Below are 57,374 nucleotides of genomic sequence, written 5' to 3' on the forward strand. Positions count from 1 at the left end.
CTCTACCGACTGAGCTAACGACCCAATTTCATGCTGCTTTAGCGTTTTGCTATTTGCCTTGGCAACGGCGGCATATATTACTGATTTAAATTTTCAGCGCAACCTATTTTCTTAAAAAACTGTTTAATTGCCTACTCTTAAGACGTTTAGGCACAAAAACCGCTCATGATGCGCAATTTTTGTGCCAATTAATACGGTATTACGATCCGGCTAAACGCTTTTGCGCCTGCTTTGCACTTTCCGTATTGGGGTACATTTTTACAACCTGCTGGTAAACGGCCTTGGCTTTATCTGCCTGACCTTTTTCCTGCATGATCACCCCAACCTTCAGCAAGGCTTCGGAACTTTTTGGTGACTTGGGATAATTTTTAACAACGTTGGCGAAATAGTACGCCGCATCGTCCTTTTTCCCCTTGTTGTAATTCAACTGACCAAGCCAATAGTTAGCATTAGGTTGATACGTTGAATCTGGGTACTTCTTGACGAATGCCTGAAATGCGCTGATAGCCTGATCGTACTGTTTTTTCTCCAGTACGAGCGCGACTGCGGCATTGTAATCAGTATTTGCATCACCCGTACTGGCCGGTGCCGCCGTATTGGCAGCACCGGTATCAGTCCCCGCCGCAGCGGCAGGCGTGCCATCTGTCGTCGGTGTAGAAGATGATTGCGAACTTAATCCATCAATCTGCTGATAGATCTGTTTCTGCCGTTCAACAACCTGATTCAACTGATACTGACTTTCCTGAATCTGCCCACGGAGGCTGTCAATATCACGCTGATTATCAGAGAGCTGCTGTTGAAGTTGGGTTAAAAGCTGACTGTGAGCGTTAGAAATACGCTCCAATTGAGTGACGCGGTCTTCGACCGAGCCTGAGCCGACATTACTGATTGGCGCTTGGGCAGTAGCGGCCCAAGGGACCGCTACGCCAACCAGTAACGACAGACCCAACAGGTGACGTCTGAAGTTACTGCTCATGCGATTCTCTTAATATACCAGAACGGCACGACGGTTTTTGGCATAAGCCGCTTCGTCATGGCCGAGAACAGCTGGTTTCTCTTTACCGTAAGAAACGATAGAGATCTGATCGGAAGAAACGCCTTTACCTTGCAGGTACATTTGTACCGCATTGGCACGACGCTCACCCAAAGCGATGTTGTATTCTGGCGTACCACGTTCGTCCGCGTGACCTTCGATAGTCACTTTGTAAGACGGGTTGCTACGCAGGAATGCAGCGTGTGCGTCCAGCATCTGAGCGAATTCAGAGCTCACATCGTACTTGTCCAGACCGAAGTAAACGATGTTGTTGCGCTGTAATTCTTGCATCTGCAAACGAGCTTGTTCAGAAGAAGACATGTTACCGCCGTCCATCATGCCGTTGTTGCCAGCACCCATGGAAGATTGGTCATTGTCCGCGTTCTTGTTGGAGCTACAAGCGGCCACTGCCAGTACCGGCAGAGCCAACATCAGGCCTTTCAGCACTTTATTGAATTGCATTTCTTATGTCCTTTGACGAGTTTATTGTACATATCTGTACTTATAGATACGGCGACCAGGCAGGGAATTTAACCTGTCCATCAGTAGCCGGAAGACGCGCTTTGAAACGCCCATCTGTCGAAACCAGCTGTAGCACTGAACCCAGCCCTTGTTTGGAACTGTAGATCACCATCGTGCCATTCGGTGCGATACTTGGCGTTTCGTCCAGGAACGTGTCCGTCAATACTTGTACGGCACCCGTTACCAGATCCAGTTTGGAAATATGCTGAGCCCCACCATTCGAGCTCACCGTTACCAAAAACTTCCCGTCGGCACTCACATCGGAGTCCTGATTCTGAGAACCTTCCCAGGTCAGACGCTGTGGCGCGCCGCCGTTAGCATTCACTTTATAAACTTGCGGACGACCAGCCTGGTCTGAAGTATAGGCCAAGGTCTGGCTGTCTGGGAACCAGGTTGGTTCCGTGTTATTGCTGCGACCATCAGTCACCTGGCTGATTTGCCCCGATCCCAGATTCATCACATACAGATTCAGGCTACCGCTCTTAGACAGTGCGAAGGCCAACTTGCTGCCATCAGGAGAGAAAGAAGGTGCACCGTTGTGACGTGGGAAAGACGCGACTTGGCGGATCGCACCATTTGCCAGCGTCTGGATAACCAGCGCTGAACGGCCACTTTCAAATGTTACATAGGCGAGTTTGCTGCCGTCTGCGGACCAAGCCGGGGACATCAGCGGCTGCGGTGAACGGTGAACCACAAACTGGTTGTAGCCATCGTAGTCTGCAACGCGCAGTTCATAAGGGAACTGACCACCGTTGGTCTGAACAACGTAAGCAATACGGGTACGGAACGCACCTTTGATACCACTCAGTTTTTCAAACACTTCATCACTGGCCGTATGCGCAGCATAGCGCAACCACTGTTTGGTCACTTTAAACTGGTTCTGCGCCAATACGTTACCAGGGTTACCGGAGGTATCAACGAGCTGGTAAGAAACCAGATAGCTGCCATCAGCACTCGGCTGAACCTGACCAACAACAACCGCATCGATGCCTAACGCCGTCCATGCAGCAGGCGTCACTTCGGATGCTGTTGCAGGTTGCTGAGGCATACGGTTTGCATCGATCGGGTTGAATTTGCCACTGTTACGTAAGTCAGCACCCACGATGCCACCGACGTCTTCAGGCGCAGCGCCCGGGCCCGCCCATTTGAACGGAACCACACCGATAGGGCGTGCAGAGTCTACCCCTTGGGTAATCTCTATACGTACTTCCGCGTGAACAACCGCAGTCCACAGCATTAAAAAGCTTAATGCAACTTTCAGTACTTGCTTCATCTCATCTCCCTTATCCAGACGCGAAGTCTACGATAAATTAGCAGAATTTTAACAAAAACAAACCAATGTCAACAAAACAACATAACCTGGTTTATTTACCATCGTAATAATCTTAAATCTATTGGGTAAACAGCCCGGTTACTGCGGTTTAAAGTCTATTGGCGCATTTTTGAAAGCCTCATAAACATCCGTACTTGGCGGCTTCGGTATTTTGGCCTGTTTGGCAGCCGCAATAGCTGCTTGGCATAACGCCGGATCGCCACCTTCAGCCGTGACGTCAATCAGCAGACCATCTGGCGCCAGCTTAATCCGTAACGTACAGGTGCGGCCTTTGTAGAGCTGCCAGTCATAAAACTTGCTCTGAATGGCTGAACGCACCTGACTACCATAGCTATCAAGCGCTGCACCTGATGCACCGCTCTTCTTATTGTTACCAGTGCCGGCAGGTGCACCACCGCCAGACTTGGGCGCATTTTTCGATGAAGCAAGTCCGCCCAGCAAATCATCAACAGCGCTTTCCTGCTTAGCGGCCTCTGCTGCCGCTTTCTTTTTATCATCAGCGGCTTTCTTAGCTGCTGCAGCTGCTTCAGCTTTCTTAGTGGCTTCAGCATCGGCTTTTTGTTTAGCTGCCTCAGCCGCTGCTTTTTGCTTAGCCTGCTCGGCCTCTTTTGCTGCCTCTGCGGCAGCCTTTGCTGCTTCTGCTTTAGCGGTTTCTGCTGCCTTCTGCTTGGCGGCTTCAGCTGCTTTTTCTTTAACCTCTTCTTCCGCCTGCTTTTTGGCCGCAGCGGCGGCCGCAGCTTGTTTCTTCGCTTCGTCTTCCGCTTTCTTCTTAGCGTCTGCCGCCGCTTTCGCCTGTAGTTCAGCTTCGGCCTTCGCTTTTGCCGCTGCAGCTTCAGCTTGCTTCTGCTGTTCTTTTGCCTGCTGAGCGGCCGCTTCAGACTGCTTACGCTGTTCAGCCTGCTCCTGAGCCTGCTTTTTCGCTTCTTCCTGCGCTTGTAGACGCTCTTTTTCCAGTTCTTTCAGCCGCTGCTGTTCAGCCGCTTGCTTCTGTTGAAGCTCTTCGGCCTGCCGTTCAGCTTGCTTTTGACGCTGCTGTTCAGAACGTTTTGCATCCGTCTGCTGCTGCTGTTGCCGGTTATACTGCTCCACCACTGCGCTCGGATCGACCATGACGGCATCAATTGACGAGCCTCCGCCGCCCCCGCTGGCATCCATCGTTTGCGTCGACGAACTCCAGAGCAGCAAAGCAATCAGTATGATGTGCAAAACAGCCGAGATAATAACGGCGCGTTTCAGCTTATCGTTTTGTTCGTTTGCCTTTAACACAAGCGATTCCCAAAAACAGTGTTGCCAGAAATAGGCTTAACGATCATTACCGTGATGTGCTCATTTAAATCGGTTGTGTCATCAAACCAACGGATTTTACGCCAGCCTGATGCAATAAATTCAACGCTTTAATGATCTCATCATAAGGAACATCCTTCGCACCACCAATCAAAAAGACCGTCTTGGGGTTGGTTGCCAGCCGTGATTGTGCTTCAGCAACCACTTGCTCTGCCGGAAGTTGCTCCATACGCTTTTGTTCAACAACCAAGCTATATTGCCCTATGCCTGAAACCTCTACGATCACGGGCGGATTGTCATTGCTGGAGACCGTTTTTGAGTCGGTCGCATCCGGCAGATCCACCTCAACGCTCTGCGTAATAATCGGTGCTGTCGCCATAAAAATCAGCAACAGTACCAACAGCACGTCCAGCAGCGGAACAATGTTGATCTCGGACTTCAGCTCACGACGGCCTCTGCGTACTCGTGCCATGCTCCCCCCTGATTACTTGCTGTTGTCGCTGGAGAATGCTTGACGGTGCAGTATAGCGATGAACTCTTCAGTAAAGTTGTCGTAGTTCTGCTCCAGTTTGCCTACCCGCTGGCTAAGACGGTTATATGCCATGACCGCAGGGATCGCCGCAAACAGACCGATTGCTGTAGCAATCAAAGCCTCGGCAATACCAGGCGCAACCATTTGTAAGGTTGCCTGCTTCACGGCGCCAAGCGCGATGAAGGCGTGCATAATCCCCCAAACGGTACCGAACAGACCGATATACGGGCTGATAGAACCCACGGTGCCCAAGAAGGGAATGTGTGTTTCCAGCGTTTCCAATTCACGATTCATTGAAATACGCATCGCACGGGATGCCCCCTCTACGACCGCTTCCGGCGCATGGCTGTTGGCACGATGCAACCGTGCAAATTCTTTGAAACCTGAATGGAAGATTTGTTCAGTGCCCGTCAGGCTATCGCGACGAGTCTGGCTTTCCTGATAGAGGCGGGACAGTTCGATGCCCGACCAAAATTTGTCCTCGAACGCCTCAGCCTCACGCGTCGCCGAGTTCAGAATGCGGGTACGTTGAATAATGATCGCCCAAGAAGCGATAGAAAAACAGATTAAAATCAGCATGATTAGTTTGACCAGAAGGCTTGCCTTCAGGAACAAATCAAAAACGTTCATGTCAGTCACTGCTTGAACTCCGCGACAATAGACTTAGGAAGCGCAACCGGCTTCATTTGATGTGGATCGATGCATGCGATCAAAACTTCAGCATGGCTTAGCAGGGTGCCATGAGCATTGAGAATACGCTGTGCGAAAGTCAGAGAAGCGCCACGCAGCGAGATAACCTCACTTTGCACTTCCAGCATGTCATCAAGGCGCGCAGGAGCAAGATACTCCACCGTCATCCGACGAACAGCAAACGCCACATGCTCACTGAGCAAGGCTTGCTGGTGAAAGTTGCGTTCACGCAACGCCTCGGTTCTTGCCCTTTCATAAAAGGCAACATAGCGCGCATGGTAGACAACGCCACCTGCATCAGTGTCTTCAAAGTAGACTCGAACTGGCCAGCGAAACAACGAATTACTCACTCTACATCCCAGTAATGCATTAAACCTCGCTACTATACGCAAGAGAAATGAGGTTTGGAATGGATTGTGACGGCGGAAAGAAAATAATTATGGGCTGTAAGCAACCCATAACTAAATGGAATAGGAGGCTATTTTAGCCGAAGAAATAGTACAATCCTGCGCACAGGATCACAAAGGCGGGAAGTGGTGCGAAAAACACGCGCCAGAGCAGGCGATGTGGACGAAAACCAACGCCGTGAACAACGCCAGCGCAAACGGCCCAAATCAACAGCAGCCCCTGCCAAACTGCGAGCTCACTGGTCCGCGCCGCAAAACGCGTCGGATCCCAGAATACACAGCCAGCTAGCAGCAACGCCATGATAAGGGAAAGAGCCCTTAACGGGCTCTTATCCATCAGGCGATAGAGTTTATCGACCAGTTCACTCATTGCTTATCTTCTTCAGCCGCTTTGCTTGCCTCACTCTGCTCAATAGCCAGGGCCGTGACGATCCCCAGTGAGCAAGCAAGAAGCGTTCCGAGTATCCAGGCAAAATACCACATAAATTAAGCTCCTTACTTAGTACATAGAGTGAGTGTTTTGCTCAATCTGCTCTTTGGTAATGCGACCGAACATCTTGTAGTAACACCATGCGGTATAAGACAGCACGATAGGAACAAAAATTATCGCAACCACAGTCATGACTTTCAGCGTCAGCAGGCTTGATGTTGCATCCCATACCGTCAAGCTGACGTTAGGCACAGTCACTGACGGCATGATGAATGGGAACATAGCAATCCCTGCCGTCAGAATCACACAAGCAATAGTCAGAGAGGAGAACAGGAATGCCCAAGCCCCTTTCTCTGCACGCGCCATAAGGGTAGTCAGCACTGGCAGCACTACACCCAGAACAGGGATAGCCCACAATGCCGGATGGTTATTGAAATTGATCAGCCAGGCACCTGCCTGCTGAACGACTTCTTTACGCAGCGGGTTAGATTCAGCTGCGGTGTTAATCGCAGACGTCACCACATAACCATCAATACCGTAAACGACCCATACGCCAGCCAGAGCAAACGTCACCATCATCACCAGCGCGGAAATCTGCGCGGCAGATTTAGAACGCACGTGCAGGTCACCCGTGGTCCGCATCATCAGGTAGGTTGCACCCTGAGTTAGGATCATCGTCAGACTAACCACACCAGCCAACAGGCCAAACGGATTCAGCAGTTGGAAGAAGTTTCCGGTGTAGTACAGACGCAGATATTCATCAACGTGGAACGGCACGCCCTGCAACAGGTTACCAAATGCCACACCAATCACTACCGGTGGGACAAAGCTACCGATGAAAATGCCCCAGTCCCACATACCACGCCAGCGTGGATCTTCGATTTTTGAACGGTAATCGAAGCCGACGGGGCGGAAGAACAACGAGGCCAGCACCAGAATCATGGCAATGTAGAAACCGGAGAACGCGGCAGCGTAAACCATCGGCCAGGCAGCAAACAGCGCACCACCGGCGGTGATCAGCCAAACCTGGTTACCGTCCCAGTGCGGCGCAATGCTGTTAATCATGACACGACGCTCGGTATCACCACGTCCCATCAGACGCACCAGAATGCCCACGCCCATGTCAAAACCATCAGTGATAGCGAAGCCAATCAGCAAAATACCGATCAACAGCCACCAAATAAAACGTAAGACTTCATATTCAAACATAGTGGACTCCTGTTTACCGTGCTTCCTGCGCAGCCGCTATAGGTTGTTCAAAATGGTAGCGCCCTGTTTTCAGGCTGCTTGGCCCCAGACGTGCGAATTTGAACATCAGATACATTTCTGCAATCAGGAAGAGCGTATACAGACCACAGATCAGCCCCATGGAGAACAGAATATCCCCTGCGGTCAGTGATGACGTCGCAACGGCTGTCGGCAGAATCTCACCGATAGCCCAAGGCTGACGGCCGTATTCAGCCACAAACCAGCCGGCTTCGATAGCAATCCACGGGAGCGGAATGCCGTACAACGCCGTACGGAGCAGCCAGCGTTTCTGACCAATTTTGTTGCGCAGAACACTCCAGAAGGACAGACCGATGATTAACAGCATCAGAACGCCACAGCCCACCATGATACGGAAAGAGAAATACAGCGGTGCAACGCGCGGGATAGAATCTTTAACAGCCTGTTGAATCTGCGTTTCTGTCGCATCAGAGACTTTCGGCGTATAGCGTTTCAGCAGCAAACCATAGCCCAGATCCTGCTTAGCTTGATCAAACGCTGCTTTTACTGCCGGGTCAGTGTTACCCGCGCGTAATTCTTCCAGCAACTGGTAAGCCTTCATACCATTGCGAATACGCACTTCATGCATCACCAGCAGTTCTTTCAGACCCGTCACTTCTTTGTCAGTAGAACGCGTGGCAATGAGTCCCAGAGCATAAGGGATCTTGATGGCATAGTTATTTTCCATCGTATCCTGATTGGGGATGCCGATCAGCGTAAAGGATGCCGGTGCGGGTTGCGTTTCCCATTCTGCTTCAATTGCCGCCAGTTTGGTTTTCTGTACGTCCCCCATTTCATAACCAGATTCATCACCCAGTACAATAACGGACAGAACAGAAGCCATACCGAAGCTTGCTGCGATAGCGAATGAACGCTTGGCAAAAGCAATGTCACGGCCTTTCAGCAGATAGTAAGAACTGACACCCAGAATGAACATCGCGCCCGTACAGTAACCTGCCGCTACCGTGTGAACGAATTTCACCTGAGCAACCGGGTTCAGTACCAGATCGGCGAAGCTCACCATTTCCATACGCATGGTTTCGAAATTGAAATCCGATGCGATGGGGTTCTGCATCCAGCCATTGGCAACCAGAATCCACAGTGCGGAGAAGTTAGAGCCCAGCGCGACCAACCAGGTCACGGCCATATGCTGCACTTTTCCTAAACGGTCCCAGCCGAAGAAGAACAAGCCAACAAAGGTCGATTCCAGGAAGAATGCCATCAGGCCTTCAATCGCTAGCGGCGCGCCGAAAATATCCCCGACGTAGTGAGAGAAATATGACCAGTTGGTCCCGAATTGAAACTCCATGGTCAATCCGGTAGCAACCCCCAGAGCAAAGTTAATTGCAAATAACTTGCCCCAGAACTTGGTCATATCTTTATAGATTTGTTTGCCAGACAGCACATATACCGTTTCCATAATCGCCAGCAAAAACGCCATCCCCAGCGTTAATGGTACGAATAGAAAATGGTACATTGCAGTTAAGGCAAACTGTAAACGTGACAGTTCGACTACATCAAACATTTTGACTCCTTGCTCCTCGCAGGAAGGGATTAGCTTGCAAACGCTGACAAGCCGCCAAACATCCGGCCATTACACCCAAAAAGAACACAACAAGAATTGCTTTAACACAGGCTGTAATGAACGCTAGAAATACCGTTCACCAGGGCAGTCGCACCGCGATACCCCGACAGCAAGCTCAAGATAAATCACAAGTATTACAAATCGCGTACCCCATAGGGAGGTAATCGTATATTACGCCTGTAATCCCCTACAATAAATAGGTTTTTACGTGACCCAGACTAGGTTTTTGGCTTCAAATCAACTTTTCCACTAAACGACATGAAAGACGATAATTGACCTCGCGCAATTTAAGCCTATTTCAGAAATTATATCCAGAGGCGTTTTTTGATCTAAAACAATTTAACGCTTTTCTCGTGATTGTCGCGTTGCATTAATTTCTTTATTACACTCATTGTTAATGCAATGTGACTTTTAGGTTTAATTAAAATTAATTCGGCAATATAATTTTTACTTTACGTTATCGATTATTCACATGCATTTCTTATCTTCTATTTTATGTCAAATTTCTGTTTTTTCTTGCTGACAACGACGCTGTATTTTAGCCATAAACTCCCCTGCCCTTCCCCTGTGCCGTGAGCTTGTGACGATCCATGACAAAGCGGAGACCAAAAAGGCCTCCGCTGTGGTTACACACGTAGCAAGATGCGGCGATTTACTGCTTCGCTTTCATCCGCTCAATGGCTTTATCGTAAACCGTGTTACTTTTCTGGCTTCTTGCAAGCTCATAATGCTGAAGTGCATCGCTGAACTGACCCGCATTTTCGTAGATTTTTGCAATATTGTAGTACGAGCTGGCACGCGTGGTTGCCGCGTTGCTACCATTTGCCAGCGCAATCGCTTTACGGTTGGCCCAAATGGCTTCAGCAATATTGCCGCGCTTTTGATAGGTCAGGCCCAGGTTGCTATATGCCTGACCAAACGCGCTGTCCTGATCGATCGCGGCCAGGAACAGTGTTGTGGCCTGCTCTAGCTCACCGCGTCCATAGGCAGCTTCACCGTCGCGATTGAGGCTTTTTGCCAGCGCGGTATTCCCAGCAACTGAAGTGGCGGTCTGCGCGGGGTTAAGCACCATTGGCAGCGCATTACCATCCTTCGCTTTTGAGAAATCGGCCTCGCCAACGGCATTGATGTCTTCAAAGTCACCGTTAGGGTTAAGACGGAAAACCGTCCAAACATTTCCTACCTTGTTCAGTGGGACAGAATATGCCCGTACCTGTGAACTTCCAACATAGACAAATACTTTTGCACTGCTTGCGGAAAGCGCTGATGAATTAGCCTTATCACCGTTCGAATAATCATGAACAGCATAAATATAACTTTCGCCTAAGCGCTTTTTATCAATAGTAATCGTTTCCGGACCAAAACTATCGGTATCATCAACATCAAGATTGGCATCGCGTCCTTTCTTGTGTTGGAAATAAACATGATTACCCGGATAAATAAGGTGGGAATCTAAATCAAAAGGTTGTTCACCCCAGGTTAATACAATTCGCATGCCATCCAGGTTTTTCATTACTGGACTAATAGCATAGGTCATTCCATCACACGGACATTTAACCACCAGATCGGAATACCCTTCTTTTTTAATGATCAGCAGACTGTCTTGATCCACCTCGAACGGCGCGTTAAGCCCTACGCGGCCTGTCGCATCAGAGCGAGCCGTTACTGACTGTGCTCCGTTCTTCTGTAGAATAACCGTTGCATCATCAATCTTTTTATCTTTAATCGTCGCACTTAGCACTTCAATATTAATAGACTGCGCGTTGGCCGCGCAGGTAAATGCAGATAATACCAAAATCAGCGCTTTTATATTTCCTTTCACACAACATCCCCTAAGGCAAATTAATTAATCATTCCCTGCTTACACAAACCCAATGAGATAATCATCATTTCTGTTTATCACTCATCACTTTTTCAAGCGCGCGAATTATCCAATAAACCCCTGAAAAAGTCATGCGCAATTCAATCGCACCTATTAACGTCGAGGATTAAATTTGAATAAAAAAAAGCCACCCTAAGGTGGCTGGTATATTTAATCGAATAATCGATTAATGCGCTAATATCGCTTTTACTGCATCACCGATATCCGCCAGGCTGCGAACGGTTTTAACACCCGCCGCTTCTAACGCCGCGAATTTATCGTCAGCCGTACCTTTACCACCGGCGATGATGGCGCCAGCGTGGCCCATGCGCTTACCTTTCGGTGCCGTCACACCCGCGATGTAGCCGACAACCGGCTTCGTCACGTGCTCTTTAATGTAGGCAGCCGCTTCTTCTTCCGCCGTACCGCCGATTTCACCGATCATCACGATGGCTTCCGTCTGCGGATCCTGCTCAAACAGCTTCAGAATATCGATGAAGTTAGAACCTGGGATCGGATCGCCACCGATACCCACACAGCTTGACTGACCCAGACCCGCATCGGTCGTTTGCTTCACCGCTTCATACGTCAGCGTACCGGAACGAGAAACGATACCCACTTTACCCGGCAGGTGAATATGACCCGGCATGATACCGATCTTACATTCGCCCGGCGTGATCACACCTGGACAGTTCGGACCGATCATACGCACGCCGCTCTGATCAAGTTTCACTTTCACCGTCAGCATATCCAGCGTCGGGATACCTTCAGTGATACAGATGATCAGCTCAATACCTGCGTCAATCGCTTCCAGAATCGAGTCTTTGCAGAACGGAGCGGGAACGTAGATAACGGATGCCGTTGCGCCCGTCGCTTCTACCGCTTCACGTACCGTATTAAATACGGGCAGACCCAGATGTTCCGTGCCGCCTTTACCCGGCGTCACACCGCCAACCATTTGCGTACCGTAAGCAAGTGCTTGCTCAGAGTGGAATGTCCCCTGACTACCGGTAAAACCCTGACAGATAACTTTGGTATTTTTATTAATCAGAATGGACATTATTTACCCTCCACAGCTGCAACAACCTGCTGAGCAGCACCCGTCAGGCTGGTCGCGGCAATAATATTCAGGCCGCTATCCGCCAGTTTCTTGGCACCCAGCTCCGCATTGTTTCCTTCAAGACGTACCACAACCGGTACGTTAACACCCACTTCGGCTACGGCGCCGATGATGCCGTCAGCGATCAAATCGCAACGTACGATGCCACCAAAGATGTTAACAAAGACAGCTTTTACCTTGTCGTCAGACAGGATAATTTTGAACGCTTCAGTAACACGTTCTTTCGTCGCACCGCCGCCAACATCGAGGAAGTTCGCAGGAGCACCACCGTGCAGTTTCACGATGTCCATCGTGCCCATCGCCAGACCGGCACCGTTGACCATACAGCCAATGTTGCCATCCAGCGCAACATAGTTCAGTTCCCACTGTGCCGCATGCGCTTCACGGGAATCTTCCTGACTTGGGTCGCGCATTTCACGTAGTTCAGGCTGACGGAACAGGGCATTGCCATCCGCGCCCAGTTTGCCATCCAGACAGATCAGGTCGCCCTGCTTGGTGATAACCAGCGGGTTGATTTCTACCAGCGCCAGATCGCGCTCCAGGAACAGCGTCGCCAGACCCATGAAGATTTTGGTGAACTGAGCAACTTGCTTACCGCTTAAGCCCAGTTTGAAAGCCAACTCACGGCCTTGATAAGGCTGTGGGCCGACCAGTGGATCGATCGCCGCTTTATGAATCAGCTCCGGCGTTTCTTCTGCCACTTTTTCAATTTCTACGCCACCTTCGGTGGACGCCATGAACACCACGCGACGCGTGCCACGGTCAACAACTGCGCCCAGATAAAGCTCTTTGTCGATATCCGTTGCAGCTTCAACAAGGATCTGATGAACCGGCTGACCCTGTGCGTCAGTTTGATAAGTAACGAGTTTTTTACCCAGCCAGTTTTCAGCAAAGGCGCGGATATCTTCTTTATTGCTGACGACTTTAACGCCGCCCGCTTTACCGCGACCGCCTGCGTGAACCTGACATTTTACGACCCACGGACCCGCACCAATTTTAGACGCGGCTTCTTCCGCTTCACGCGGAGTGGTACAGGCATAGCCGGTCGGTGCCGGTAAACCATATCGAGCAAAGAGTTGTTTTGCCTGATACTCGTGTAAATTCATGATGTTCTATCCATTTAGGTTTGGAGATAAGTCGGCAGACGGTTTGTCATCACCGAATCTTTCGGTAGAGAAAATCGCCATTAACTCTCTGATATATTTGGATAACGCCGTTGAAAAGAAACGGCCTGCATAGCACATAATCTGGTATATCGTTTCGGGCGGAAACCGTCAGGGTTATCCGCCCGAGAGCCTATCTGTAGGACTAAACGTCTAACAGCAGACGCGCTGGATCTTCCAGCATCTCTTTCACTGTCACCAGGAAGCCAACGGACTCACGGCCGTCGACCAAACGGTGATCGTAAGACAGCGCCAGATACATCATCGGCAGAATAACGACCTGACCATCAACCGCCATCGGACGATCTTTAATGGCGTGCATACCCAGAATCGCACTCTGCGGTGGGTTGATGATTGGGGTAGACATCAGAGAGCCAAAGACGCCGCCGTTGGTAATGGTGAAATTACCGCCTAGCAGTTCTTCAACCGTCAGTTTGCCGTCACGGCCTTTCACGGCCAGCTCTTTGATGCGCTTCTCGATGTCGGCCATGCCCAGCGCATCCACATCACGCAGGACTGGCGTAACCAGACCACGCGGGGTAGACACCGCGATGCTGACATCGAAGTAGTTGTGGTAAACCACATCTTCGCCATCAATAGACGCATTTACTTCTGGATAACGCTTCAGCGCTTCGACCACGGCTTTGATGTAGAAGGACATGAAGCCCAGACGCACACCGTGACGCTTCTCGAATGCGTCGCCGTACTGCTTGCGCAGATCCATGATTGGCTGCATGTTGATTTCGTTGAACGTCGTCAACATTGCCGTGCTGTTTTTTGCTTCCAGCAGACGCTCTGCAACACGCTTACGCAGGCGCGTCATCGGTACGCGTTTTTCGCTGCGCGCGCCCAGAGCGGGTGCCGGAGAAGCCGCTGGCGCTTCAGACTTAGGCGCTTTACCAGACTCTTTCTTCTCGGCAGCCAAATGCTTATCCACGTCTTCACGGGTAATTCGACCGCCTACGCCGCTGCCTTTGATAGCAGAGGCATCAAGATCGTGCTCTGCAATCAGGCGGCGGATCGCCGGGCTGAGCGCGTCGCTGTTCTCTTCTTCCAGCCCAGCCGTATGACGCTGTGCTGGTGTTGATTCTTTGCTTTGTGATTTCTCGCTGGTTTCTTTACCAGAGCTGTCGCCACGACGAATGCGGCCCAGCAGTTGGCGAGACGTTACTGTCGCGCCTTCCTCTTCCAGCACGGCATCCAGAATGCCCGCTTCAGAGGCAGGAACTTCCAGTACAACTTTGTCAGTTTCAATTTCAACCAGTACTTCATCGCGCTCGACGCTATCGCCTGGCTTTTTATGCCAGTTCGCAACAGTGGCGTCAGCGACGGATTCAGGCAGGTCGGGTACATGAATATCTACGCTACTCATTATCTATCCTTTTATTTAATCAACGTTCAGCGCGTCATCGACCAGATCTTGCTGTTGTTTCTGGTGTACGGACATATAGCCAACGGCGGGTGATGCAGACGCCGGGCGTCCTGCGTAACGTAAAGAAGCCCCAAACGGAATCACTTCACGGAAATGGTGCTGACTGCAATACCAGGCTCCCTGATTCAGCGGCTCTTCCTGACACCACACGAAATCATGAACATGGGCAAACGATTCCAGCGCAGCTTGAACGGCCTGATGCGGGAACGGATAAAGCTGTTCGATACGGACGATCGCGACATTCTTTTGCTCGTTCTTGCGGCGCTGTTCTACCAAATCATAGTAGACCTTACCGGAACAAAGCACGACACGCTTCACGGCTGCCGGATCTAATTCTTCTACTTCACCAATCGCCGGCTGGAAGGAACCATTTGCCAGTTCATCCAGTGAAGAGATCGCCAGCGGATGGCGCAGCAGAGATTTCGGTGACATGACCACCAGCGGACGGCGCATACCACGCAGCGCCTGACGGCGAAGCATGTGATAAACCTGCGCTGGCGTTGACGGAATACAGACCTGCATATTTTGCTCAGCGCACAACTGCAGATAGCGTTCCAATCTGGCAGACGAGTGCTCAGGGCCTTGACCTTCGTAACCGTGCGGCAGCAGCATAACCAGACCACACATACGGCCCCACTTCTGCTCACCGGAGCTGATGAACTGGTCGATAACGACCTGCGCACCGTTGGCGAAGTCACCAAACTGCGCTTCCCAGATAGTCAGGGTGCGCGGTTCTGCGGTCGCATAGCCGTATTCAAACGCCAGAATCGCCTCTTCAGACAATACGGAGTCCCAGACGTTAAACTCGCCCTGTCCGTTATGCACGTGGTTCAACGGCGTGTAGCTGGAACCATTTTTCTGGTTATGCACGACCGCATGACGATGGAAGAACGTACCGCGACCGCTGTCCTCACCAGACAGACGAATCGGAATGCCCTCGTCAACCAGCGTCGCGTAGGCCAGCGTTTCCGCTCCGCCCCAATCAAACGGCTTGTTGCCAGCGGCCATTTCGGCACGATCAGCATAAACTTTGGCAACACGGGGATGAACGTCAATCCCTTCCGGCACTTCGCTGATACGCTTCGCCAATTCCTGCAAGCGTTTCATTTCCGTTGCGTGCGGATAAGGCTCATCCCACTCATGGTTCAGATACGGCGTCCAGGTAAAGGACTGCATATCCATTTCACGCCATTCTTCTACCACGCACTCACCCGCATCGAGCGCATCGCGGTACAGGTTGACCATTTCGGTGGCATCTTCCGGCGTGATGGATTTTTCCTGCTCCAAACGGTCGGCGTATACCTTACGCGGCGTCGGGTGTTTTTTGATCTTCTGGTACATCATCGGCTGCGTTGCACTTGGCTCGTCAGCTTCGTTATGACCATGACGGCGATAACAAATCAGATCGATGAACACATCACGCTTAAACTCATTACGGAAATCCAACGCCAGACGCGTAACAAACGCCACCGCTTCGGGATCGTCTGCGTTAACGTGGAAAATAGGCGCCTGCACCATTTTTCCGATATCGGTACAGTACTCGGTAGAACGGATATCCAGCGGGTTAGACGTGGTGAAACCGATACGGTTGTTAATCACAATACGCAGCGTGCCGCCGACTTCGTAGCCACGCACCGTCGACATATTCAACAGTTCCTGCACCACCCCCTGACCACTGACTGCCGCATCACCGTGAATAGTGATAGGTAAAACACGCGGACCACTCTGGCTATTCAGACGATCGAGACGCGCACGTACCGAACCCGTCACTACTGGACTGACGATTTCGAGGTGCGATGGGTTGAACGCCAGCGCCAAATGCACCAGACCGCCAGCCGTCTCGAATTCAGACGAGAAACCCTGGTGATATTTCACGTCACCGGTACCGAGGTGTTCTTTATGCTTACCAGCAAACTCGTCAAACAGATCCTGAGATTTTTTGCCCAATACGTTGATCAGCACGTTGAGACGGCCACGGTGTGCCATACCCAATACCACTTCGCGAGTACCGTTTGCACCCGCATGGCGAATCAGCTCTTTCAGCATCGGAACCAGTGCATCACCGCCTTCCAGCGAGAAACGCTTGGCACCAGGATATTTGGCACCCAGATAACGCTCCAGCCCTTCGGCTGCGGTTAACTCTTTCAGGAAACGGCGTTTTTCTTCCAGAGAAAATGACGGCTGCCCCATTACCGATTCGATACGCTGCTGGATCCAACGTTTCTCTTCCGTACTGGTCATGTGCATATATTCTGCACCGATAGAACCGCAATAGGTGCGTTTCAGCGCGTCATACAGATCTTCCAGCTTCATGGTGTCTTTGCCGATGGCAAAAGAGCCCACGTTGAAAGATTCCTGCAGATCATCCTGCGTCAGGTTGTGGTAATCCAGATCCAATTCTGCAACGGGTTCCTGCGGGCGCAGGAAGATCGGGTCAAGGTTAGCTTGCTGATGTCCACGGAAGCGGAACGCATTGATCAGTTGCAAGACCTTGACCTGCTTAGCATCAATATCGGGATCGGTGACTGACGAGGTAAAGCGCGAAGAGTCTTTCGCCAGACGGCGGAAATATTCACGCGTTTTGGAATGGAGTTGATCCGGTTTGACCCCACTCGTAGGCAATTGCTGGAAGATAGAGCGCCAGCTATGTTCGATCGAGTCAGGATCGGTTAAAAAATCTTCATAGAGTTGCTCTATGTAGGACTGATTCGCACCCGCCAAATAGGAGGAATCCAGCCAGGCCTTCATCGCGCCGTTCTGCATCATGATCCCTTAAGCTAATAAGCTTCAGTTTTCGCCGTGGTTAACATGTAATTAGTTTCCGTATATCGTTCGCCGTACAAACGGTTCACTTGTCGTACTTCGGTACGTGCTTAGGGTATCCATCCCCCCTAAGGAACCTTTAAAAACCGGTTCGGGTGCGTAAGCCGGTTTTTAAAGGTTTCCTGCGCTCCCTCTGAAGAATAGCAACTTCAGAGGGAGATACATGTTTTACTACTTAATCTTTATGCAATAACACGTTACGTACTGACTAGCCGTTACGCGCTACGGTGCAACAGCATCGATTTAATATGACCAATAGCCTTGGTCGGGTTCAGCCCTTTCGGACACACGTTGACGCAGTTCATGATGCCGTGGCAGCGGAAGACGCTGAACGCATCGTCCAGATCGTCCAGTCGTGGCTGGGTTTCCGTATCGCGGCTGTCAATCAGGAAGCGATACGCTGCCAGCAACCCCGCCGGTCCGACAAACTTGTCCGGGTTCCACCAGAACGACGGGCAAGACGTTGAACAGCAGGCGCACATGATGCATTCATATAACCCATCCAGCTTGGCACGTTGTTCAGGCGATTGCAGATGCTCACGCGCTGGCGGATTTTTCCCATTATTCAACAGGTAAGGCCTTATTTTCTCATATTGAGCATAGAACTGCCCCATGTCCACTACCAAATCACGAACAACCGGTAATCCAGGTAAAGGACGGATAACAATTTTGCTGTTTCCACGACGTAATGCAGAAACCGGCGTGATACAGGCCAGCCCATTTTTGCCGTTCATGTTGACGCCATCGGAACCACAGACGCCCTCACGGCAAGAACGACGGAATGACAGCGTTGGATCCTGCTCTTTCAGCAGCATCAGCGCATCAAGCAGCATCATGTCGCGGCCTTCTTCCGCCTCCAACTGGTAATCCTGCATCCGCGGAGCATCGTCAACATCCGGGTTATAACGATAAATAGAAAATTCGAGTTTCATCGTTTGATCTCCGCAATTAATAAGTACGTACTTTCGGCGGGAACGCCGGACGCAGTTTAGGCTGCATGTTCACCTCACGGCGCGTCATGCTGTCGGTTTGCGGCAGATACAACGAATGGCACAGCCAATTTTCATCATCGCGCTCTGGGTAGTCGAAGCGACTGTGCGCGCCACGGCTTTCGGTACGGAAGTTAGCCGATACCGCCGTCGCATACGCGGTTTCCATCAGGTTATCCAGCTCCAGACACTCGATACGCTGGGTGTTGAACTCGCTTGACGTGTCATCCAAACGCGCATTTTTCAGGCGTTCACGAATCACTTTCAGCTCTTCCAAGCCTTTCGCCATCGCATCGCCTTCGCGGAAGACCGAGAAGTTGTTCTGCATACAGGATTGCAGCGCCTTGCGGATTTCAACCGGATCTTCCCCTGAACGGGTATTGTTCCAGCGGTTAAGACGGTCGAGGGAGGCTTCAATATCGGATTCGCTGGCATCACGACTTTCGCCCTGCTCGTTCAGTGACTCTTGCAGGTGGATGCCCGCTGAGCGACCAAATACCACCAGATCGAGCAGCGAGTTACCGCCGAGACGGTTAGCACCATGAACCGAGACACAGGCGATTTCACCCACGGCAAACAGCCCTGGAATCACTACATCTTCGCCTTTCTCATTCACCGTCAATGCTTGACCACTCACTTTGGTCGGGATACCGCCCATCATGTAGTGGCAGGTTGGGATAACCGGAATCGGTTCTTTCACCGGATCGACGTGAGCAAATGTGCGGGACAGCTCCAGAATGCCCGGCAGACGGGATTCCAGAACATCTTTACCCAGATGATCCAGTTTCAGCTTGGCATGTGGTCCCCACGGACCTTCACAGCCGCGGCCTTCACGAATTTCGATCATGATGGAACGGGCAACAACGTCACGACCAGCCAGATCTTTCGCGTTTGGCGCATAACGTTCCATGAAACGTTCACCGTGCTTGTTCAGCAGGTAACCGCCTTCACCACGGCAGCCTTCTGTCACCAGCACACCCGCACCAGCAATACCGGTCGGGTGGAACTGCCACATTTCCATGTCTTGCAACGGAACGCCCGCACGCAGTGCCATGCCCACGCCATCACCGGTATTAATGTGTGCGTTGGTGGTGGACTGGTAAATACGGCCTGCGCCGCCGGTCGCCAGCACGGTCGCTTTCGCTTTGAAATAGACCACTTCACCGGTTTCGATACAGATCGCCGTACAGCCGACCACCGCGCCATCCTGATTCTTCACCAGATCGAGGGCGTACCATTCGGAGAAAATAGTGGTGTGATTTTTCAGGTTCTGCTGATACAGCGTATGCAACAAGGCATGACCGGTACGGTCAGCGGCAGCCGCAGTACGCGCGGCCTGCTCGCCGCCAAAATTCTTGGATTGACCACCGAACGGACGCTGATAAATACTGCCATCATCCAGACGGGAGAAAGGTAATCCCATGTGTTCCAGTTCCAGAATTGCTTCCGGACCGGTTTTACACATATATTCAATAGCGTCCTGATCGCCAATGTAATCCGACCCTTTTACGGTATCGTACATGTGCCATTCCCAGTTGTCCTCATGGGTGTTGCCCAGCGCAACGGTAATACCGCCCTGCGCGGACACAGTATGGGAACGGGTTGGGAACACCTTCGATAACAGGGCACAGGACAGGCCCATTTGGGAAATTTGCAGCGCGGCGCGCATACCTGCGCCACCCGCCCCCACAACAACTGCATCAAACTCTCTGACTGGCAAATTCATCACGCACCCCACACCACAATAGTTCCATAAATGACGTACACCAACAACGCTACGACAATCGCCAACTGTAAAGTCAGACGTAAGGCCAGCGGTTTAATGTAGTCGGTCAGCACTTGCCACATCCCTATCCAGGCATGAACCAGAATGGAAAATAACGTTAGCAGTGTGAATACTTTGGTGAGAGCCATTGCGAAGAAACCACGCCAGATTTCATACGTGATGTCGCCAGCCGTAGCAATAAAACCAATAATATAAATTACATACAGAACAATGACGATGGCGGAAGCGCGAATCAGTAACCAATCGTGTACGCCATTGCGTCCTAACGCAGAAGCATTGCTTACCATACGAGGACTCCAGCCAGAATTGAAAGCACGACAGTAATAATAAAGGAGATATTTGCAGAACGCTTACCTGCGGCAAGGTCTTCTTCTATATAGCCAAAATCCATCAACAGGTGACGTATACCACCAACAATGTGATAAGCCAACGCGACAAGGATGCCCCAAACGATAAACTTGACGATGAAACTATCCATAATTTCCGCAGCACGCAGGAACCCTTCCTCTGAAGAAAGAGAAGTGCCTAACAGCCACAGTAAAATACCGACAGCGACAAAGGTGATAACGCCGGAGACGCGGTGAAGAATAGATGCTATCGCAGTAACGGGAAACTGGATCGTCTGCAATTCCAGATTGACAGGTCTTTGTTTTTTCACAGATTTGCCCACACAGCTTTTATTATTGTTTCTTCCTCCGGGCCTGATGTGAGGTCAGACAGTATGAAAGTTACAGCCCTGAAAAGTGGGTTTACGATACGCGCTCAAACATCGACATTCCGGTGTCTAAACAGCGCATGATCCTTTCATACTGGGTGCTCCTACTGCAGGGTGATTCCGGAGACCTGGCGGCAGTATAGGTCCTTCACATTCCCATTACAATTCCCATACAAACTGTTTGGTGACATTTGCCGCGAACAGTGATTTAGATCACGAATTTCACAATTTATATAAAATTAATTATCTGATTTGACAAAAGTTCAACATTTCAATTACAAATAGGGGATTGAATTCCTTATGATGTGTTAAAGCACAACGGCGACACTTCCACACTGGCGTAACTTATGTAACAGTGGGGAGAGTCCACGTAAAAATCATAGGTAATGACTACAATCTATTCAGAGCATAGTTAATTGCCTGAAGATCGCTAATTACCTGAAGATTGTTAATTACCTGGAGAACGAATTTTTCATCCTGAATGCGGCTATCCGCCTTACTCTGTATCCTATTTGACGACTGTGTCACGACAGAGTTTCACCGGTCATTCTTCACTCGCCGGTGCACAGGCATGACGGTATTTCTTCAGTGAGAATTTTTAAAATTAAAGCGCTAAGGAGACTGTAAATGGCTGATAAGAAAGCAACACTTACTCTAGAGGGTAAAGATCCAATTGAGCTAAATGTCCTATCAGGTACATTGGGGTATGATGAGATTGATATTCGTCCCCTCGGTTCTAAAGGTTACTTCACATTTGACCCCGGCTTTACCTCTACCGCATCTTGCGAATCCAAGATTACCTATATTGACGGTGACGAAGGCATCTTGCTACACCGTGGCTTCCCGATTGCCCAACTGGCTGAAAAATCGAATTATCTTGAAGTTTGTTACATCCTGCTGTTCGGTGAAGTCCCGACGGTAGAACAGTATGAAACCTTCAAAACCACCGTAACGCGTCACACCATGATCCATGAGCAGATTACTCGTCTGTTCCACGGTTTCCGTCGTGATTCACATCCAATGGCTGTGTTGTGCGGCGTCACGGGTGCACTGGCGGCGTTCTACCACGACTCGCTGGATATCAGCAACGAACGCCACCGTGAGATCGCGGCTTACCGCCTGCTGTCCAAAATGCCGACCGTTGCAGCAATGTGCTACAAATACTCACTGGGCCAGCCGTTTGTTTATCCGAAAAACAACCTGTCCTACGCGGGTAACTTCCTGCACATGATGTTCTCTACGCCTTGCGAAGAATATGTTGTGAATCCGGTGTTAGAACGTGCGATGGACCGTATCCTGATCCTGCATGCCGATCACGAGCAAAATGCCTCGACGTCTACCGTGCGTACTGCTGGCTCGTCTGGTGCGAACCCGTTTGCCTGTATCGCCGCGGGGATCGCCTCGCTGTGGGGACCGGCACACGGCGGCGCGAACGAAGCCTGCCTGCGTATGCTGGAAGAAATCAGCAGCGTGGAGCACATCCCTGCGTTTATCGAGCGTGCAAAAGACAAGAACGATTCCTTCCGCCTGATGGGCTTTGGTCACCGTGTGTACAAAAACCACGATCCGCGCGCTACCGTCATGCGTGAAACCTGCCATGAAGTGCTGAAAGAGCTGGGCAGAAAAGACGACCTACTGGAAGTGGCGATGGAGCTGGAAAATATCGCGCTGAACGACCCGTACTTCATCGAGAAGAAACTGTACCCGAACGTGGACTTCTACTCCGGTATCATCCTGAAAGCGATGGGTATTCCGTCTTCCATGTTCACCGTTATCTTCGCGATGGCACGTACCGTGGGCTGGATTGCACACTGGAACGAAATGCACGACGACGGCATCAAAATTGCCCGTCCACGTCAGCTGTACACCGGCTACGACAAACGTGATTTCAAATCCAATCTGAAACACGATTAATCCATTCCGTACGCATAAAAAAGGCCGGATTTTCCGGCCTTTTTTACAATTGCACTAAAGGGATGACTTACAACCTAAACTTTGCGTGAATCGCAATAAATAACCATCCGGATCCTGTACCAGAAAATTACTTTCCCCGTGATACACCTCATGATCGCGATACCAGCACGTATCCACCGGCCTGCGTAGCGTATAGCCAGCACGTTCAATCGCCGCCGCCAGCGCCTGAACATCCGGGCACTCAATCGATAAATTCATACCGCGGCCAAACGGCGGTTCTAACGGTTCAACACGCCAGGGTGATTCGGTTAAGTAATCCTGTTCCAGCATCAGTTGGCTCCCATGAAATGAAAGGAATGCGAACTTATCTTCAGGCCTGTCGTACTCAATCTGAAATCCCAAAACATGGCAATAAAACGCCAGACTCTTTTGTAGGTCAGAGACAATCATTTCTGGAATTAACGTATTCATTTTGCGCATAAATAACTCACATTATTACTTCTGGCAGTGCGGGCACCAATAGAACGGGCGTGATGACAGCATCGTTCTTTCGATGATCCCGCCGCAGCGCTCGCAGCGTTCCCCTTCTCGATGGAAAACCTTGAACGAAAAAATCGCCCCGTGATGTCGATTATCATCAACGGTGCCGCGCGTGTTGTAGGACAAACGGGGAATCTCCAGCAGCGCTCGACTTAACCTCTGCAACTGTTCCTCACTCAACTGCGCTGCCGTGTGTTGCGGTGCTAGCTGTGCCTGCCAGAGAATCTCGACGCGCAGATAATTCCCCAGCCCGGCGAGAAAAGCCTGATCCAGCAGCAGCCCACTGAACTGGCGACGGCGAAAGCGCGGTAATAACAGACGCTCACACACCTGTTCCGGCGTCAGTGAGAGATCCAAGACATCGGGGCCAATACGTTGCAGGAAAGGATGCGTCGAGAGCGTCTCCGGCGTCAGCATTTCAATATCGGACGCGCTGTAAAGCAGAATGGCGCGATCTTGCGTTTCCAGCCGGGCGCGCAAATCCCGTTTCGTTTCCGGCGACTCACCGGCATTCACGACTCGCCACACGCCATACAGTTGATTGTGGCTATACAACACCCGATCGTTGCTAAAATAGGTCAGCAGCGCCTTTCCGCGCGTGTCGATCTGCCTGACCTGCTGCCCAACCAATTCTGCCTCGTATGGCTTCAGTTCTGGAAACGCAAACCAGACACGCGTCAGCATTTTTCCCACTACAGCCTCAACCAGTTTATCGGCCGCCCGGCGAATTTCCGGTCCTTCCGGCATACCTTACTCCCTGAAAATCAGACGTATTGCGTGATTAATCACACTAGTGCAGAGCACCGCCAGTCACCGCCACATCAACCTGCTGCACCAGCGACTGCTTGATCATCACCTCCAGCGCCGCCGTGACTAGCGGCGTGGGCATGCTCGGTTCACCGGGGTGTCGCGCGGCCTGCTCCGGCGAATAGGGAATGTGAACGAATCCACCACGCACCACATCGCCCTGTTGATGTAGTTGATGTAAAAGCCCGTACATCACATGGTTGCAGACAAACGTCCCTGCGGTTTGCGATACCGAGGCGGGAATACCCGCTGCACGCAATGCCTGTACCAGCGCTTTCACCGGCAACGTCGAGAAATACGCCGCCGGCCCCTTTTCCACCACCGGCGTATCAATCGGCTGGTTACCTCGGTTATCAGCAATGCGGGCATCATTAATATTAATCGCCACGCGTTCGACAGAAATATCAGCACGGCCGCCTGCCTGCCCCACCGCGATCACCACTTCCGGCTGCCATTCTGCTATCGCGCGGTAAAGCTGTTCCAGCGACAGGTCGAAGACGCAAGATAAACGGCAGGCCACTACGCGCGCACCGCCAACTTCCCGCTGATGAAGGTCTTTTATCGCTTCCCAAGAGGGGTTAATCGCTTCGCCCTCGAAAGGCTCAAACGCCGTAATCAAAACGGTTTTCATCGGTTATCCCCGTCATATAAAAATAATAATTATGCCGCAGCAACAGCGATCTGATGCTGGCTAAAACAGTGTCGCAGCTTGCGGGCAAACAACAGCGCGTGTGGTCCATCGCCGTGAATACACACGGTATCCGCCTGCACGTTCACCCAGGAACCGTCAATCGATCTGACCCGCTGACGTTGAATCATCTCCAGCGTTTGCGCCAGCGCCAGTTCATCGCTGTTAATCAATGCCCCCGCCTGAGTGCGCGGCACCAGCGATCCGTCAGGCAGATAGCAGCGGTCGGCGAACACTTCCTGACGCGTCTCCAGCCCCAGCCGTTGTCCGGCACGAATTAACTCACTTCCCGCCAGACCGACTAAGCGTAACGCCGGATTCACCACTTTCACCGCCTTGGCTATCGCATCGGCCAGCGCTGGTTCGCATGCCGCCTGATTGTAAAGCATGCCGTGAGGCTTAACGTGCGACAGCGTGCCGCCTTCAGCAGCGACGATCGCACTGAGCGCGCCAAGCTGATACACCACCTGTGCAAAGACAATTTCCGCAGGCACATTCATCGCCTTGCGGCCAAAATTTTCACGATCGGGAAAACTCGGGTGTGCACCAAGAGCAACGCCATAGCCGATTCCCCAACGCACTGACTGGCGCATGGTTTGTGCATCACCGGCATGAAACCCACAGGCAATATTGGCAGAGGTCACCAGCTTGAGCAGCGCTTCGTCGTTCTCACTGCCTTCGCCCAGATCGGCATTCAGATCAATAATCATGCAGCCTCCACGCCAGCTGTTCGAGGTAACGTCGCTGTTCTTCGGCCGCTTTTTGCGCCTGTGCCTGCGTACAGTGAATAAAATGTATCGGTTCACCGAGCCGGATTTGCGCCAAATGGAATAAATCGGCTTCGATCACCGTCGCGATACGCGGGTAACCGCCGGTTGTCTGGGCATCCGCCAGCAGTACGATAGGGTGACCATTGTGCGGAACTTGCACCACGCCCGGCAGCAGCCCATGCGATGGCAGCTCGCGCGGTTTGCTACCCAGCAATGCGGCGCGCTGTAGTTCAGCGCCCAGTAAACGGTAACCCATGCGGTTACTTTGCGGGCTCAGTTGCCAAGACGTTCGCCAGAACAGCTCCTGCATCTCTTCGCTGAATTCCTGATATTCCGGCCCCGGCAAGGCCCGCACGCGATTGCCGAACAGCAGTTGCTTGATACCGACTTCTCGCGTCAGTTCACGAGTCGGCGTTCCCAGCGGAAGTTCATCGCCATCCCTCAGCAAGCGTCCGTCAAAACCCCCAAAACCGGCTTTCAAATCGGTACTGCGCGACCCAAGCGCTTCCGGCACATCCACACCGCCGGACAACGCCAAGTAGCTGCGCATTCCGTTACGCGGCATGCGCATTTTCAACGTTTGTCCTGGCTTCACCGCGAAACGCCAACCGGTCCAGAGCGGCTTGCCATCCAAGTCGGCATGGCAGTCCGCACCGGTCAGCGCCACCCAGCAGGCGGTGGTGAATGTTGCGGTAAACTTGCCCAGCGTAATTTCCAGCGCGGCGGCATTCTCCGCGTTGCCCACCAGCAGGTTGGCCATTGTCAGTGCAGGCAGATCGAGCGCGCCTGACTGGCTGATACCCAAACGGCGAAAGCCGACGCGACCGCCGTCCTGCACCGAAGTATGCAAGCCGGCATGGATAACCTTTAGCATACGCCCTCCTTCTGTGGCAGAAACCGAACGTTATCGCCAGGACGCAGCAGCGTTGGCGGCATCGTTTGTGGATTAAACAGCTTCAACGACGTGCGGCCAATCAGCTGCCAGCCACCCGGCGTCGCCAGAGGATAAATCCCCGTCTGCGCGCCACCAATCCCGACCGACCCCGCCGGCACGCGCAGGCGCGGTTCGGCACGACGCGGCATATGCAGCTTCTCGTTTAATCCACCGAGGTAGGCAAAGCCCGGCTGGAAGCCCAAAAAGTAGACCACGTACTGTGCGGCTGCGTGTGCTTCCACAACCTGACTCACTGTCAGGCCACTGTGAGCGGCAACGTCTGCCAGATCTGGCCCCGCTTCTCCGCCATACACAACAGGAATATCGATATCGCGTGGGTCAAACACCAGCGATTCACTTTCTTCCCACCAGCGCTGCAAACGTTCAATCGCATCCAACGCCACCTGCTGTGGATGCGCCAACAGCACCGTCAGATTGTTCATGCCCGGAATCGCTTCCAGCACCTCTTCATGATGATTCAGGCGCTCGGCAAGCCCCCATATCCGCTGCTGGCTCTCCAGCGACATTGGCGGTTCCAGTTCCAGAACGACAGCCCTCTCGCCCAGAAGATAACACCGTGCTCGTTGCAATCTTTCCTCCTGAATCGCGTTTTATCCGTCATGGTGAACATGGCTAAATGATTAGCGTTGCTTACTGATAAGTTTTCTTCTCAACAGCGAAGCAACAACGATGCCAATATCGAAAATGTGACATCATTCCTGTGCGATCCCAAGACTTTCAACCCATCACGCCGGGTTAGGAATATCAATAAATGTCACATCAAAACCATGCTGTGCCGCCAGCCATTCGCCCAACGCTTTGATGCCGCCGCGTTCGGTGGCATGGTGTCCGGCAGCAAAGAAGTGCAGCCCCATTTCGCGCGCGATATGAATCGTTTGCTCAGACACTTCACCGGTAATAAACGCATCGACCCCGAAGCGGGCCGCTTGTTCAATAAAACCCTGACCACCGCCAGTACACCAGGCCACGCGCTGTATCTGTTGCGGTGCATTATCCCCACAATGCAGCACGCTCCGCCCCAATCGTTTTTCTACACGGCGGCAAAAGGCATCTGCCGTCATGGGCTGCGCCAGTTCACCATACGGCACCAGCGGCTCAATTGCGCCCTGCACCTGAATCTCCAGCAGCGCCGCCAGCTGTGCGTTATTCCCCAGTTCCAGGTGTGCATCCAGCGGCAGATGGTAGCCGTACAGGTTGATATCATTGAGCAACAGCGTTTTCAGCCGGTTACGCTTCATGCCACAAACAATCTGCGGTTCGTTTTTCCAGAAATAGCCGTGATGAACCAGAATCGCATCGGCCTGCTTTTCTACCGCCGCATCCAGCAGCGCCTGTGAGGCCGTTACGCCCGTCACAATACGTTTTACGTCCGCACGCCCCTCAACCTGTAAACCGTTCGGTGCGTAGTCCTGAAACGTCGCCGTGCTCAGTTTCTCGTTAATGATTCTTTCCAATTCCACATTACGCATACTTACTTTTCTCTTCTCGATCGTTATCCGCCATACCGATATTTTTGGCCGCCTCAAACGCCGCCAGCGTATTCTGACGCGCGGTTTTATGGTCGACGATGGGCAGCGGATAGTTCAGCTGATGGTGGTGTTTGTCAGCCCAGCGATGGGGCTGATGAATATCTTTATCCGGCACGGCGGCCAGCTCGGGCAGCCAGTGACGAATAAACCGACCTTCAGGGTCGAAGCGCTCGCCCTGCGTTGTCGGGTTAAAAATACGAAAATAAGGTGCCGCATCGGTACCTGTCGACGCCGCCCACTGCCAGCCGCCGTTATTCGCCGCCAGATCGCCATCCAGCAGTTGCGACATAAAGTAGCGTTCGCCTTCGCGCCAATCGATCAGTAAATCTTTGACGAGAAAACTGGCGCAAATCATACGCAGGCGATTGTGCATCCATCCCGTTTCATTCAGTTGACGCATCGCTGCATCCACAATCGGGTAGCCCGTTTTTCCCTGCTGCCAGGCGGCTAAATTCTCCGGCGATTCTCGCCATTTCACCCACTGCGTCCATGCGGTGAACGGTCGGTGTTTACATAGCTGCGGCCAAGACACAATCAGGTGGCGGTAAAATTCACGCCAGACCAGCTCGTTAAACCAGGTAAACGCCCCGCCCTCACGCCGTTCCAACATCTCCGGGCATTCGGCACGCAGACGGTTAACGCACTGGCGCGGCGATACGATCCCAAGCGCCAGATACGGAGAAAGTTTGCTGGTGCCGGGCAACGCAGGAAAATCCCGCCGCTGGTCATAATCCTGCACCTGCTCGCGGCAAAAACGGCGCAGTTGCTGCAACGCCGCGCGTTCCCCACAGGGGAAATCATCGCTATCCACCTCACGCTGCGGGTAGCTGAACGGTACCAGTTCCACTGTGTTATTGATCGGCTCACCGCGCGCGTCTGGTGCCGGTACGCACGTCGTATCCGACTCCAGCAGACGTTTGATAAAAGCCTGACGAAAGGGCGTAAACACTTTGTACATCTCGCCATTACCCGTCAGCACGCTACCCGGCGGTAACAACAGGCTGTCATGATAACCGTGACAAACCACGCTATCGGCCAACCGATCTTTCACCTGCTTATCACGCAGCCGCTCGTTGATTTCATATTGGTAATTGTAGAAAAGATCGGTCACCTGCTGCTGTGCACAAAACTGTACCAGCCAGTCAACCGATGCCGCAAAATCAGCACATTCGTGGTAATGCAGCGGGATGCCTTTCTCGGCCAGCACATGCTGCACCAACCTCAGGTTCTCCAGCAGAAAGGCCGCCTGACGCGGTGCCATATCGTGCTTTTCCCACTGCGCCGGCGTGGCGATAAAAACCGCCAGCACGGTGGCATTTGGATCCTGACAGGCCGCGTGCAGCGCCAGATTATCGGTAACGCGCAGATCGTTGCGTAGCCAGACTACATGTGTAACGGCATGCGTGGTCATGAAATTCCTCGGGCGGTGAAACTAGTGTCCGTAACGCAGGCGCAATGCCTCGGGGTACGGCTCAAAGTAACGCTGCTGAGCCAGATACGCATCGGGGTATTCCGCCATGTAATGTTTTAACAACGTGATAGGTGCCAGCAGCGGCTGCAAACCCTGTCGATAGCGATCGATGAGCTGCGCCAGTTCCTGTCGCTGTTGAGAATTAAGCTGGCGTCGGAAGTAGCCCTGCACGTGCATCAACACATTGGTGTGATTGCGCCGCGTCGCAGGCGTCGACAATAGCTTCATCAACCGCTTCCGGTATTCAACGATGTAGTCTTCCAGCGATTCCCACTTATCGATCCCCGCAACAAACGGCCCTAACTCGCGGTATTCCGGCTGGGAATGTGCCAACAGCAGGAGTTTATAGCGGCTATGAAAGGCAATCAGCGCACCACGGCTCAGCCCGTTTTGCCATAGCTGATTCAGTTCGTGTAACGCATAAACGCGCTCAATGAAATTTTCCCGCAAACCGGGATCCTGCAGGCGTCCGTCTTCCTCAACCGGTAGCCAAGGCATTTGCCGCATCAGCTCCTGTGTAAATAAGCCGATACCACTTTTACGCGCATCCTTTTGCGTTTCATTGTAAACCTTCACACGCTCCATACCGCAGCTCGGCGATTTAGCACAGACGATATAACCGCATAAGTGCTGAAGCTGGCTGACTTTTTCAGCGGAAAACTCCGCCATCTGTTGGGTAACATCCAGCGGCGAACCATTGCTGGCACGCATCGTGATATGGTTTTCCCCTTCTCGCACCAGCCTGAGAGCCGGACGCGGCACCGGTAAACCAATCGCCATTTCTGGGCAGACCGGCTCAAAACGAAAATAGGGTGTCAGTTGTTCAGCAGCAAACGTCAAACGCTTGTGTCCGCCATCAAATCGCACGGGACTACCGAGCAAACAGGCGCTGATACCAACAGGGATGAGTTCGAGCGTCATGATTTATCCTTATACCCGTCATATTTCATTCAAGTTGTACGTGTGTTGGCATTCTACAAACGCTCTTATCAGCATAGCGGATTTCACCACGATTCTGTGCAGTCGCAGCGAAGAATAAAGGAATAAATCATGAGATTGGGAAGAAATAATGGCAGAGCAGGCAGGAAGGGAAATGGGTAAATCTCGTCAAGCATCTTTAAACCGATCCTTCACCGGTTCATTTTTCGTGTTTATCTGCCATCCCCGTTTTAGGGATACCGCAGATAGACACGAGAGACCTTATATGCAGGCCTTAATAAAAATCGCAGGCGGCGGCTTCGGACTGCGCCATCCACACGGGTTTATCGCTGGTTTTCAGCCAGACGCGGTGTAAATAGCTGTAAAAACGCGCCCGATCGCGACGGAACAGCATCACCGGTAACGCCAGCACGCCGACGGCAACCACGGCAGCGCGACGCAGGAGAATACGGTGCAAGGGATAAGTAGTATAAAGCGACATAACGATCCTCCTCTGGGATAAGCCCCCTTGTTCAGCGGCGCTTTTCATAACGATAAAATAAGAACTGTGACATTGGTTAAAATTTTACCGCCTTTTCTGAAAGTTTACTACTCATCTGACCAGTAAAAGATGAAATAATCGCCAATTTTTTCGTCATCATGTTATTAAGTTACAGTAACGTTAAAAATAAACTTACCAGTAGTTAATTTATGGTTTTAGATTGGATCACTTTATTCCTTTCTCTTGATCCCACCTTCCCACCGCAAACGATGTTGTTGGCACCGTAGTGCCATTACCGCTTCCACCGTCTACTTTTCAGCCCATTTTTATACTTTTTTTACGCCCACAGACGGGAAATTTGCACCTTCTTTTCCTGCGTTTTTCTACCCTGACGCTGTCTATTTTGTTCTGGAGGTGTGTTGTGACGCTTAGCATCGTCTTAGGCGGCCTGCTCGTGCTGCTGTTACTGGTCTATCTGGTTTATGCCTTGTTGAAGGCGGAGGAATTCTGATGGCCGCTGACGCTTTTCTACTGATCTTTGGGCTGCTGCTCACGGTACTGATCGTAGCCCAGTCGCTGGGCAGCGGACTGGCCCGCCTGATTGAGGGAGAAACGGGTGCACTCCTGCAAAAGTTTGAAGCAGGAACGGTGCGCCTTTTCGCTTTCGATACGACGGAGATGCGCTGGCAGCAGTATGCGGCGGCTCTTCTGACGCTTAACCTGATCGGCATTGCCGTCCTGTTTGTCCTGTTAATGGCGCAGGGGCTTCTGCCGCTTAACCCAGAAAATATGCCAGGGTTGTCGTGGCATTTGGCGTTAAACACGGCAATCAGCTTTGTCACCAACACCAACTGGCAAGCTTACAGCGGTGAAAACACGCTCAGCTATCTGAGCCAGATGGCTGGTCTAACGGTACAAAACTTCCTGTCTGCCGCCAGCGGCATCGCCGTCGCTTTCGCGTTAATCCGCGCGTTTTCCCGCCGCTGTGTCGACACGTTGGGCAACGCGTGGCTCGATCTGTTTCGTATCACGCTGTATGTGCTGCTGCCGCTGTCCCTGCTGTTGGCGCTGTTTTTTGTCAGTCAGGGCGTGTTGCAGAACCTGCTGCCTTACCAGCATCTGACCACGCTGGACGGCGCAGCCCAAACGCTGCCGATGGGGCCTGTTGCCTCACAGGAAGCCATTAAACTGTTGGGCACCAACGGCGGCGGTTTCTTTGGTGCTAACTCGTCACACCCGTTTGAAAACCCGACCGCGCTGAGCAACAGCGTGCAAATGCTGGCGATCCTGCTGATCCCTACCGCGCTGTGTTTCGCCTTTGGCAACGCCGTGAGCGACAAGCGTCAGGGCCACGCGCTGCTGTGGGCGATGGCGCTGATCTTTATCGTCGCCGCTGCCGTGGTGATGAAAATGGAGGTCAACGGTAACCCGCATCTGCTGGCATTAGGCGCGGACAGCGCTGCAAATCTGGAAGGGAAAGAGACGCGTTTTGGCGTTCTGACGTCCAGCCTGTATGCGGTTGTCACCACGGCTACCTCGACAGGTGCGGTGAACGCCATGCACGACTCTTTCACCGCCCTCGGCGGCATGGTTCCCATGTGGCTGATGCAAATTGGCGAAGTGGTGTTCGGCGGTGTCGGTTCTGGCCTGTACGGCATGCTGCTGTTCGTGCTTCTGACCGTTTTTATTGCCGGCCTGATGATTGGCCGCTCGCCGGAATATCTGGGCAAAAAGATCGAAGTCTACGAGATGAAGATGACGGCACTGGCGATTCTTATTCCTCCTGCGTTAGTGCTGCTCGGCACGGCGCTGGCGCTGAGTACGGAAGCTGGGCGCAGCGGCATTCTGAACCCCGGCGCGCACGGCTTTAGCGAAGTGCTCTATGCCTTTTCCTCTGCCGCGAACAACAACGGCAGCGCGTTTGCCGGCCTGAGCGTCAACACGCCGTTCTATAACGTGCTGCTCGCTGTCGCCATGCTGCTGGGCCGCTTTGCCGTCATGATCCCCGTGCTGGCTATCGCCGGTTCGCTGGTCGTGAAAAAGCGCCAGCCGGAAAGCAAAGGTTCATTGTCCACCCGCAGTCCGCTATTTATCGGCATGCTCATCGCTATCGTCCTGCTGATTGGCGCACTGACGTTTATCCCTGCACTGGCGTTAGGGCCAGTCGCTGAACATTTACAGTTCGGCCTGACTCACTAAGGCTGGAGACTTTTTATGACTCGTCACACGATGAATCATCAGGCAACACAGGAACCGACTTCTGCCCAGCAGGGCGAGGCTTCCCGCCACGTTGGCAAACGTAAACAGCAAGCGCTGTTTGACAGAGCGTTAATCCGCTCGGCGCTGAAAGATGCGCTGAAGAAACTCGATCCGCGTGTACAGTGGCGCAATCCGGTCATGTTCGTGGTGTATCTCGGCAGTATGCTGACCACCCTCGTCTGGCTGGCGATTCTGGCCGGTAAAACGGAAGGGAACGCCGTGTTTACCGGACTGGTATCACTCTGGCTGTGGTTTACCGTGCTGTTCGCCAACATGGCCGAAGCGCTGGCCGAAGGTCGCAGTAAGGCGCAGGCAAATGCGCTGAAAGGCGTCAAGAAAACCAGTTGGGCTAACAAGCTCGCCGCACCGCATCACGATGCCAGTTCAGAGTCGGTGCCAGCCGACAGCCTGCGCAAGGGCGATATTGTACTGGTGAGCGCGGGTGAAACCATTCCATGCGACGGTGAGGTGCTGGAAGGCGGCGCATCCGTCGATGAAAGCGCCATCACCGGAGAATCCGCGCCAGTGATCCGCGAGTCCGGCGGCGATTTCGCCTCCGTCACCGGCGGCACGCGCGTGCTGTCCGACTGGCTGGTGATTCAGTGCAGCGTCAATCCCGGCGAAACCTTCCTCGACCGGATGATTGCCATGGTCGAAGGGGCGCAGCGCCGGAAAACGCCAAACGAGATCGCGCTGACCATTTTGCTGATCGAGCTGACACTTATTTTCCTGCTGGTAACGGCCACGCTCTACCCGTTTTCCTGGTTCGGCGTACAGGCGAATCACAGCGGCGATGTTGTCGGCGTGACTGTACTTGTCGCCCTGCTCGTCTGTCTGATCCCCACCACCATCGGCGGCCTGCTGTCGGCCATCGGCGTGGCTGGGATGAGCCGGATGCTGGGCGCTAACGTGATTGCCACCAGCGGGCGTGCCGTCGAAGCGGCGGGCGATATTGACGTTCTGCTGCTGGATAAAACCGGCACCATTACGCTGGGCAACCGTCAGGCTTCGGCTTTCCTGCCCGCACTGGGGGTGACCGAACAGGCGCTGGCTGACGCTGCGCGTCTTGCCTCCTTAGCCGATGAAACGCCCGAAGGCCGCAGCATCGTGGTGCTGGCGAAGCAACGCTTTACTCTGGCGGAACAAGACTTAACGTCGCTGGACGCGACTTTTGTCCCCTTTACCGCTCAGACACGTATGAGTGGCGTCAATGTTGGTCAGCGCACCATTCGTAAAGGTGCCGTCGATGCCCTGCGCCGCTACATTGAAGCGAACAACGGCGACTTCCCGCATCAGGTCGAAGAAGCGGTCTCCAACGTCGCACGCAGCGGGGGGACGCCGCTGGTCGTTGCAGAAGGCAAGCGCGTGCTTGGCGTGGTGGAACTGAAAGATATCGTGAAAAGCGGTATCAAAGAGCGCTTTGCCGAGCTGCGCAATATGGGGATCAAAACCGTGATGATCACCGGCGACAACCCGCTCACGGCAGCGGCGATTGCCGCAGAAGCCGGCGTCGATGATTTTCTGGCGGAAGCGACGCCGGAAACCAAGCTGGCGCTGATTCGCCAGTATCAGGCCGAAGGGCGGCTGGTGGCGATGACGGGTGACGGCACGAACGATGCCCCCGCGCTGGCACAGGCCGATGTGGCGGTGGCCATGAACTCCGGCACGCAGGCAGCAAAGGAAGCGGGCAACATGGTTGATTTGGACTCCAATCCAACCAAGCTGATCGAAGTCGTGCACATCGGTAAGCAGATGCTGATGACGCGGGGCTCGCTGACCACGTTCAGTATCGCCAACGACGTGGCGAAGTATTTCGCCATTATCCCAGCGGCTTTTGCTGCCACCTATCCGCAGCTCAATGCGCTCAACGTGATGCAGTTGCATTCCCCCACCTCGGCCATGCTGTCGGCGGTGATCTTCAATGCGCTGATTATCGTGTTTCTGATCCCGCTGGCGCTCAAAGGGATTCGCTATCGACCTATGAGTGCCGCGGCGCAGTTAAGCCGCAATCTGTGGCTTTATGGTCTTGGCGGGCTGCTGGTACCGTTCCTCGGTATCAAGCTGATTGATATGTTGCTGATTGGGCTGAATCTGGCTTAAGGACTGACGGTATACGTTATGCGCTATTTACGTTCTTCTTTGTTTTTATTCTTATTATTGCTGCTGGTTACCGGTCTGGCCTACCCGCTACTGACAACGGTGCTGGCACAGTGGCTGTTCCCAACACAGGCAAACGGATCGCTGATTTACCGTGAGAATACCGCCGTGGGGTCATCCCTGATCGGGCAGGCGTTCAGTCGGGCGGGCTATTTTCAGGGGCGTCCGTCCGCCACGTCAGATACGCCTTATAACGCGCTGGCATCCGGCGGTAGCAATCTGACCGCCAGCAATCCGGCGCTGGACAAACAGATCGCTGAACGCGCCGCTCACTGGCATCAGGCGGTTGGCAATCAGCAGCCGGTGCCTGCTGAACTGTTGACGGCATCCGGCAGCGGCCTGGATCCACAGATTTCCCCAGAAGCCGCGCGCTATCAGGCGCTCTACATCGCGCAGGCCAGAGGAATGTCGCTCCAGCAGGTGCAGCAACTGATCGATCGCTTTACCGAAACGAGTAAGCCCGCGTTCATTGGGCAGCCGGCGGTCAATGTCCTGTTGCTGAATCTGGCACTGGATAAGGAAAAACCCCTGCCTTAATCGGCAGTGCGTTACTATTAATCATCATACCCGTCATACTTCAAGCTGCTTGTGCGTTGGCTGCCCTTACTCACCCCAGTCACTTACTTGTGTAAGCTCCTGGGGATTCGCGCGGTTGCCGCCTTCATGCAACTCGAATTATTTAGGGTATATACGGGGAGCCAGGCTCCCCGCCGTCTTTGCTGCGGCCTGACCACGCTTCAGGCCGCGCTAATAAGGGATAGAACATGATTGACGGTGAAGATCGTCGCCCGGATCCCGATAGCCTGCTGGCTCAGGTCGGTGTGCCACCGCGCGGCAAGCTGAAGATCTTTTTTGGTGCCTGCGCGGGCGTCGGGAAAACCTATGCCATGTTGCAGGAAGCCCAGCGGCTACGCGCTCAAGGATTGGATATCCTTGTCGGCGTGGTCGAAACCCACGGCCGTAGCGAAACCGCTGCGCTGCTGGATGGCTTACCGCTGCTGCCGCTCAAGCATTTTCGCCACCATGGTCGCCATACTGTCGAATTCAATCTGGATGCAGCACTGGCGCGCTGTCCGGCGCTGATTCTGATCGACGAACTGGCGCACAGTAACGTAAACGGCTCTCGCCACCCAAAACGCTGGCAGGACGTGCAGGAACTGCTCGATGCCGGTATCGACGTCTTTACCACAGTGAACGTTCAGCATCTGGAAAGCCTGAACGATGTGGTCGGCGGCGTCACGGGGATTAGGGTACGGGAAACCGTACCAGACCCGATTTTCGATCAGGCCAGCGAAGTGATTTTGGTAGACCTGCCGCCGGACGATCTACGCCAGCGCCTGAATGAGGGCAAAGTATATCTGCCGCTACAGGCCGAGCGCGCCATCGAGAATTTTTTCCGTAAAGGTAATTTGATCGCCCTGCGTGAGCTGGCGCTGCGGCGCATGGCGGATCGGGTTGACGATCAAATGCGCGCCATGCGTGCCGGAAAAGGACGCGAACAGGTCTGGCATACACGCGATGCCATTCTGTTATGCATCGGCCACGGCACGGGTAATGAAAAACTGGTGCGTACGGCTGCGCGGCTGGCGGCACGGTTGGGTAGCGCCTGGCACGCCGTTTACGTCGAAACCCCACGTCTGCACCGCTTGCCTGAACCGCAGCGGCGCGCCATCTTGCGGGCGCTCAAGCTGGCACAGGATTTAGGGGCAGAGACCGTTACGCTGTCAGAACCCGACGAAGAGCTTGCCGTACTGCGCTATGCGCGTGAGCACAACCTCGGCAAGATCGTTATTGGCCGCCATGTAGAGCAGCGCTTCGGCTGGTGGTGGCGGACCCGCTTTGCCGAACGACTCGGCCGACTGGGACCGGATCTCGATCTGGTTGTGGTGGCCGTGCAGGATGGCGCACCAGCCACACCGATTAAAACGCCTGATGCTCGCGGGATAGTAGAAAAATGGCGTATGCAACTGTTTGGCTGCGGGCTCGCCACGCTGCTGTGCGCCTTTATCACCCTGCTCGCGTCATGGTCGCCGTTCGCCATGCTAGAGCCGGTCAATCTGGTGATGATTTATCTGCTGGCCGTTGTGATCGTCGCGCTCTTCTTTGGCCGCTGGCCGTCGGTGTTCGCCGCCGTCATCAACGTCGCCAGTTTCGATCTTTTCTTTATTCTACCGCGCGGCACGTTTGCCGTGTCGGATGCGCAATATCTGGTCACCTTTGCCGTGATGCTTGGCGTCGGTCTGCTGGTCGGTAATCTGACCGCTGGCGTGCGCTATCAGGCCAGAGTCGCCCGCTATCGCGAGCAGCGCGTCCGCCATCTGTATGAGATGTCCAAGGCGCTGAACCGCAGCCTGTCCAGCGCCGATATTGTTGAAGCCAGCCAGCATTTTCTCAGCACGACGTTTCAGGCCAGAATCGTGGTTCTGCTCGCCGATAGCCTGCATCATACGTCCTCTGAACTCGCACAGCCCGCGCGGGACGGTCAGCAGTTGATTGTCGATCGTGCTATCGCCCGCTGGAGCTTCGATCATCGCGCGCCGGCCGGCGCAGGGACATCCACCCTGCCCGGCGTGTCGTATCAGATCCTGCCGCTCGCCACCACACAACAAATCTTCGGCGTGCTAGCGATCGAGCCCAATAACGCCCGCCAACTGATGATCCCCGAACAGCAGCGCCTGCTGGAAACCTTTACCGTGCTGATCGCCAATGCGTTGGAGCGTCTACATCTGATGCAAAGTACGGAAAATGCCCGTCTGGATGCCGAGCGTGAGCAGTTGCGTAACTCGCTACTTGCCGCACTCTCGCACGACCTCCGCACGCCGCTGACCGTCCTTTTTGGTCAGGCCGAGATTCTGACGTTGAATCTGGCAAGCGAAGGGTCGCCTTATGCCCACCAGGCCAACCAGATTCGCCAGCACATTTTAAACACCACGCGGCTGGTGAATAATCTGCTCGATATGGCACGCATTCAGTCGGACGGCTTTAACCTGCGCAAAGAGTGGCAAACGCCGGAGGAACTCATCGGCAGTGCACTGCAACAGTTGGAAAGCGCACTGGCGAAAAACACCATTCAGGTTAATCTACCTGATGAGATGGTTCTGGTTTATTGTGATGCGGGGCTGATGGAACGCGTGTTCATTAACCTGCTGGAGAATGCGCTGAAGTACGCTGGAGAGCAGGCCACGATCGCGATTTCAGCGAGCGTTATTCCCACCAGCCTTATTGCAGAGAACACAGCCTCGCAGCCCGATACGCAGGAAAATGCTTTGGAAATCATCGTGCAGGACAATGGCCCGGGGATTGAACCTGGTCAAGAAAACATGATTTTTGATAAATTTTCCCGTGGTCACAAAGAGTCATCGATTCCCGGCGTGGGGCTGGGGCTGGCGATCTGTCGGGCAATTGTGGAAATTCACGGTGGCCGTATCTGGGCGACGAATGCGGAAAGCGGCGGTGCCGCTTTCCACTTCACGCTACCGCTGTCGGCACCGCCGGATCTCGAACCGGAAGATATTGAGGAGCACTGAATCCATTGCAGGCCACTATTCTGATCGTTGAGGATGAAAAAGAGATCCGTCGTTTTGTTCGTCAGGCCCTGGAAGGCGAAGGCTGTCGCGTGTTTGACGCAGAAACGATGCAGCGCGGTTTGCTGGAAGCGGCCACGCGTAAGCCCGATCTGATTATTCTCGATTTGGGCCTGCCGGACGGCAACGGTATCGACTACATCCGCGATTTACGCCAGTGGAGCAGCCTGCCCGTGATTGTGCTGTCTGCCCGCACCGACGAGCAGGATAAAATAGACGCACTGGATGCAGGTGCCGATGATTATCTGACGAAACCGTTCGGCATCGGCGAACTGCTGGCACGGTTGCGCGTCGCGCTGCGACGTCATAGCAATACACCGCAGGAAACGCCGCTGGTGAGCTTCAGTAATATTACTGTCGATTTACTTAATCGGCAGGTGAGTCGCGACGGTCAGGAACTGCACCTGACGCCCATCGAATTTCGCCTGCTGGCAACGCTGCTCGCCAACCCCGGCAAAGTGCTGACGCAACGCCAGCTCCTGACGCAGGTTTGGGGGCCGAACGCCGTCGAGCATAGCCACTATCTGCGCATTTATATGGGGCACCTGCGCCAGAAGCTGGAAAGCGATCCGGCGAGACCACGCCATCTCTTGACTGAAACCGCTATCGGCTATCGTTTTATGCCGTAAAATCCTCCTCCTGTATCGGGTAACGTCCGTGGAGAACCGCTTCCGCAGTACACACCTGTCTTTTCTTCAGGAATACGCCGACATGAGTAGTTGGTTAATTTACGCCTTGCTGTCTGCTGTATGTGCCGCCATGGTCGCGATATTTGGCAAGATCGGCCTGCAAAATTTGGACGCCAATACGGCGACCGCAATTCGTGCCGTCATCATGGCACTTTTCCTGGTGGGCGTGGTGGTGGCACAAGGTAAGCTGGCGCTGGTCGGTGAGATTGTCGCCAATAAGAAAGCGCTGTTGTTCATTGTGCTCAGCGGTGTTGCCGGTGCGCTGTCGTGGCTATTTTACTTTGTGGCGTTGAAGAACGGTAACGTCGCACAGGTCGCGCCGATCGATAAGCTCAGCGTGGTCTTCGCGGTCGTGCTGGCAGTCATTCTGCTGGGAGAAAAAATTTCGCTGATGGCGGGAGCCGGCGTGGCGCTGATTTCCGTCGGAGCGCTACTGGTCGCGTTGGGATAAAGGCGTTCTGAGTTTTCTGCCCGTACAAGGTAAAAAAAGGCGCTGCAAGCAGCGCCTTTTCAGTTATTTAGCCGTTGCGAGTACCGCACTGACAATTTCTACCGCTTCTTTCTCGATTCGCTCGCGGTGTTCAGCCCCGAGGAAACTTTCACAGTAGATCTTGTAGGCTTCTTCCGTACCGGAAGGGCGCGCGGCAAACCAGCCGTTTTCCGTCATCACTTTCAGGCCACCAATCGATGCACCGTTACCCGGCGCAGCGGTCAGGCGTGCAGTAATCGGATCGCCCGCCAGCGTGCTGGCTGATACTTGCTCAGGCGATAGCTTGGACAGCACCGCTTTTTGCGCATGCGTCGCGGAAGCCTGAATACGGTTGTAGCTCGGCGCACCAAAACGCTGTGCCAGCTCATCATAGTGCTGCTGCGGGTTTTTACCCGTCACGGCCGTAATTTCCGCCGCTAGCAGACACAGGATGATGCCGTCTTTGTCCGTCGACCACGGCGTGCCATCAAAGCGCAGGAAAGACGCCCCCGCACTCTCTTCACCACCGAAGCCAAAGCTGCCGTCATACAGGCCATCAACGAACCATTTGAAGCCAACCGGTACTTCCACCAGCTTACGACCCAAATCTGCCACCACGCAGTCGATCATCGCACTGGATACCAGCGTTTTACCGACAGCAACCGACTGTCCCCATTGAGGACGGTGCTGGAACAGATAGTTGATCGCCACCGCCAGATAATGGTTCGGGTTCATCAGCCCAGAAGGCGTGACAATACCGTGGCGGTCATAGTCAGGATCGTTGGCAAACGCCAGATCGAATTTGTCACGCAGCGCCAGCAGCCCAGCCATCGCGAATTCTGACGAGCAATCCATACGGATTACCCCGTCGTGATCCAGCGACATAAAGCGGAATGTCTGATCGACGGCATCGTTCACCAGCGTCAGATCCAGCTTGTAGTGATCTGCGATACGCTGCCAGTAGGCAATGCCGGAACCGCCCAGCGGGTCGACGCCCAGCTTCAGACCGGCGCGTTGGATCGCCGCCATGTCCACCACGCTGGCCAGTCCTTCGACATAAGCCTGAACCAGATCCTGTTCATGGACGTGTCCGCTGTTCAATGCCTGATCCAGCGTAATTCGCTTCACGTCGCGCAGTTCATCCGCCAGCAACGCGTTCGCACGCGTCTCAATCACACTGGTCAGGTTGGTATCCGCAGGGCCACCGTTCGGCGGATTATATTTGATCCCGCCATCTTCCGGCGGATTGTGGGACGGCGTAATCACAATGCCGTCTGCCAGCGCACCGCCCTGACGATTGTGAACCAGAATCGCGTTAGACACCGCAGGCGTTGGCGTAAAACCATTATCCAACTGAACGATCACATCCACGCCGTTGGCGGCCAGCACCTCAAGCACGGAGATAAACGCCGGCTCGGAGAGCGCATGAGTGTCTTTACCGACATAGCACGGGCCGCTGATGCCTTGCTTTTTACGCTCTTCTGCAATCGCCTGCGCAATCGCCAGAATGTGCGGTTCATTAAAGCTATGACGTCCCGCGCTACCGCGATGACCAGACGTACCGAATTTCACCGCGTGCGCTGTGTTGCCGACTTCCGGGCGCAGCACATAATATTGTGACGTTAACTGTGCCACATTAATCAAATCGCTCTGCCGGGCAGGCTGTCCGGCCCTTGGGTGATTAGCCATTGGCGCTTCTCCCTAACGCTGTAGTTAGATAAGTGGTTGATATATCCGTCATACTTCAAGCTGCTTGTGCGTTGGCTGCCCTTACTCACTCCAGTCACTTACTTATGTAAGATCCTGGAGACTCGTGCGGTTGCCGCCTTCACGCAACTCGAATTATTTAGGCTATAGATAAATAATTAGATAGTGCCGCACACTTTTTCTGTCAGTTCCGCAGGGAACTGCATCGTCAGCATGATGTGCTCAACCATGCTGCGTTTACGACCGGTATTCGTGTTGGTAATCACCCAGTATGGCGTGCCCGGAATATGTTTGGGCTTGGTGTGTGTGCCATGCTGAAGCAATGTTTGCTGGTCGCCCGCGAAATAGACGCGGGTGCGGCCATGAAGAGATTCTGTCGCGGCAGCAAATTCCTGCGGCGATAAGGTATACAGCGTGGACAGAACCAGCATAAAGCGATTGATAGCTTTATTCTGTTCAGCGTATTCATCCGACAGCAGCAGCTCACGCAGGGTTCGTACCCGATCGCGCGGGCTCGGTGCAGCGGCAGGCTGAGACGTCGTCGTTATTGTTGTGGCAGTCGCTACCGCAAGCGTTGTGACAGGCTGCCCAGCAGTAAATTTCAGCATGCGCCGTAAAATATCTGATGCGCTCTCACCAATATGCTGTGTGTGGCTGGCAATATAACGATAAAGCTCTTCGTCGACTTCAATAGTTTTCATCTTTATCCAGTGCTGTTTTTACCCATTACCATGCAAATTACAGAGACGTTTCCCTTCTGTAACCCGACATCGATGGGTAGATGACTCAAATCAAAAGGATTATACAGGCGTTCAAACATTATCGAACAGCGGCATAATGGGACAATAGCAAAAGTCAGACTATGCCCCAATGCCTTTCATTCCTTGCTGCCCCTTCAGCGACAACATTCATTCTAAAGTCATGATACCCTAAGCCCATGTCTCTCTGAATGAACTTCACCATGAAATTGAATCATCGTAGGCTTTATGCGCACCAGCCCACAGATAAGCTCCCTGTTGTCCTGATTCATGGCCTGTTTGGTACATTAGATAACCTTGGCGTATTGGGCCGGGATTTGCAAAACACGCATGACATTCTGCAAATCGATTTACGCAATCACGGTTTGTCGCCGCGTTCATCGCAGATGAACTACCCCGCGATGGCGCAGGATGTGCTGGCATTACTGGATGAACTGAACATCGAACGCGCTATCGTTATTGGGCATTCAATGGGCGGAAAAGTCGCCATGGCGCTCAGCGCGCTCATTCCCGAACGCTTGGACAAGCTGGTCGCCATTGATATCGCACCGGTGGATTATCAGGTGCGTCGCCACGACACTATCTTTACCGCGCTGCGTGCCGTAACGGAAGCGGGCGTGACATCACGCGCAGAAGCGACAACACTCATGCGCCAGCACATAAAGGAAGACGGCGTCATTCAGTTTTTGCTGAAATCCTTCCAACAGGGAGAGTGGCGTTTTAACGTGCCGGTTCTGTGGGATGAGTACGAAAACATCGTTGGCTGGCAAGAGGTTCCGGCTTGGCAAGGCCCCATCCTGTTCATTCGCGGCGGCGATTCTCCCTATCTGGACGATGCCTACCGCGATGCGCTATTGCGTCAATTCCCGGCAGCTCGTGCGCATGTGATCAGCGGTGCTGGACACTGGGTTCACTCAGAAAAACCCGATGCGGTTTTGCGTGCTATCCACCGTTTTCTGGACACGAATTAACCAGACGACACTGACACTGGCGGATTCATGATAACGGCGGCAGTTAACCGTTGTCGCCGCCAGTGCGGCTAGGGTATGATGGCGACCGCAGTAGAGGGACGGCTGATTCAGCCACAAGCATTGTAACCACTTCATCAAAATGCACGCATCACCCCCAACATGTTTCACAGATAGAAAACCGCCACCTGACAATCCTGTAGCAGGATGAGAATAGGCATCGGTTGTCTCTTTTGAACAAGACGGGCCGCGCGGTGTATTTTGGTCCGAATACCTTGCAGTATCATTACTTATGGCAAAAGAACAAACGGATCGCACCACACTGGATCTGTTCGCAGACGAGCGTCGTCCGGGCCGCCCCAAGACCAACCCGCTCACGCGTGACGAACAACTAAGAATCAACAAGCGTAATCAACTACGTCGCGATAAAGTTCGTGGGTTGCGCCGTGTTGAATTAAAGATCAACAGCGACGCCGTCAATATCCTGAACAGCCTTGCTGAAGAGCGGAACATTAGCCGCAGTGAATTGATTGAAGAGATGCTGCTGGCGCAGTTGGCCGGACAGCAATCCTGATTGACGTAACCTGATATTTATAAATAACTTAAGCATTCACATCTTGTGCGGCGCCATTTCTGACGCCGCCTGAACATTCACCCAAGATTACACACGCTATCTCAGATTAAAACGACGCTTAGAATTTTTCCCAGTTGTCGTTACTGGGCGGTAGCGCCTTGCTTGCACGCGGGGCAATTGCCGACGTTTTCTGCACCGGTTTTGCCGCCACTTGCAGTCCTGACTGCGTATCGGACAGTTGGAACAGCGATACAGTCTGGTTCAACAGCGCCGCCTGCTCTTCCAGCGACAAGGCTGCTGACGAGGCCTGTTCAACCAAGGCCGCGTTTTGCTGCGTTACGCTGTCCATTTCTGCCACGGCCTGACCAACCTGTGCAATCCCTTTACTTTGTTCTTCCGATGCCGACGCAATTTCGCCCATGATATCCGTCACGTTAGTCACCGCACGAACGATATCCTGCATGGTGTCACCCGCATCGCTAACCAGATTGGAGCCGGTATCCACACAGCGAACAGACTCAGAAATCAGCCCTTCAATCTCTTTCGCTGCCTGCGCACTGCGCTGCGCCAGGCTGCGGACTTCGCCCGCCACCACGGCAAACCCACGGCCTTGTTCACCCGCACGCGCCGCTTCTACCGCCGCGTTCAGCGCCAGAATATTGGTCTGGAACGCGATACCGTTAATCACAGTGGTGATCTCTGCGATTTTTCTCGAGCTGCCGGAGATTTCCGACATAGTTTTCACCACGTTCTCAACGATTTCACCGCCCTTCTTCGCCGTTGTCGAGGCTTGCAATGCTAGTTGGCTGGCATGGTTGGCGTTTTCGGCGTTCTGTTTCACCGTTGCCGTCAGTTGCTCCATGCTCGCCGCGGTTTCTTCCAGCGCGGAAGCCTGCTCTTCGGTACGTGAAGACAGATCGTTGTTGCCTGCGGCAATCTCAGAAGCGCCCTGATAGATGGAATCCGTGCTGTTTCTGATCGTGCTAACCGTGCTGGCCAAACTCCCCTGCATTTCACGCAGCAATGGGAACAAACGACCCACACAGTTATTACCAAAGTCCAGAATCGGTTTACCCAAATGACCAGAGGCAATCGCGCTAAAGTGATAACGCAGATCGTTCAATGGACGAACCAGACACATCACCAGATAGCGGTCGGTCAGAAACAGCATAATCAGACCGATAACCAATCCACTCAGTAAAATGTTCTGCCCAATCGTGGTGATTTGTTCAAAACGAACACCCGCTGCATCAAATTTCTCTGCGCTGGCGTTACTGAATGCGGAGAGAGAGACGCCAAACTGACGGCTCAATGGTGGCACAACGTTCTTGGCCTGATTTTGGTAGTCATCCAGCGCGTTGGAAGCGGCCTTCTGGTAAAGCGGTTCAACCCCCTGAGTCACCAGGTCATTCCAGTCACGGCTGACCGCCTGTACCAGCGCAGCATCCAGATCCGCATGATCGATAGCATTAAACGCCACCAAATCTGATTTCAGTTTATCCAGCGCGACAAGTGCAGAAGCCTGCTCTTTATCTGCGGTGGCATTATCACCGCTGCGACGAGCGTCAACCGCACGCGCCAGACGGGTTACCATACGGAAATATTGATCGTTGCCCTGGTTGATAAAATTCATGTTCTGAACCAACAAAGTGCTGGTTTTTGAGGTCGCCGTCATCTCTTTAAAAGAGAACATGGTATATATCGATACGCCACCCCAAAGAACACAAAAAATACCCAGCACCCACAGCATCGCGGTTCTGATGGCAATATTTTTTATAAGTTTCATAGCTCACTCCAAATCAGGAAAATGGTTAAAAAGATTTTTATCGCTAATCAACCGATATGAATCAGAAAATTCACACCATGAAACAAGTCACTTCTCCCTAGCGTTCACATTTCACCGAGTTGAAAACTCAAAAACCACGCTAACTCATCGGCTAAATACAGAAAATATTTAGCGTTATTGCTATATTTATTAATATAATTTTTCATGCTGGAAATAAATTCACCTATTTTTATAAATATAGGTTTTCTAATCATAGCGTTGCAAGCGAATACGCTGCCGTTCGTGTTCTGCGGGCGTTGGCATGCATATATCATTAGGCGGCAAGGCCGTTTGAGTGCCACTTCATTTTATTCTTTAACATCAAAAGAATAAAACCATCCCTTATAGGTTCCCATCGATTTAGTTGCAAATGGTTATAATTCTTATTTCCATTCATTAAGAATATTCCCGAGAAATGTTACAGGTTTTCAATTCTATAAAAACATTATCTTTTGTATGCATTTTAATTCCTCGCAAATAGTAATATGCCATTCCGTGATTTTTATTCCTCACAAACAGAAGCCTGCTTTTAATTACAATTGAAACAAATCATAAAATAAAAACCACATTCATAAAAAATGAAACGCCGTTATAAATAAATATCTGCAACGCTATTAAAGAAATGTGGGCGTAATCTCAGACGATAACATAATCCTTACTCATTATAGGGAATTTAGTATCAACAGATGAGATTTTCGTTTTCTTACTTACCTCGCATTCCACACACTCTTGATTTACGCATCCTTACCGATACGAGTTTCTCCCGATGTGAGTGTCTGTTATTATTAACAGATAAGTGGGTGAAATATTACACCATACCATTAGGAATCAAGAGGTTATTCAATTCATGGCACTCATCGGAATATTCTTTGGCAGTGATACTGGCAACACTGAAAACATCGCCAAAACGATTCAACAGCAGTTAGGCACCAACGTCGCTGATGTTCATGACATCGCCAAAAGCAGCAAAGAAGACCTCGAAGGTTTCGATATTCTGCTGCTAGGTATTCCAACCTGGTATTACGGTGAAGCTCAGTGCGATTGGGATGACTTCTTCCCGTCGCTGGAAGAAGTGGATTTCACAGGAAAATTGGTTGCCCTGTTTGGCTGCGGCGATCAGGAAGATTATGCAGAATACTTCTGTGATGCCATGGGCACCATCCGTGACATCATCGAGCCTCGCGGCGCGACGATTGTCGGCCACTGGCCAACAGAGGGCTATTACTTTGAAGCCTCTAAAGGGCTCGCCGACGACAATCACTTCATCGGCCTGGCTATCGATGAAGACCGCCAGCCTGAACTAACCAGCGAACGCGTAACAACGTGGGTGAAACAGATCAGCGATGAGCTGAACCTTGAAGAACTGGTTGGCTAAGCCATTTCGGCTCTGATAATCCCTATCAGAGCCGAAAACAGCATTGATAGATAAAACCTTTCATAATAATTGATACATTTTTTTAACTTCTATCAGTAAACCTGTACAATAATCCCATCGGCTTTGTATGTGCATCATCATTTCCTCATTCATCAACAACGCATTGCGTTGTATACCAATAGTGTGAATGGGGACAATATTGTTAACATTCCCTTGTTTTCATTTTGTATGCGCGGTTCTATAATTGAGACGCTTTTGCATTTTTTGAGCCGACCGATGTCATAGGCTAGGCAGCCTCCATTGATAAGTAAGCAACAGGATTAAACCCGCATGACTGACAACAATACCGCATTAAAGAAGGCCGGCCTGAAAGTCACTCTTCCAAGACTGAAAATACTGGAAGTGTTACAGGACCCTGTCTGCCATCACGTCAGTGCGGAAGATTTATATAAGAAACTGATTGATATGGGCGAAGAGATTGGTCTTGCTACCGTCTATCGCGTACTCAACCAGTTTGATGATGCGGGTATCGTAACCCGTCATAACTTCGAAGGTGGCAAATCCGTCTTTGAATTGACGCAGCAGCATCATCACGATCACTTAATTTGCCTCGACTGTGGCAAAGTCATTGAATTCCGCGATGAATATATCGAAGCACGTCAGCGTGAGATCGCAGAAAGACACGGCATTAAACTGTCCAACCACAGTCTGTATCTTTATGGGCATTGCAGTGAAGGGGATTGCCGAGAGGATGAAACCCTGCACGATTCCACACGATAAATCGACCGCATAAAAAAATAAAACCGCCGAGGCGGTTTTATTTTTGTCTTCTTACCGGTGGCCTTAGCCTACCCAGGTATCACGTAGCCCAACCGTACGGTTAAACACCAGATGTTCTGCACTGGAGTAAACGCGGTCAGCACAGAAATAACCTTCACGCTCAAACTGATACGCTTTCTCTGCTTCCGCCTGCGCCAGGCTTGCTTCTACAAAACCTTGCGTAATTTTCAGTGAATCTGGATTAATCGTCGACAGGAAGTCGTCCGCCGCGCCCGGGTTTGCCACACTGAACAGGCGATCGTACAAGCGGAATTCAGCTGGTATCGCGTGTGCCGCAGAAACCCAGTGGATAACGCCTTTCACTTTACGGCCATCAGCCGGATCTTTGCTCAGCGTTTCTGCATCATAGCTACAGTAGATTGTGGTGATAGTACCCTGCTCGTCTTTTTCAATGCGTTCTGCTTTGATCACATAAGCGTTACGCAGACGCACTTCTTTACCCAGCACCAGACGCTTGTACTGCTTGTTAGCTTCTTCACGGAAGTCAGCACGATCGATGTAAACTTCGCGGCTGAATGCGACCTGACGTGAACCCATTTCTGGCTTGTTCGGATGGTTTGGCATCGCGACAAACTCTTCGTGCTCGGCTGACAGATTCTCGATCACGACTTTGACCGGATCCAGCACCGCCATGGCACGCGGCGCGTTCTCATTCAGGTCATCGCGAATACAGGACTCAAGCGCGGCCATTTCCACGTTGTTATCCTGCTTCGTTACGCCGATGCGCACACAGAATTCACGGATAGAGGCTGCGCTGTAACCACGACGACGCAGACCAGAGATGGTCGGCATACGCGGATCGTCCCATCCTTCAACGACGTTTTCCACAACCAGCTGGTTCAGCTTACGCTTGGACATAATCGCGTATTCAAGATTGAGGCGGGAGAACTCGTACTGACGTGGATGGCAAGGAATAGTGATGTTATCCAGCACCCAGTCATACAGACGGCGGTTGTCCTGGAATTCCAGCGTACACAGCGAATGCGTGATCCCTTCCAGCGCATCGGAAATGCAGTGGGTGAAGTCATACATCGGGTAGATGCACCACTTGTTGCCGGTCTGGTGATGATCGGCAAATTTAATGCGATACAACACCGGATCGCGCATCACGATAAAGGATGATGCCATATCGATTTTTGCACGCAGACAGGCCGTACCTTCCGCAAACCCACCGTTACGCATTTTTTCAAACAGCGCCAGGTTTTCCTGTACGGTACGATCGCGGTAAGGGCTGTTTTTTCCCGGTGCCGTCAGCGTACCGCGGTATTCGCGAATCTGCTCAGGCGTCAGTTCATCAACGTAAGCCAGCCCTTTACCGATCAGCTCAACCGCATAAGCGTGCAGTTGATCGAAATAATCAGAAGAATAGCGAACGTCGCCGCTCCATGAAAAACCCAGCCACTCGACGTCACGTTTGATCGACTCAACGTACTCGATGTCTTCTTTTACCGGATTGGTATCGTCAAAACGCAGGTTGCATTGCCCCTGATAGTCACGCGCGATACCAAAATTCAGGCAAATAGACTTTGCATGCCCAATATGCAGATAGCCGTTCGGCTCTGGCGGGAAACGCGTCTGAATATGGTCATGCTTACCGGACGCCAGATCTTCATCAATAATCTGACGGATAAAGTTGGTTGGGCGGGCTTCAGCCTCACTCATTCTTCATTCCTCAATGCTAAAACGACGTATAACCGACAATGATCCAACAAGCTACGCTGGGAAACAACCGTTAGTTTCATTTAATTATTCATAACGAAAAAAAAGGGCGAGATTGCTATCTCACCCTATCCATTTCATCGGTATAACACCGCGTTAAACGATCAACATCGTCGTATTACGCCTTGTCATACTTATATCTTGTCATACTCGGCTTTCAACGCGGTCGCTATCGATTCAGCCTGCGTACCTACCACAATCTGTACGCTCTGCTTATTCAGACGAATAACACCCGCCGCACCAAGACGTTTTGCCTGTGCATCATCAACCAGAGAAGAATCAGCCACGTTCAAACGCAGACGTGTGATACAGGCATCAATGCCCGTCAGATTGGCTTTTCCGCCAAGCGCCTGCAAATAGCCCCGCGCCAGCGTCGCCGTATCGCTTGATTTCTCGCCCGCAGACGCCGTGCTCACGTCATAGCCATCGGCTTCGCTACCGCTCACTGCCAGCTCACGTCCTGGCGTTAACAGATTGAAGCGAGTGATGGTAAAGCGGAACACCACATAGTAAATGACGAAGAATACCAGCCCCTGTGCAAGCAACATGTACCACTGAGTGGCCAGCGGGTTACGTGAGGACAGCACCATATCGACGAGCCCCGCACTGAAACCAAAACCGGCAATCCAATGCATACTGGCCGCGATAAAGACAGAAAAACCGGTCAGCAGCGCATGCAGGAAATACAACACCGGCGCAACAAACATAAAGGAGAATTCCAGCGGCTCGGTGATCCCGGTAAAGAAGGAAGCAAATGCCGCCGCCAGCATAATCCCGGCCACTTTGCTTTTGTTTTCAGGGCGTGCGCAGTGATAAATCGCCAGCGCGGCACCCGGCAAACCGAACATCATAATCGGGAAGAAGCCTGCCTGATAACGTCCGGTGATCCCCACGACAGCTTTACCAGAATCGATAGACTGTTGGCCGGCCAGGAAGTTAGGAATATCGTTGATACCCGCGACATCAAACCAGAACACGGAATTCAGCGCATGGTGCAATCCAACAGGAATCAACAAGCGGTTAAAGAAGGCATAAACCCCAGCGCCGACCGACCCCATCTGTTGAATGTGTTCACCGAACGACACCAGCGCATTGTAAATCACCGGCCAGACGTACATTAAAATGAACGCCACCAGAATCATCAGGAAAGAAACCAGAATCGGAACCAAACGGCGTCCGCTGAAGAACGACAGCGCCTTAGGCAACTCAACCTGACTGAAGCGGTTATACAGTTCGGCGGACATGACACCGACCAGAATCCCGATGAACTGGTTTTCAATCTTGCCAAAGGCGGCGGGTACCTGTTCAACGGGGATCCGTTGGATCATGGCAACAACGGCCGGTGAACACAGCGTGGTCAGCACTAGATAACCGACAAAACCGGTCAATGCCGCCGCACCATCTTTATCTTTCGACATACCGTACGCGACACCGACAGCAAACAGCACGGCCATATGTCCGATAATCGCCTCACCCGATTTGATGAGGAGTGCCGCCAACGCGTTCTCGCTTCCCCAGCCAACCGGATCAATCCAGTAACCTATCCCCATCAGGATAGCGGCAGCAGGCAGCGTCGCAACAGGCACCATCAATGCCCGACCGACTTTTTGTAAATAGCTCAGAGTACTCACTTTTCCCTCTCTTACCTTTGCGAGGTAATGAAATGTTGTGGGGCAAACAAACCTGCCAATAAATTTCACTGCCGAAGAACGTCGCTGTAGAAAACGTCATTGTCGAGAAAACGTGGCAGCGGTGGTTCTTAGGGGGAGTGTAAGAAAAATAATTCGCTACACAAATTAAACCCCGTAATTATGTGATAAAAATCACCAAAAAACTGCATACAAAAAGTTTATACCTGAATAAAACCCCAACTTATTTCAAGATTAAAAAAAACGGAGTAGACTAATTTTAATGCATAGACAAAACGCGCAACTGGCGCGATTTGCGCAATAACGTATTTAATTCCACTAAAAAATCAGGAGAGCGCCGATGAGACTCATTCCTTTAACCACCGCCGCCGACGTCGGAAAATGGGCCGCCCGCCACATCGTTGAGAAAATTAACGCTTTCAAGCCCAGCGCAGAGCGCCCTTTTATTCTGGGATTGCCGACGGGAAGTTCACCGCTGGAGGCCTACAAATCGCTGGTCGCCATGCACAAAGCCGGTCTGGTGAGCTTCAAACACGTTGTCACCTTCAATATGGATGAATATGTCGGCCTGCCGACCGACCATCCAGAAAGCTATCATACCTTCATGCATCAAAATTTCTTCAACCACGTTGATATTCCCCGTGAAAACATTAACCTGTTGAACGGCAACGCAGAAGACACCACAGCAGAATGTCACCGTTATGAAGAGAAAATAAAGTCCTACGGGAAAATTCATCTTTTCATGGGCGGCGTGGGCAATGATGGACATATCGCCTTCAATGAACCCGCCTCCTCTCTGGCCTCCCGCACCCGCATCAAAACGTTGACGGAAGAAACCCGTATCGCCAATTCCCGTTTCTTCGGCGGGGACGTCAGTCTGGTGCCTAAATTTGCCCTGACCGTGGGCGTCGGTACGCTGCTGGATGCCGAAGAAGTGATGATTCTGGTGACCGGTCGTAACAAGGCGCAGGCGCTACAGGCTGCGGTAGAAGGCAACGTTAACCATATGTGGACCATCAGCTGTCTGCAACTTCACGCCAAAGCCATCATGGTTTGTGACGAGCCTTCAACCATGGAGCTGAAGGTCAAAACCGTTAAATATTTCCGTGAGTTAGAAACGGAAAGCATGAAAAATCTCTAACCGATGCGGGAGTCGATGATGTACGCGTTAACCCATAGCCGGATCTTCACTGGCCACCAGATTCTGGATAATCACGCTGTCGTGATCGCCGATGGGCTGATCGAGCGAGTCTGCCCACTTGCCGAGCTTCCTGCCGGCATTGAACAACACGACCTGAGCGGCACGTTCCTCGCGCCGGGTTTTATCGATCTCCAGTTGAACGGCTGCGGCGGCGTGCAGTTCAACGACTCGCTGGACACGATCTCCGTCAAGACATTGGAGATCATGCAGCAGGCGAACGAGCGTTCAGGCTGTACCAGTTTTTTACCTACGCTGATTACCTCCAGCGATGCATTTATGAAGCACAGCATCGATGTGATGAGAGACTGGTTGGCGCAGAATAAGCATCAGGCACTTGGGCTGCATCTCGAAGGTCCTTGGCTGAATGTCCTCAAGAAAGGCACGCATGACCCTGTCTTTATCCGCAAACCAACGCAAGAGTTGGTCGACTTCCTGTGCGCTAACGCGGATGCCATTACGAAAATCACGCTAGCACCGGAAGAAGTCGAACCGTCGGTTATCCGCCAGCTAACGGCTGCGGGCATTATCGTCTCTGCCGGGCATTCCAACGCCACCTGGGAACAGGCAAAGCGGGGTTTTGCCGCTGGTATTCGTTTCGCTACCCACCTGTTCAACGCCATGCCGTATCTGACCGGCCGCGAACCCGGATTGGTCGGCGCGATTTACGACGCCCCAGAAGTCTATTGCGGTATTATCGCGGATGGACGACACGTTGACTGGGCCACTATTCGCAACAGTAAACGTATCAAGGGCGATAAGTTGGTGCTGGTGACCGACGCCACGGCACCGGCCGGTGCGGATATTGACCAGTTCATTTTTGCTGGTAAAACCATATACTACCGTGATGGTATTTGTGTCGATGAACACGGCACCCTGAGCGGTTCGGCACTGACCATGATCGACGCCGTACGTAATAGCGTCGAACACGCTGGCATCGCGCTGGATGAGGCGATTCGGATGGCAACGCTCTACCCTGCGCGCGCCATCGGCGTGGATAAGCAGTTAGGCAGTATTGAAAGCGGTAAAGTGGCCAACCTGACCGTCTTTGACCGTGACTATCACATTCTCAAGACGTTTGTTAACGGTAATCCTGTTTGGGGATAAAACGAGAAACGCCTTGGGGTAAAACGGAAATACGTTGGGGTAAACGGAGATAAGGTTTATCCCAACGTTGAGTTAAACCTAAGCGAGTAACTTTTTAATGACCACAGGCGGACAAGCGCAGATAGGGAATGTCGATCTGGTTAAGCAATTAAACAGCGCGGTGGTTTACCGCCTGATTGACCAGCAGGGTCCGATCTCGCGGATTCAGATAGCAGAACAAAGCCAGCTTGCCCCCGCCAGCGTGACCAAAATCACCCGCCAGCTTCTGGAACGAGGGCTCATCAAAGAAGTCGATCAACAGGCTTCCACCGGCGGCAGACGTGCCATTTCGATTATCACCGAAAACCGCCCTTTCCATACCATAGCGGTACGCCTTGGTCGCTATGACGTCACCATTGCGCTGTACGATTTGCAGGGAAAAGCGCTGGAAGAAGCACACTACGATCTGCAAGAAAAAACGCAGGAGTCGCTAGAAGCCGCACTCTTTCACGTTATCAGCGGCTTTATCGCCAGCCATCAGCGCCGTATTCGCGAGCTCATTGCGATCTCGGTTGTGCTGCCGGGGCTGGTTGATCCTGTTGCAGGCATCGTCCGCTATATGCCACATATCAGCGTAAATAACTGGCAACTGGTCAAAAATCTGCAACGCCACTTTAACGTCACCAGCTTTGTCGGTCACGATATCCGCAGCCTGGCGCTGGCAGAACACTATTTCGGTGCCACCCACGATTCACTGGATTCTATTCTGGTACGCGTCCATCGCGGAACTGGCGCGGGTATTCTCGTCAACGGGCAGATTTTTCTCGGCAGTAACGGCAACGTGGGCGAGATCGGCCATATTCAGATCGATCCACTTGGCGATCGCTGCCACTGCGGCAATTTCGGCTGTCTGGAAACCGTCGTCGCCAACGCCGCCATTGAGCAACGCGTACAGCACCTGCTGGGTCAGGGCTACCCCAGCAAGCTTTCTATCGATAGCTGTTCGATTTCTGCAATTTGCAAAGCGGCAAACCGTGGTGATGCCCTCGCCCGTGAAGTTATCGAACAGGCCGGACTCAATCTGGGCAAAGCGCTGTCCATCGCCATCAACCTGTTCAATCCTCAGAAAGTCGTGATTGCCGGTGAAATCACTGAAGCAGAAAAAACGCTGCTTCCCGCGATCCAACGCTGCATCAACGCGCAGGTGCTGAAAGAATTTCGTCACAACCTGCCGATTGAGATCTCCAGCCTCAACCATCTTTCCGCTATCAGTGCGTTCGCCCTGGTCAAACGGGCGATGCTAAACGGCGTGCTGCTACAGCAATTGCTTGAAAACGCCTGATCCCCTTTCGGGCCGGATTATGTAATCCCTAAAAATCCGGCCTTTCCCTTCTATGAATTTGACGAATCCACACCAAAAAACCGAATAAATTAACGAAACACCACACGGATGGCTTTTTTCATTAAATAATATTGAATTCCTATGGCACTTTGATGCTAAATCAATGGCACTGAGTTCGAATCTGTCATTACTGGGAGTCATGTATGTGTTCTATTTTTGGTGTGCTTGATCTGAAAAGCGATCCTGTTGAACTGCGTAAGAAAGCGCTGGAGTTATCCCGTTTGATGCGTCACCGCGGGCCAGACTGGTCCGGCGTTTATGCCAGCGACAAAGCCATTCTGGCTCACGAACGTCTGTCTATCGTTGACGTCAACACGGGCGCACAGCCGCTTTACAACGCCGAGAGCACCCACATTCTGGCCGTTAACGGTGAAATTTATAACCATCAGGCATTGCGTCAGCAATACGGTGATCGTTACGCGTTCCAGACTGGCTCCGACTGCGAAGTAATTCTGGCGCTGTATCAGGAAAAAGGCCCAGAATTCCTGGATGAACTGCGCGGCATGTTCGCCTTTGCCCTGTATGACAGCGAAAAAGACGCCTACCTGATTGGCCGTGACCACCTCGGCATCATCCCGCTGTACATGGGTTACGATGAGCACGGCAACCTGTATGTCGCTTCTGAAATGAAAGCGCTGGTGCCGGTTTGCCGCACCATCAAAGAATTCCCGGCTGGCAGCTACCTGTGGAGCAAAGACGGCGAAATTCGCGAGTATTACCAGCGCGACTGGTTTGATTACGACGCCGTAAAAGACAACGAAACGGATAAAGAAGCGCTGCGCGATGCGCTGGAAGAAGCGGTGAAAAGCCACCTGATGTCTGACGTGCCCTACGGCGTGTTGCTCTCTGGCGGTCTGGATTCCTCCGTTATCTCAGCAATCACCAAAAAATATGCGGCACGTCGCGTAGAAGATGACGAGCGTAGTGAAGCCTGGTGGCCTCAGTTGCACTCTTTCGCCGTCGGTTTGGAAGGTGCACCAGATTTGAAAGCCGCGCAAGAAGTCGCTAACCACTTGGGCACCGTGCACCACGAAATTCACTTCACCGTGCAGGAAGGGCTGGATGCGATTCGCGACGTGATTTATCACATCGAAACCTATGACGTCACCACGATTCGCGCCTCAACGCCGATGTACCTGATGTCCCGTAAAATCAAAGCCATGGGCATCAAGATGGTGCTGTCAGGCGAAGGGTCTGACGAAGTGTTCGGCGGTTACCTCTATTTCCACAAAGCGCCAAACGCCAAAGAATTGCATGAAGAAACCGTGCGTAAGCTGCTGGCACTGCACCAGTACGACTGCGCCCGTGCGAACAAAGCGATGTCAGCCTGGGGTGTGGAAGCTCGCGTACCGTTCCTGGACAAAAACTTCCTCGATGTCGCGATGCGCATCAACCCACGCGACAAAATGTGTGGCAACGGCAAGATGGAAAAACACATCCTGCGCGAGTGCTTTGAATCTTATCTGCCGCACAGCGTTGCATGGCGCCAGAAAGAACAGTTCTCTGACGGCGTAGGCTACAGCTGGATTGATACGCTGAAAGAAGTAGCGGCTCAACAGGTTACCGATCAGCAGTTGGAGACAGCTCGCTTCCGCTTCCCGTACAACACGCCAGGCTCCAAAGAAGCGTATTTGTACCGTGAAATCTTCGAAGAGCTGTTCCCGGTTCCAAGCGCAGCAGAATGCGTACCGGGTGGCCCGTCTGTCGCCTGTTCGTCAGCTAAAGCGATTGAGTGGGATGAATCTTTCAAGAAACTGGATGATCCATCAGGCCGTGCGGTTGGCGTACACCAGTCAGCCTACAAATAATTCGATTTAATTTCTTCAATCAACGGGCCTTTCATGGCCCGTCTTTGTATGCTTAATTGACTGGGAATGCGTGCTTTTTGGCGTTTTTCTCACCATACTGTTCACAACCCAAACAAACGGTACATTGAGGGCACTTTTCGGGAAAAAACTAGTTGACGCAATTAGGCCAACTACGCATAATGCGCCCCGCAACGCCGATGAAGGTGACGCGGAAAAGATGGCTACGTAGCTCAGCTGGTTAG

The 57,374-nt window shown here is 52.4% G+C and carries 51 protein-coding genes; 16 read left to right on the forward strand and 35 right to left on the reverse strand.

Annotation, left to right across the window (positions count from 1 at the left end; all coding sequences use genetic code 11):
- Positions 1 to 199: 199 nt before the first annotated feature.
- The 20 genes from cpoB to sdhC form a co-directional block, all read right to left on the reverse strand.
- A complete protein-coding gene (gene cpoB / locus H0248_RS09130) occupies positions 200 to 976 on the reverse strand; it encodes a cell division protein CpoB (protein ID WP_015839528.1) in 777 nt (258 codons plus the stop codon).
- Between the two features lie 9 nt (positions 977 to 985).
- On the reverse strand, positions 986 to 1,495 hold the full coding sequence (pal, locus tag H0248_RS09135) for a peptidoglycan-associated lipoprotein Pal (protein ID WP_010299226.1): 510 nt from the start codon (positions 1,493 to 1,495) through the stop codon (positions 986 to 988).
- A 40-nt stretch (positions 1,496 to 1,535) separates the two neighbouring features.
- Positions 1,536 to 2,828, reverse strand: a complete 1,293-nt coding sequence (tolB, locus tag H0248_RS09140; RefSeq protein ID WP_010285308.1) for a Tol-Pal system beta propeller repeat protein TolB — start codon at positions 2,826 to 2,828, stop codon at positions 1,536 to 1,538.
- 138 nt (positions 2,829 to 2,966) lie between these two features.
- On the reverse strand, positions 2,967 to 4,154 hold the full coding sequence (tolA, locus tag H0248_RS09145) for a cell envelope integrity protein TolA (RefSeq protein ID WP_180785706.1): 1,188 nt from the start codon (positions 4,152 to 4,154) through the stop codon (positions 2,967 to 2,969).
- A 64-nt stretch (positions 4,155 to 4,218) separates the two neighbouring features.
- Complete coding sequence (gene tolR / locus H0248_RS09150; RefSeq protein ID WP_180785708.1) at positions 4,219 to 4,644, reverse strand: colicin uptake protein TolR; 426 nt, start codon at positions 4,642 to 4,644, stop codon at positions 4,219 to 4,221.
- 12 nt (positions 4,645 to 4,656) lie between these two features.
- Positions 4,657 to 5,343 (reverse strand): Tol-Pal system protein TolQ, encoded by a 687-nt coding sequence (gene tolQ, locus H0248_RS09155; RefSeq protein ID WP_110163617.1) that lies wholly within the window; start codon positions 5,341 to 5,343, stop codon positions 4,657 to 4,659.
- Entirely contained in the window at positions 5,340 to 5,744 is a 405-nt protein-coding gene (ybgC, locus tag H0248_RS09160) for a tol-pal system-associated acyl-CoA thioesterase (RefSeq protein WP_180785711.1), read from the reverse strand. Before ybgC ends, tolQ begins: the two co-directional genes overlap by 4 nt.
- 133 nt (positions 5,745 to 5,877) lie before the next feature.
- Positions 5,878 to 6,171 (reverse strand): cyd operon protein YbgE, encoded by a 294-nt coding sequence (gene ybgE, locus H0248_RS09165; protein WP_180785712.1) that lies wholly within the window; start codon positions 6,169 to 6,171, stop codon positions 5,878 to 5,880.
- A complete protein-coding gene (cydX, locus tag H0248_RS09170; protein ID WP_180785715.1) occupies positions 6,168 to 6,284 on the reverse strand; it encodes a cytochrome bd-I oxidase subunit CydX in 117 nt (38 codons plus the stop codon). Before cydX ends, ybgE begins: the two co-directional genes overlap by 4 nt.
- Positions 6,285 to 6,300: 16 nt before the next feature.
- Complete coding sequence (gene cydB / locus H0248_RS09175) at positions 6,301 to 7,440, reverse strand: cytochrome d ubiquinol oxidase subunit II (protein ID WP_180785717.1); 1,140 nt, start codon at positions 7,438 to 7,440, stop codon at positions 6,301 to 6,303.
- Positions 7,441 to 7,453: 13 nt separating this feature from the next.
- Positions 7,454 to 9,022 carry a cytochrome ubiquinol oxidase subunit I gene (gene cydA, locus H0248_RS09180; protein WP_010285007.1) on the reverse strand — a complete coding sequence of 523 codons (1,569 nt, stop codon included), beginning with the start codon at positions 9,020 to 9,022 and terminating at the stop codon, positions 7,454 to 7,456.
- 712 nt (positions 9,023 to 9,734) lie between these two features.
- Positions 9,735 to 10,904, reverse strand: a complete 1,170-nt coding sequence (locus H0248_RS09185; protein ID WP_180785719.1) for a YfaP family protein — start codon at positions 10,902 to 10,904, stop codon at positions 9,735 to 9,737.
- Positions 10,905 to 11,130: 226 nt separating this feature from the next.
- Positions 11,131 to 12,003, reverse strand: a complete 873-nt coding sequence (gene sucD / locus H0248_RS09190) for a succinate--CoA ligase subunit alpha (RefSeq protein ID WP_180785721.1) — start codon at positions 12,001 to 12,003, stop codon at positions 11,131 to 11,133.
- Positions 12,003 to 13,169, reverse strand: coding sequence for an ADP-forming succinate--CoA ligase subunit beta (sucC, locus tag H0248_RS09195; RefSeq protein ID WP_010285004.1), 1,167 nt, complete (start codon positions 13,167 to 13,169; stop codon positions 12,003 to 12,005). Before sucC ends, sucD begins: the two co-directional genes overlap by 1 nt.
- A 202-nt stretch (positions 13,170 to 13,371) precedes the next feature.
- Positions 13,372 to 14,598: a 2-oxoglutarate dehydrogenase complex dihydrolipoyllysine-residue succinyltransferase gene (odhB, locus tag H0248_RS09200; RefSeq protein ID WP_180785724.1), complete on the reverse strand. Its 1,227-nt coding sequence runs from the start codon at positions 14,596 to 14,598 to the stop codon at positions 13,372 to 13,374.
- A 15-nt stretch (positions 14,599 to 14,613) separates the two neighbouring features.
- Complete coding sequence (gene sucA / locus H0248_RS09205; RefSeq protein WP_180785762.1) at positions 14,614 to 17,421, reverse strand: 2-oxoglutarate dehydrogenase E1 component; 2,808 nt, start codon at positions 17,419 to 17,421, stop codon at positions 14,614 to 14,616.
- A 275-nt stretch (positions 17,422 to 17,696) separates the two neighbouring features.
- The gene (locus H0248_RS09210; protein ID WP_180785726.1) at positions 17,697 to 18,413 is read right to left on the reverse strand and encodes a succinate dehydrogenase iron-sulfur subunit; all 717 of its coding nucleotides are present in this window, start codon (positions 18,411 to 18,413) and stop codon (positions 17,697 to 17,699) included.
- Between the two features lie 16 nt (positions 18,414 to 18,429).
- Positions 18,430 to 20,196 carry a succinate dehydrogenase flavoprotein subunit gene (gene sdhA, locus H0248_RS09215; RefSeq protein WP_039535911.1) on the reverse strand — a complete coding sequence of 589 codons (1,767 nt, stop codon included), beginning with the start codon at positions 20,194 to 20,196 and terminating at the stop codon, positions 18,430 to 18,432.
- The gene (gene sdhD, locus H0248_RS09220) at positions 20,196 to 20,543 is read right to left on the reverse strand and encodes a succinate dehydrogenase membrane anchor subunit (protein ID WP_010284997.1); all 348 of its coding nucleotides are present in this window, start codon (positions 20,541 to 20,543) and stop codon (positions 20,196 to 20,198) included. The genes sdhA and sdhD overlap by 1 nt, the downstream gene beginning before the upstream one ends.
- Positions 20,537 to 20,926: a succinate dehydrogenase cytochrome b556 subunit gene (gene sdhC / locus H0248_RS09225; protein WP_039275597.1), complete on the reverse strand. Its 390-nt coding sequence runs from the start codon at positions 20,924 to 20,926 to the stop codon at positions 20,537 to 20,539. Before sdhC ends, sdhD begins: the two co-directional genes overlap by 7 nt.
- A gap of 672 nt (positions 20,927 to 21,598) precedes the next feature.
- Between sdhC and H0248_RS09230 the strand changes: the two genes are divergently transcribed.
- Positions 21,599 to 22,885 (forward strand): citrate synthase, encoded by a 1,287-nt coding sequence (locus H0248_RS09230; protein WP_180785727.1) that lies wholly within the window; start codon positions 21,599 to 21,601, stop codon positions 22,883 to 22,885.
- Positions 22,886 to 22,939: 54 nt separating this feature from the next.
- Here H0248_RS09230 and H0248_RS09235 read toward each other — a convergent pair whose 3' ends face one another.
- The 10 genes from H0248_RS09235 to H0248_RS09280 form a co-directional block, all read right to left on the reverse strand.
- Positions 22,940 to 23,365, reverse strand: a complete 426-nt coding sequence (locus H0248_RS09235) for a bleomycin resistance protein (RefSeq protein ID WP_039466589.1) — start codon at positions 23,363 to 23,365, stop codon at positions 22,940 to 22,942.
- 15 nt (positions 23,366 to 23,380) lie between these two features.
- Entirely contained in the window at positions 23,381 to 24,172 is a 792-nt protein-coding gene (gene nei, locus H0248_RS09240) for an endonuclease VIII (protein WP_180785728.1), read from the reverse strand.
- 43 nt (positions 24,173 to 24,215) lie between these two features.
- Positions 24,216 to 24,863 (reverse strand): pyroglutamyl-peptidase I, encoded by a 648-nt coding sequence (pcp, locus tag H0248_RS09245; protein ID WP_119874640.1) that lies wholly within the window; start codon positions 24,861 to 24,863, stop codon positions 24,216 to 24,218.
- Between the two features lie 29 nt (positions 24,864 to 24,892).
- On the reverse strand, positions 24,893 to 25,630 hold the full coding sequence (gene pxpA / locus H0248_RS09250; protein WP_180785729.1) for a 5-oxoprolinase subunit PxpA: 738 nt from the start codon (positions 25,628 to 25,630) through the stop codon (positions 24,893 to 24,895).
- The gene (pxpC, locus tag H0248_RS09255) at positions 25,620 to 26,564 is read right to left on the reverse strand and encodes a 5-oxoprolinase subunit PxpC (protein ID WP_180785730.1); all 945 of its coding nucleotides are present in this window, start codon (positions 26,562 to 26,564) and stop codon (positions 25,620 to 25,622) included. The genes pxpA and pxpC overlap by 11 nt, the downstream gene beginning before the upstream one ends.
- Positions 26,558 to 27,214: a 5-oxoprolinase subunit PxpB gene (gene pxpB, locus H0248_RS09260; RefSeq protein ID WP_104210322.1), complete on the reverse strand. Its 657-nt coding sequence runs from the start codon at positions 27,212 to 27,214 to the stop codon at positions 26,558 to 26,560. The genes pxpC and pxpB overlap by 7 nt, the downstream gene beginning before the upstream one ends.
- A gap of 156 nt (positions 27,215 to 27,370) precedes the next feature.
- On the reverse strand, positions 27,371 to 28,114 hold the full coding sequence (locus H0248_RS09265) for a type 2 GTP cyclohydrolase I (RefSeq protein WP_180785731.1): 744 nt from the start codon (positions 28,112 to 28,114) through the stop codon (positions 27,371 to 27,373).
- On the reverse strand, positions 28,107 to 29,585 hold the full coding sequence (gene phrB / locus H0248_RS09270; protein ID WP_180785732.1) for a deoxyribodipyrimidine photo-lyase: 1,479 nt from the start codon (positions 29,583 to 29,585) through the stop codon (positions 28,107 to 28,109). The genes H0248_RS09265 and phrB overlap by 8 nt, the downstream gene beginning before the upstream one ends.
- 21 nt (positions 29,586 to 29,606) lie before the next feature.
- Positions 29,607 to 30,566: a YbgA family protein gene (locus tag H0248_RS09275; RefSeq protein WP_180785733.1), complete on the reverse strand. Its 960-nt coding sequence runs from the start codon at positions 30,564 to 30,566 to the stop codon at positions 29,607 to 29,609.
- Positions 30,567 to 30,858: 292 nt separating this feature from the next.
- The gene (locus H0248_RS09280) at positions 30,859 to 31,065 is read right to left on the reverse strand and encodes a YbfA family protein (RefSeq protein ID WP_039287864.1); all 207 of its coding nucleotides are present in this window, start codon (positions 31,063 to 31,065) and stop codon (positions 30,859 to 30,861) included.
- Positions 31,066 to 31,486: 421 nt separating this feature from the next.
- Between H0248_RS09280 and kdpF the strand changes: the two genes are divergently transcribed.
- The 7 genes from kdpF to H0248_RS09315 all read left to right on the forward strand — a co-directional run bounded on the left by kdpF (position 31,487) and on the right by H0248_RS09315 (position 40,205).
- The gene (gene kdpF, locus H0248_RS09285) at positions 31,487 to 31,576 is read left to right on the forward strand and encodes a K(+)-transporting ATPase subunit F (RefSeq protein ID WP_014914657.1); all 90 of its coding nucleotides are present in this window, start codon (positions 31,487 to 31,489) and stop codon (positions 31,574 to 31,576) included.
- Entirely contained in the window at positions 31,576 to 33,264 is a 1,689-nt protein-coding gene (kdpA, locus tag H0248_RS09290) for a potassium-transporting ATPase subunit KdpA (RefSeq protein WP_180785734.1), read from the forward strand. Before kdpF ends, kdpA begins: the two co-directional genes overlap by 1 nt.
- A 15-nt stretch (positions 33,265 to 33,279) precedes the next feature.
- The gene (gene kdpB / locus H0248_RS09295) at positions 33,280 to 35,424 is read left to right on the forward strand and encodes a potassium-transporting ATPase subunit KdpB (RefSeq protein ID WP_180785735.1); all 2,145 of its coding nucleotides are present in this window, start codon (positions 33,280 to 33,282) and stop codon (positions 35,422 to 35,424) included.
- Positions 35,425 to 35,442: 18 nt separating this feature from the next.
- Entirely contained in the window at positions 35,443 to 36,018 is a 576-nt protein-coding gene (gene kdpC, locus H0248_RS09300) for a potassium-transporting ATPase subunit KdpC (protein ID WP_180785736.1), read from the forward strand.
- Positions 36,019 to 36,245: 227 nt separating this feature from the next.
- Complete coding sequence (gene kdpD, locus H0248_RS09305) at positions 36,246 to 39,008, forward strand: two-component system sensor histidine kinase KdpD (RefSeq protein ID WP_180785737.1); 2,763 nt, start codon at positions 36,246 to 36,248, stop codon at positions 39,006 to 39,008.
- A 5-nt stretch (positions 39,009 to 39,013) separates the two neighbouring features.
- On the forward strand, positions 39,014 to 39,694 hold the full coding sequence (kdpE, locus tag H0248_RS09310; protein ID WP_180785738.1) for a two-component system response regulator KdpE: 681 nt from the start codon (positions 39,014 to 39,016) through the stop codon (positions 39,692 to 39,694).
- An 82-nt stretch (positions 39,695 to 39,776) separates the two neighbouring features.
- A complete protein-coding gene (locus H0248_RS09315; RefSeq protein WP_010284963.1) occupies positions 39,777 to 40,205 on the forward strand; it encodes an EamA family transporter in 429 nt (142 codons plus the stop codon).
- Positions 40,206 to 40,268: 63 nt separating this feature from the next.
- On the opposite strand, the gene pgm is transcribed toward H0248_RS09315, so the two are convergent.
- Together pgm and seqA are read right to left on the reverse strand one after the other, a co-directional pair.
- Positions 40,269 to 41,912, reverse strand: a complete 1,644-nt coding sequence (gene pgm, locus H0248_RS09320; RefSeq protein ID WP_180785739.1) for a phosphoglucomutase (alpha-D-glucose-1,6-bisphosphate-dependent) — start codon at positions 41,910 to 41,912, stop codon at positions 40,269 to 40,271.
- Between the two features lie 176 nt (positions 41,913 to 42,088).
- Positions 42,089 to 42,631: a replication initiation negative regulator SeqA gene (gene seqA / locus H0248_RS09325; protein WP_180785740.1), complete on the reverse strand. Its 543-nt coding sequence runs from the start codon at positions 42,629 to 42,631 to the stop codon at positions 42,089 to 42,091.
- Positions 42,632 to 42,891: 260 nt separating this feature from the next.
- Between seqA and ybfF the strand changes: the two genes are divergently transcribed.
- Both ybfF and ybfE read left to right on the forward strand, forming a co-directional pair.
- Entirely contained in the window at positions 42,892 to 43,659 is a 768-nt protein-coding gene (gene ybfF, locus H0248_RS09330; protein WP_240345953.1) for an esterase, read from the forward strand.
- A 289-nt stretch (positions 43,660 to 43,948) separates the two neighbouring features.
- Positions 43,949 to 44,230: a LexA regulated protein gene (ybfE, locus tag H0248_RS09335; RefSeq protein WP_180785742.1), complete on the forward strand. Its 282-nt coding sequence runs from the start codon at positions 43,949 to 43,951 to the stop codon at positions 44,228 to 44,230.
- 118 nt (positions 44,231 to 44,348) lie between these two features.
- Here the strand turns inward: ybfE and H0248_RS09340 are convergent, their stop codons facing one another.
- On the reverse strand, positions 44,349 to 46,016 hold the full coding sequence (locus H0248_RS09340; protein WP_180785743.1) for a methyl-accepting chemotaxis protein: 1,668 nt from the start codon (positions 46,014 to 46,016) through the stop codon (positions 44,349 to 44,351).
- Between the two features lie 886 nt (positions 46,017 to 46,902).
- Here H0248_RS09340 and fldA point away from each other — a divergent pair.
- On the forward strand, positions 46,903 to 47,430 hold the full coding sequence (gene fldA, locus H0248_RS09345; RefSeq protein WP_180785744.1) for a flavodoxin FldA: 528 nt from the start codon (positions 46,903 to 46,905) through the stop codon (positions 47,428 to 47,430).
- Positions 47,431 to 47,760: 330 nt separating this feature from the next.
- On the forward strand, positions 47,761 to 48,210 hold the full coding sequence (gene fur, locus H0248_RS09350) for a ferric iron uptake transcriptional regulator (protein ID WP_010285452.1): 450 nt from the start codon (positions 47,761 to 47,763) through the stop codon (positions 48,208 to 48,210).
- Between the two features lie 63 nt (positions 48,211 to 48,273).
- Here the strand turns inward: fur and glnS are convergent, their stop codons facing one another.
- Positions 48,274 to 49,932, reverse strand: a complete 1,659-nt coding sequence (glnS, locus tag H0248_RS09355; protein ID WP_180785745.1) for a glutamine--tRNA ligase — start codon at positions 49,930 to 49,932, stop codon at positions 48,274 to 48,276.
- 191 nt (positions 49,933 to 50,123) lie between these two features.
- Complete coding sequence (nagE, locus tag H0248_RS09360) at positions 50,124 to 51,620, reverse strand: N-acetylglucosamine-specific PTS transporter subunit IIBC (protein WP_010285449.1); 1,497 nt, start codon at positions 51,618 to 51,620, stop codon at positions 50,124 to 50,126.
- A gap of 358 nt (positions 51,621 to 51,978) precedes the next feature.
- Here nagE and nagB point away from each other — a divergent pair, with 358 nt between their 5' ends.
- From nagB to asnB, 4 genes are all read left to right on the forward strand, one after another.
- Positions 51,979 to 52,779 (forward strand): glucosamine-6-phosphate deaminase, encoded by an 801-nt coding sequence (gene nagB, locus H0248_RS09365; RefSeq protein ID WP_180785746.1) that lies wholly within the window; start codon positions 51,979 to 51,981, stop codon positions 52,777 to 52,779.
- An 18-nt stretch (positions 52,780 to 52,797) separates the two neighbouring features.
- Positions 52,798 to 53,943 (forward strand): N-acetylglucosamine-6-phosphate deacetylase, encoded by a 1,146-nt coding sequence (gene nagA / locus H0248_RS09370; RefSeq protein WP_180785763.1) that lies wholly within the window; start codon positions 52,798 to 52,800, stop codon positions 53,941 to 53,943.
- A gap of 97 nt (positions 53,944 to 54,040) precedes the next feature.
- Positions 54,041 to 55,264: a DNA-binding transcriptional regulator NagC gene (nagC, locus tag H0248_RS09375; protein WP_180785747.1), complete on the forward strand. Its 1,224-nt coding sequence runs from the start codon at positions 54,041 to 54,043 to the stop codon at positions 55,262 to 55,264.
- A 203-nt stretch (positions 55,265 to 55,467) separates the two neighbouring features.
- Positions 55,468 to 57,132 (forward strand): asparagine synthase B, encoded by a 1,665-nt coding sequence (gene asnB, locus H0248_RS09380; protein ID WP_180785748.1) that lies wholly within the window; start codon positions 55,468 to 55,470, stop codon positions 57,130 to 57,132.
- The last annotated feature ends 242 nt before the right edge of the window (positions 57,133 to 57,374 follow it).

It is taken from the genome of Pectobacterium brasiliense (assembly GCF_013449685.1).
In the GTDB taxonomy this organism is placed as follows: Bacteria; Pseudomonadota; Gammaproteobacteria; order Enterobacterales; family Enterobacteriaceae; genus Pectobacterium; species Pectobacterium brasiliense_A.

Coding starts and splice junctions, on each gene's coding strand:
- cpoB (WP_015839528.1), bottom strand. CDS start 976: ATGAGCAGTAACTTCAGACGTCACCTGTTGGGTCTGTCGTTACTGGTT.
- pal (WP_010299226.1), bottom strand. CDS start 1,495: ATGCAATTCAATAAAGTGCTGAAAGGCCTGATGTTGGCTCTGCCGGTA.
- tolB (WP_010285308.1), bottom strand. CDS start 2,828: ATGAAGCAAGTACTGAAAGTTGCATTAAGCTTTTTAATGCTGTGGACT.
- tolR (WP_180785708.1), bottom strand. CDS start 4,644: ATGGCACGAGTACGCAGAGGCCGTCGTGAGCTGAAGTCCGAGATCAAC.
- ybgE (WP_180785712.1), bottom strand. CDS start 6,171: ATGAGTGAACTGGTCGATAAACTCTATCGCCTGATGGATAAGAGCCCG.
- cydX (WP_180785715.1), bottom strand. CDS start 6,284: ATGTGGTATTTTGCCTGGATACTCGGAACGCTTCTTGCTTGCTCACTG.
- cydB (WP_180785717.1), bottom strand. CDS start 7,440: ATGTTTGAATATGAAGTCTTACGTTTTATTTGGTGGCTGTTGATCGGT.
- cydA (WP_010285007.1), bottom strand. CDS start 9,022: ATGTTTGATGTAGTCGAACTGTCACGTTTACAGTTTGCCTTAACTGCA.
- sucD (WP_180785721.1), bottom strand. CDS start 12,003: ATGTCCATTCTGATTAATAAAAATACCAAAGTTATCTGTCAGGGTTTT.
- sucC (WP_010285004.1), bottom strand. CDS start 13,169: ATGAATTTACACGAGTATCAGGCAAAACAACTCTTTGCTCGATATGGT.
- odhB (WP_180785724.1), bottom strand. CDS start 14,598: ATGAGTAGCGTAGATATTCATGTACCCGACCTGCCTGAATCCGTCGCT.
- sucA (WP_180785762.1), bottom strand. CDS start 17,421: ATGCAGAACGGCGCGATGAAGGCCTGGCTGGATTCCTCCTATTTGGCG.
- H0248_RS09210 (WP_180785726.1), bottom strand. CDS start 18,413: ATGAAACTCGAATTTTCTATTTATCGTTATAACCCGGATGTTGACGAT.
- sdhA (WP_039535911.1), bottom strand. CDS start 20,196: ATGAATTTGCCAGTCAGAGAGTTTGATGCAGTTGTTGTGGGGGCGGGT.
- sdhD (WP_010284997.1), bottom strand. CDS start 20,543: ATGGTAAGCAATGCTTCTGCGTTAGGACGCAATGGCGTACACGATTGG.
- H0248_RS09230 (WP_180785727.1), top strand. CDS start 21,599: ATGGCTGATAAGAAAGCAACACTTACTCTAGAGGGTAAAGATCCAATT.
- H0248_RS09235 (WP_039466589.1), bottom strand. CDS start 23,365: ATGCGCAAAATGAATACGTTAATTCCAGAAATGATTGTCTCTGACCTA.
- nei (WP_180785728.1), bottom strand. CDS start 24,172: ATGCCGGAAGGACCGGAAATTCGCCGGGCGGCCGATAAACTGGTTGAG.
- pcp (WP_119874640.1), bottom strand. CDS start 24,863: ATGAAAACCGTTTTGATTACGGCGTTTGAGCCTTTCGAGGGCGAAGCG.
- pxpA (WP_180785729.1), bottom strand. CDS start 25,630: ATGATTATTGATCTGAATGCCGATCTGGGCGAAGGCAGTGAGAACGAC.
- pxpC (WP_180785730.1), bottom strand. CDS start 26,564: ATGCTAAAGGTTATCCATGCCGGCTTGCATACTTCGGTGCAGGACGGC.
- H0248_RS09265 (WP_180785731.1), bottom strand. CDS start 28,114: ATGCGTAATGTGGAATTGGAAAGAATCATTAACGAGAAACTGAGCACG.
- phrB (WP_180785732.1), bottom strand. CDS start 29,585: ATGACCACGCATGCCGTTACACATGTAGTCTGGCTACGCAACGATCTG.
- H0248_RS09275 (WP_180785733.1), bottom strand. CDS start 30,566: ATGACGCTCGAACTCATCCCTGTTGGTATCAGCGCCTGTTTGCTCGGT.
- H0248_RS09280 (WP_039287864.1), bottom strand. CDS start 31,065: ATGTCGCTTTATACTACTTATCCCTTGCACCGTATTCTCCTGCGTCGC.
- kdpA (WP_180785734.1), top strand. CDS start 31,576: ATGGCCGCTGACGCTTTTCTACTGATCTTTGGGCTGCTGCTCACGGTA.
- kdpB (WP_180785735.1), top strand. CDS start 33,280: ATGACTCGTCACACGATGAATCATCAGGCAACACAGGAACCGACTTCT.
- kdpC (WP_180785736.1), top strand. CDS start 35,443: ATGCGCTATTTACGTTCTTCTTTGTTTTTATTCTTATTATTGCTGCTG.
- kdpD (WP_180785737.1), top strand. CDS start 36,246: ATGATTGACGGTGAAGATCGTCGCCCGGATCCCGATAGCCTGCTGGCT.
- H0248_RS09315 (WP_010284963.1), top strand. CDS start 39,777: ATGAGTAGTTGGTTAATTTACGCCTTGCTGTCTGCTGTATGTGCCGCC.
- pgm (WP_180785739.1), bottom strand. CDS start 41,912: ATGGCTAATCACCCAAGGGCCGGACAGCCTGCCCGGCAGAGCGATTTG.
- seqA (WP_180785740.1), bottom strand. CDS start 42,631: ATGAAAACTATTGAAGTCGACGAAGAGCTTTATCGTTATATTGCCAGC.
- ybfF (WP_240345953.1), top strand. CDS start 42,892: ATGAAATTGAATCATCGTAGGCTTTATGCGCACCAGCCCACAGATAAG.
- ybfE (WP_180785742.1), top strand. CDS start 43,949: ATGGCAAAAGAACAAACGGATCGCACCACACTGGATCTGTTCGCAGAC.
- H0248_RS09340 (WP_180785743.1), bottom strand. CDS start 46,016: ATGAAACTTATAAAAAATATTGCCATCAGAACCGCGATGCTGTGGGTG.
- fldA (WP_180785744.1), top strand. CDS start 46,903: ATGGCACTCATCGGAATATTCTTTGGCAGTGATACTGGCAACACTGAA.
- fur (WP_010285452.1), top strand. CDS start 47,761: ATGACTGACAACAATACCGCATTAAAGAAGGCCGGCCTGAAAGTCACT.
- glnS (WP_180785745.1), bottom strand. CDS start 49,932: ATGAGTGAGGCTGAAGCCCGCCCAACCAACTTTATCCGTCAGATTATT.
- nagB (WP_180785746.1), top strand. CDS start 51,979: ATGAGACTCATTCCTTTAACCACCGCCGCCGACGTCGGAAAATGGGCC.
- nagA (WP_180785763.1), top strand. CDS start 52,798: ATGTACGCGTTAACCCATAGCCGGATCTTCACTGGCCACCAGATTCTG.
- nagC (WP_180785747.1), top strand. CDS start 54,041: ATGACCACAGGCGGACAAGCGCAGATAGGGAATGTCGATCTGGTTAAG.
- asnB (WP_180785748.1), top strand. CDS start 55,468: ATGTGTTCTATTTTTGGTGTGCTTGATCTGAAAAGCGATCCTGTTGAA.